44 protein-coding genes (2 of these 44 running past the window's edge) are annotated in these 57,671 nt (G+C 55.4%); 31 read left to right on the forward strand and 13 right to left on the reverse strand.

What is annotated here, in order from left to right:
• A protein-coding gene (locus AB4Y89_RS00665; protein WP_442298982.1) for a glycosyl hydrolase family 28-related protein crosses the window boundary here: on the forward strand, positions 1-1,229 show its 3' portion. The gene continues 1,708 nt to the left of window position 1, outside the view; only the last 1,229 of its 2,937 coding nucleotides appear in the window; its start codon lies beyond the left edge, outside the window; it ends in the stop codon at positions 1,227-1,229.
• Positions 1,230-1,309: 80 nt separating this feature from the next.
• On the opposite strand, the gene AB4Y89_RS00670 is transcribed toward AB4Y89_RS00665, so the two are convergent.
• Positions 1,310-1,855, reverse strand: a complete 546-nt coding sequence (locus tag AB4Y89_RS00670; protein ID WP_442298983.1) for a DJ-1/PfpI family protein — start codon at positions 1,853-1,855, stop codon at positions 1,310-1,312.
• A gap of 357 nt (positions 1,856-2,212) precedes the next feature.
• On the opposite strand from AB4Y89_RS00670, the gene AB4Y89_RS00675 reads away from it, so the two are divergent.
• From AB4Y89_RS00675 to AB4Y89_RS00710, 8 genes are all read left to right on the forward strand, one after another.
• Positions 2,213-2,728, forward strand: coding sequence for a hypothetical protein (locus AB4Y89_RS00675; protein ID WP_442298984.1), 516 nt, complete (start codon positions 2,213-2,215; stop codon positions 2,726-2,728).
• Between the two features lie 81 nt (positions 2,729-2,809).
• On the forward strand, positions 2,810-3,334 hold the full coding sequence (locus AB4Y89_RS00680; RefSeq protein WP_442298985.1) for a hypothetical protein: 525 nt from the start codon (positions 2,810-2,812) through the stop codon (positions 3,332-3,334).
• Positions 3,335-3,405: 71 nt separating this feature from the next.
• Positions 3,406-3,987 (forward strand): TetR/AcrR family transcriptional regulator, encoded by a 582-nt coding sequence (locus AB4Y89_RS00685; protein WP_442298986.1) that lies wholly within the window; start codon positions 3,406-3,408, stop codon positions 3,985-3,987.
• A gap of 76 nt (positions 3,988-4,063) precedes the next feature.
• A complete protein-coding gene (locus AB4Y89_RS00690; RefSeq protein WP_442298987.1) occupies positions 4,064-4,501 on the forward strand; it encodes a hypothetical protein in 438 nt (145 codons plus the stop codon).
• 32 nt (positions 4,502-4,533) lie between these two features.
• Positions 4,534-5,070, forward strand: coding sequence for a thioredoxin family protein (locus AB4Y89_RS00695; RefSeq protein ID WP_442298988.1), 537 nt, complete (start codon positions 4,534-4,536; stop codon positions 5,068-5,070).
• An 83-nt stretch (positions 5,071-5,153) separates the two neighbouring features.
• A complete protein-coding gene (locus AB4Y89_RS00700; RefSeq protein WP_442298989.1) occupies positions 5,154-5,876 on the forward strand; it encodes a hypothetical protein in 723 nt (240 codons plus the stop codon).
• Positions 5,877-5,909: 33 nt separating this feature from the next.
• Positions 5,910-6,638, forward strand: a complete 729-nt coding sequence (locus tag AB4Y89_RS00705) for a cytochrome c biogenesis CcdA family protein (protein WP_442298990.1) — start codon at positions 5,910-5,912, stop codon at positions 6,636-6,638.
• 104 nt (positions 6,639-6,742) lie between these two features.
• Positions 6,743-7,741, forward strand: a complete 999-nt coding sequence (locus AB4Y89_RS00710) for an MBL fold metallo-hydrolase (RefSeq protein ID WP_442298991.1) — start codon at positions 6,743-6,745, stop codon at positions 7,739-7,741.
• A 136-nt stretch (positions 7,742-7,877) separates the two neighbouring features.
• On the opposite strand, the gene AB4Y89_RS00715 is transcribed toward AB4Y89_RS00710, so the two are convergent.
• The gene (locus tag AB4Y89_RS00715) at positions 7,878-8,681 is read right to left on the reverse strand and encodes a helix-turn-helix domain-containing protein (protein ID WP_442298992.1); all 804 of its coding nucleotides are present in this window, start codon (positions 8,679-8,681) and stop codon (positions 7,878-7,880) included.
• Between the two features lie 110 nt (positions 8,682-8,791).
• Between AB4Y89_RS00715 and AB4Y89_RS00720 the strand changes: the two genes are divergently transcribed.
• Both AB4Y89_RS00720 and AB4Y89_RS00725 read left to right on the forward strand, forming a co-directional pair.
• A complete protein-coding gene (locus AB4Y89_RS00720) occupies positions 8,792-9,721 on the forward strand; it encodes an alpha/beta fold hydrolase (RefSeq protein ID WP_442298993.1) in 930 nt (309 codons plus the stop codon).
• A 311-nt stretch (positions 9,722-10,032) separates the two neighbouring features.
• On the forward strand, positions 10,033-10,803 hold the full coding sequence (locus AB4Y89_RS00725) for an SGNH/GDSL hydrolase family protein (RefSeq protein WP_442298994.1): 771 nt from the start codon (positions 10,033-10,035) through the stop codon (positions 10,801-10,803).
• Positions 10,804-10,896: 93 nt separating this feature from the next.
• Here the strand turns inward: AB4Y89_RS00725 and AB4Y89_RS00730 are convergent, their stop codons facing one another.
• The 5 genes from AB4Y89_RS00730 to AB4Y89_RS00750 all read right to left on the reverse strand — a co-directional run bounded on the left by AB4Y89_RS00730 (position 10,897) and on the right by AB4Y89_RS00750 (position 18,625).
• The gene (locus AB4Y89_RS00730) at positions 10,897-11,250 is read right to left on the reverse strand and encodes a hypothetical protein (protein ID WP_442298995.1); all 354 of its coding nucleotides are present in this window, start codon (positions 11,248-11,250) and stop codon (positions 10,897-10,899) included.
• Positions 11,251-11,661: 411 nt separating this feature from the next.
• Positions 11,662-12,861, reverse strand: a complete 1,200-nt coding sequence (locus tag AB4Y89_RS00735; protein ID WP_442298996.1) for an alpha/beta hydrolase-fold protein — start codon at positions 12,859-12,861, stop codon at positions 11,662-11,664.
• A gap of 118 nt (positions 12,862-12,979) precedes the next feature.
• Entirely contained in the window at positions 12,980-16,507 is a 3,528-nt protein-coding gene (locus AB4Y89_RS00740) for a carboxypeptidase regulatory-like domain-containing protein (RefSeq protein WP_442298997.1), read from the reverse strand.
• Between the two features lie 244 nt (positions 16,508-16,751).
• Complete coding sequence (locus AB4Y89_RS00745; protein ID WP_442298998.1) at positions 16,752-17,519, reverse strand: LytR/AlgR family response regulator transcription factor; 768 nt, start codon at positions 17,517-17,519, stop codon at positions 16,752-16,754.
• Entirely contained in the window at positions 17,510-18,625 is a 1,116-nt protein-coding gene (locus AB4Y89_RS00750) for a sensor histidine kinase (RefSeq protein ID WP_442298999.1), read from the reverse strand. The genes AB4Y89_RS00745 and AB4Y89_RS00750 overlap by 10 nt, the downstream gene beginning before the upstream one ends.
• Positions 18,626-18,848: 223 nt before the next feature.
• Here AB4Y89_RS00750 and AB4Y89_RS00755 point away from each other — a divergent pair, with 223 nt between their 5' ends.
• The 3 genes from AB4Y89_RS00755 (at position 18,849) to AB4Y89_RS00765 (ending at position 19,921) form a co-directional block, all read left to right on the forward strand.
• Complete coding sequence (locus AB4Y89_RS00755; protein WP_442299000.1) at positions 18,849-19,406, forward strand: hypothetical protein; 558 nt, start codon at positions 18,849-18,851, stop codon at positions 19,404-19,406.
• A gap of 86 nt (positions 19,407-19,492) precedes the next feature.
• Positions 19,493-19,684 (forward strand): hypothetical protein, encoded by a 192-nt coding sequence (locus AB4Y89_RS00760; RefSeq protein ID WP_442299001.1) that lies wholly within the window; start codon positions 19,493-19,495, stop codon positions 19,682-19,684.
• Between the two features lie 24 nt (positions 19,685-19,708).
• On the forward strand, positions 19,709-19,921 hold the full coding sequence (locus AB4Y89_RS00765; RefSeq protein WP_442299002.1) for a hypothetical protein: 213 nt from the start codon (positions 19,709-19,711) through the stop codon (positions 19,919-19,921).
• Between the two features lie 68 nt (positions 19,922-19,989).
• Here AB4Y89_RS00765 and AB4Y89_RS00770 read toward each other — a convergent pair whose 3' ends face one another.
• Complete coding sequence (locus AB4Y89_RS00770; protein WP_442299003.1) at positions 19,990-21,270, reverse strand: hypothetical protein; 1,281 nt, start codon at positions 21,268-21,270, stop codon at positions 19,990-19,992.
• 233 nt (positions 21,271-21,503) lie between these two features.
• Here AB4Y89_RS00770 and AB4Y89_RS00775 point away from each other — a divergent pair, with 233 nt between their 5' ends.
• From AB4Y89_RS00775 to AB4Y89_RS00800, 6 genes are all read left to right on the forward strand, one after another.
• Entirely contained in the window at positions 21,504-21,851 is a 348-nt protein-coding gene (locus AB4Y89_RS00775) for an ArsR/SmtB family transcription factor (RefSeq protein ID WP_442299004.1), read from the forward strand.
• On the forward strand, positions 21,848-22,363 hold the full coding sequence (locus tag AB4Y89_RS00780) for an SRPBCC family protein (protein ID WP_442299005.1): 516 nt from the start codon (positions 21,848-21,850) through the stop codon (positions 22,361-22,363). The genes AB4Y89_RS00775 and AB4Y89_RS00780 overlap by 4 nt, the downstream gene beginning before the upstream one ends.
• Positions 22,360-22,761, forward strand: a complete 402-nt coding sequence (locus tag AB4Y89_RS00785; protein WP_442299006.1) for a hypothetical protein — start codon at positions 22,360-22,362, stop codon at positions 22,759-22,761. The genes AB4Y89_RS00780 and AB4Y89_RS00785 overlap by 4 nt, the downstream gene beginning before the upstream one ends.
• A 129-nt stretch (positions 22,762-22,890) precedes the next feature.
• On the forward strand, positions 22,891-23,799 hold the full coding sequence (locus tag AB4Y89_RS00790; RefSeq protein ID WP_442299007.1) for a sigma-70 family RNA polymerase sigma factor: 909 nt from the start codon (positions 22,891-22,893) through the stop codon (positions 23,797-23,799).
• Positions 23,800-23,912: 113 nt separating this feature from the next.
• Complete coding sequence (locus AB4Y89_RS00795; protein ID WP_442299008.1) at positions 23,913-24,602, forward strand: hypothetical protein; 690 nt, start codon at positions 23,913-23,915, stop codon at positions 24,600-24,602.
• Positions 24,603-24,770: 168 nt separating this feature from the next.
• A complete protein-coding gene (locus AB4Y89_RS00800; RefSeq protein ID WP_442299009.1) occupies positions 24,771-25,271 on the forward strand; it encodes a DinB family protein in 501 nt (166 codons plus the stop codon).
• A 165-nt stretch (positions 25,272-25,436) separates the two neighbouring features.
• Here the strand turns inward: AB4Y89_RS00800 and AB4Y89_RS00805 are convergent, their stop codons facing one another.
• A complete protein-coding gene (locus AB4Y89_RS00805) occupies positions 25,437-26,003 on the reverse strand; it encodes a DinB family protein (RefSeq protein ID WP_442299010.1) in 567 nt (188 codons plus the stop codon).
• A 510-nt stretch (positions 26,004-26,513) separates the two neighbouring features.
• A complete protein-coding gene (locus AB4Y89_RS00810; RefSeq protein WP_442299011.1) occupies positions 26,514-27,143 on the reverse strand; it encodes a TetR/AcrR family transcriptional regulator in 630 nt (209 codons plus the stop codon).
• Between the two features lie 68 nt (positions 27,144-27,211).
• On the opposite strand from AB4Y89_RS00810, the gene AB4Y89_RS00815 reads away from it, so the two are divergent.
• The 3 genes from AB4Y89_RS00815 to AB4Y89_RS00825 all read left to right on the forward strand — a co-directional run bounded on the left by AB4Y89_RS00815 (position 27,212) and on the right by AB4Y89_RS00825 (position 30,521).
• Positions 27,212-27,493, forward strand: coding sequence for an ArsR/SmtB family transcription factor (locus AB4Y89_RS00815; protein ID WP_442299012.1), 282 nt, complete (start codon positions 27,212-27,214; stop codon positions 27,491-27,493).
• Between the two features lie 73 nt (positions 27,494-27,566).
• Positions 27,567-29,819 carry a beta-glucosidase gene (locus AB4Y89_RS00820; RefSeq protein WP_442299013.1) on the forward strand — a complete coding sequence of 751 codons (2,253 nt, stop codon included), beginning with the start codon at positions 27,567-27,569 and terminating at the stop codon, positions 29,817-29,819.
• Between the two features lie 75 nt (positions 29,820-29,894).
• Positions 29,895-30,521: an NAD(P)-dependent oxidoreductase gene (locus tag AB4Y89_RS00825; protein WP_442299014.1), complete on the forward strand. Its 627-nt coding sequence runs from the start codon at positions 29,895-29,897 to the stop codon at positions 30,519-30,521.
• Positions 30,522-30,794: 273 nt separating this feature from the next.
• Here the strand turns inward: AB4Y89_RS00825 and AB4Y89_RS00830 are convergent, their stop codons facing one another.
• Complete coding sequence (locus AB4Y89_RS00830; RefSeq protein WP_442299015.1) at positions 30,795-31,184, reverse strand: DUF309 domain-containing protein; 390 nt, start codon at positions 31,182-31,184, stop codon at positions 30,795-30,797.
• 156 nt (positions 31,185-31,340) lie between these two features.
• Positions 31,341-33,503, reverse strand: a complete 2,163-nt coding sequence (locus tag AB4Y89_RS00835) for a penicillin acylase family protein (RefSeq protein ID WP_442299016.1) — start codon at positions 33,501-33,503, stop codon at positions 31,341-31,343.
• Positions 33,504-33,781: 278 nt separating this feature from the next.
• Here AB4Y89_RS00835 and AB4Y89_RS00840 point away from each other — a divergent pair, with 278 nt between their 5' ends.
• From AB4Y89_RS00840 to AB4Y89_RS00865, 6 genes are all read left to right on the forward strand, one after another.
• The gene (locus AB4Y89_RS00840; protein WP_442299017.1) at positions 33,782-36,646 is read left to right on the forward strand and encodes a carboxypeptidase regulatory-like domain-containing protein; all 2,865 of its coding nucleotides are present in this window, start codon (positions 33,782-33,784) and stop codon (positions 36,644-36,646) included.
• 24 nt (positions 36,647-36,670) lie between these two features.
• Positions 36,671-40,609, forward strand: a complete 3,939-nt coding sequence (locus AB4Y89_RS00845; protein WP_442299018.1) for a penicillin acylase family protein — start codon at positions 36,671-36,673, stop codon at positions 40,607-40,609.
• 285 nt (positions 40,610-40,894) lie between these two features.
• Complete coding sequence (locus AB4Y89_RS00850; protein ID WP_442299019.1) at positions 40,895-41,845, forward strand: LysR substrate-binding domain-containing protein; 951 nt, start codon at positions 40,895-40,897, stop codon at positions 41,843-41,845.
• Positions 41,846-41,897: 52 nt separating this feature from the next.
• Positions 41,898-42,791: a DMT family transporter gene (locus tag AB4Y89_RS00855; RefSeq protein ID WP_442299020.1), complete on the forward strand. Its 894-nt coding sequence runs from the start codon at positions 41,898-41,900 to the stop codon at positions 42,789-42,791.
• 179 nt (positions 42,792-42,970) lie between these two features.
• On the forward strand, positions 42,971-43,804 hold the full coding sequence (locus AB4Y89_RS00860) for a TIGR03435 family protein (RefSeq protein WP_442299021.1): 834 nt from the start codon (positions 42,971-42,973) through the stop codon (positions 43,802-43,804).
• Positions 43,805-44,097: 293 nt separating this feature from the next.
• Positions 44,098-45,006 (forward strand): alpha/beta hydrolase, encoded by a 909-nt coding sequence (locus AB4Y89_RS00865; RefSeq protein WP_442299022.1) that lies wholly within the window; start codon positions 44,098-44,100, stop codon positions 45,004-45,006.
• 106 nt (positions 45,007-45,112) lie between these two features.
• On the opposite strand, the gene AB4Y89_RS00870 is transcribed toward AB4Y89_RS00865, so the two are convergent.
• The gene (locus tag AB4Y89_RS00870; RefSeq protein ID WP_442299023.1) at positions 45,113-46,417 is read right to left on the reverse strand and encodes a malectin domain-containing carbohydrate-binding protein; all 1,305 of its coding nucleotides are present in this window, start codon (positions 46,415-46,417) and stop codon (positions 45,113-45,115) included.
• Between the two features lie 693 nt (positions 46,418-47,110).
• Between AB4Y89_RS00870 and AB4Y89_RS00875 the strand changes: the two genes are divergently transcribed.
• Positions 47,111-50,458 carry a carboxypeptidase regulatory-like domain-containing protein gene (locus AB4Y89_RS00875; protein WP_442299024.1) on the forward strand — a complete coding sequence of 1,116 codons (3,348 nt, stop codon included), beginning with the start codon at positions 47,111-47,113 and terminating at the stop codon, positions 50,456-50,458.
• Between the two features lie 162 nt (positions 50,459-50,620).
• Positions 50,621-57,671, forward strand: the 5' portion of a protein-coding gene (locus AB4Y89_RS00880) for a fibronectin type III domain-containing protein (protein WP_442299025.1). 326 nt of this gene lie beyond the right edge of the window; the window shows 7,051 of its 7,377 coding nt (coding positions 1-7,051); its start codon is at positions 50,621-50,623; its stop codon lies beyond the right edge, outside the window.

The raw sequence follows: 57,671 nt of genomic DNA on the forward strand, positions 1-57,671 counted from the left end.
TTATTTACCAGATGTCCTGCGAGCACCACATGCATTACGAGACGCGTTTTCGCCACGCGCAGAACTGGACTGTCTATGCGCTGCAAACCGAAGAGGAAAAGCCTGCGGGCGCCGAGGCTTTCGCGATCGAGTTGGTGAACTCGCAGCACATTCTGTTTACCAACTTGTTCATGTACCGGGTCTCGCGTAACACCATACCCAAGCTCAATGCGATCGAGTCAAAGGGTTCCAGCGATATCCGGCTTGAGAATGTGCACGTCTTCAGCATGACCCGCCTGGCCTATGACAACGCAGTGATGGACTTCAGCAGCGGGGTAAAAGTGCGCACTCACGACTTTACGACATTCCTCATTGGACCAGCGTTGGAGTCAGGCGCTCCGTTACCGATGCCGGCGGGCGTCTTTGCGGCAAACGCAAAGCTTGAAAAGCTGGCAGATGGTTTCAGCAACGCTTCCGGCCTGACGGTGGACGATAAGGGGACGCTCTATTTCACCGATGCCGCGATGCAGAAGATCTATCGCTGGGACAACACCGCGAAGAAGGCCGAGGTTGTCTCAGCGGACGTGCCTGATCCTCGCGTGGTGCAATGGGTGAAGCCCGGTCTTTTGCTCGCAATGGATTACTCCAAGTCTGTCTACGCTGTGCCTCTTGGCGACGGTAAAGCTCAGAAGATTGCGGAAGGAACGATCGAACTCACAAGTGGTGAGCTTGCGATTGCGACCGGTTTCCACAATGACATCGGCTCGTTGCAGAGGCAGATCAACCACAGCGGCTACATCTTTGCTCCGCGCAGCAACATGGCCGCCACAGGTTTTACGGTCGATGAACATCGTGGATACTTCACCGCGCCGCAGAGCGATGTGACCGTGGTTGCTGGTGGGACCTGGCTGCCCTACATGCAGGCCAGTCAGATGGAGACGCTTGCGGTCGGCGGAGAAACGGTAGTGGTCAGCGAAGACGACGACAAAACCTATCGCGTCAAACTCGACAACATGCGTACGCTGACTGCAGACGTCTTCGCACAGCGCGGAGGTACAGGCGTCGTACAGGATAGGCTGGGCAACGTCTTCATTGCCGCCGGACAGGTCTATGTCTACGACGCAACTGGCAAACAGATTGGAGTGGTGGAGATTCCTGAGCGCCCTTCCAGCCTCGCGATTGGTGGCGCAGACCGAAAGACACTCTTTATCGGAGCACGCGGAGGCTTATATAGCCTTCACCTGAAATAACGCGTACGAGACGGAGGAATCGCTATGGAGTGTGATCGCAGCAGACGCGGAGTTGACCTTAAAGTGATTTGGAGACGATGTTACGCTAGGCACGAAAATATCTCCCGATAGAACTCGGGATGCGATTGCCAGGTCTGTCCAGTGACCAGGCGGCCGTCACGAACGGCCTGCTGATCTATAAACGTACCTCCAGCTTGCTCCGCTTCGAAGCGAACGTGTTCATAGCAGGTAATGCGTTTTCCTCTCGTGAGGCCTGAGGCGGCGAGTATCTGGATGCCATGACAGATGGCAAAGATCCACTTCTGCTTCGCGTCGAATTCGTGGACAACATCGAGCAATCGCCGATCGTTGCGGAGGTACTCAGGCGCACGGCCTCCCAAAATGAGAATGGCATCGTAGTCATCCACACTAATTTGATCGAACGAGATCTCGGACTCCAAACCGTAGCCGGGACGCTCGATGTAGGTATCCCATCCTGGCTCGAAGTCGTGGATTACGAGATGGAGGCGACGAATCGACGGGGCTGCGACGGTGGTGCGCCAGTTTGCTTCACGAAACCGATGGACCGCATAAAGCGCTTCGTACGATTCGCCGGCATCTCCGGTGACAATCAAGATATGTGGCATGTCGGTGACCAATTTATCATTTTTTGGTTGGCTCAATGAATCACCAAAATGTGTAGATCAAGTTCACGGGCATGAACTTCCTCAATCATGCGTTGAAATCGTTTGACCAGAACAGCCCCAACAACCTCAATCTGAACTTCACAAGAGGCGTTCTTGCTACTCCAGGACACCGATTGGGTATACGGTGTTCCGAGTTCCGGCAGGTCTCGGCGAGCTGCACGGGAAGAAAGTCCCATTTCACCGGCGCCTCAGCCAAAGATGATTCTTTCGGTCAAAATAAAACATTGAATCGCATAGAGTACAGTAGTACTCTATGCGGGTGAGTGCAGGAAATTTTTTCATTTGAAAGGAGTGGAGATGTCGCCTTCATTGATCTTCAATTTGCATCTGGTGTTGGGTTACGTAGCCTGGTTACTCTGTACAGTCGCGTATATTCATCCAAAGCTCAAGGGGATGAATCCCGTCGATGCCCAGCGAGTCATTGCGACGCTCCACAGCTTCAGGTTTTTCGGCCTCGTGTTTATCCTGCCGGGCGTAGCAGGCCACAACTTGCCGCAAGGCTTCGCGCCTTTCGCTGCATATGGAGATTTCGCGACCGGATTGCTGGCGATCCTTGCCCTCCTTGCGATCAGGTTCCGTCTCATCTTCTGGTCGCTGGTGGTCGGCTTCAATGTAGTGGGCGCGATCGATATCCTCGTCGACTATTACCACGGGGTGAGGCTCAGTCTTCCACCGGGCGAGTTGGGATCGACCTATGCCATTGTGGTCATCTATGTGCCTTTGTTGATGATCACGCACGTCATTTCGCTTTCTCTGATGTTGCGTAGCCGGAAGACGGCTGGTGCAGTCGTTCGCAATGCAGTCGCCTCTTGAACTTGCGTCCTGAGATTCATACCTTACCAGCGGTTTGCTGCAGCCTCTCAGCGCGGAAAGTAATTTCTGAAAGGAAACCACATGTCGACTCCGATCATCTTCGCTGTTCAATCTGTCATGAGTTACCTTGCATGGCTGCTTTGCTTCAATACCTACATCCTACCGAAGCTCAAATTGATGGACCGCACCGTTGCACAACGCGCAATTGCTACGTTGCACAGCTTTCGCTTCATCGGGCTCGCTGTGATGATTCCCGGAGTCGTCGGCGCTAACCTGCCTCTGAGCTTGGCTTCGGTCGCCGGCTATTGGGATCTCGTTAGCGGAGTCTTAGCCATCCTTGTGTTGGTTACCGCAGGAATTCGTCCGCTCTTTTGGTTTTTCGTCGTCACCTTCAATCTGGTTGGAATACTTGACCTCATCCTCACCTACTACCACGCGGTCCGGGTCAATCTTCCTTCCATAGCAGGACAGATGGGGGCTGCGTACGCCATCCCAATTCTCTTCGTTCCCTTATTGACTATCACGCATGTCGCCGCACTTTATTTAATGCTGAGCCCACAACGTAAGATGGCTCTCTCAGACGACGGCCTTATGATCGCCTCATAGAGTCGGCTTCCTGCGGCCAGCGCGTTTAGGCGCAGATTTGACTTAATAGATTATGAGCGTACTCTATTGTTATGCGGTACTCCCAAGAACACAAAGCGAAGAACCACGAGAATATCCTTTCGGTAGCTGCCCGTTCCTTCCGTGAGCACGGTGCGGATATCAGCGGCATTGGTACCGTCATGAAAAAGGTTGGCCTTACGAAGGGAGGCTTCTATAGGCATTTTGAGAGCAAAGACGATCTGTTCGTAGAGGCGGTGGCACGGGCATTGCAGGAAATGGGAAATGGCATGGTGGAAGCTGCCGAGTCAGCGCCAGAAGGGCAAGCTCTACGGGCCATGATTGAACGTTATTTGAGTACACATCATGCGAATTCGCCGGGGACAGGTTGTGTCGTCTCCGCCTTAGGGCCCGAGCTCGCACGAAAGCCATTGGCCGTACGAAGAAGGGTCGAGGCATCGTTAGATGCCTATCGAGAACGGTTGTTACCGTTCGTCTCGGGTTCCACGCGAGAAGAAAGACTCGCGAAATGCAGAGTTTTGTTCTCCAGTATGGCCGGAGTGATGATGATGGTTCGAATCACTTCGGATCGTCAGGTGCGCGAGCAGAGATTGAACGAAGCCAGGGCTTTCTTTATAAGGAGCTTCGCCGAATAATTTTTTTTGCCGACATAGAGTACGATCGTCTTCTTTGTCGTTCTACATATCTCCACTGAATTGAAAGGTAAAACGGATGAAACGTATAGTCACTATTCTCACTATTCTTCTCGGAGTGCTGACGACAGCCTCCCTGGCGCAATCGCAGTCAATGACTCCTGCTAGTCTGCCGAGCATAGCCGTTCCTACCACTACCGCTATTCTCGTGATCGAGTCCCCCAAACAGGGCGTCACCTTCCAGCAGGTAATGGCTGTCCTGCCTTTAGAGGTCCGGGCGACCCTCAAACTTTATCTCGATGGGAAGATCCGGGAGTGGTATTCGCGTGGGGATGGCAAAGGAGTCGTCTTCCTGGTCGATGCGAAGAGCGCAGATGAGGCACGGGAAATTATGGAAACACTGCCATTTGCCAAACAAAAGCTTATGGATAGCGAGTACATTCCTGTCGGGCCCCTGATGCCACTGAGAGCTCTGATGAGTCCGAGCGCCCAGCAACAACCTCCTGCGGCCCAGTAGCAGTGCAACGGCAAACGATATAGGAGCTGATCATGATTGCATCAAACAGTTTTCTCCGCGGTGGTGATGGCCTGTTGCACAGCGGCGTCTCTGCCACGATTGCAGCCGCTATCAACTCCGTTCTCGCCGGAGCAGACAGAAGAGATCGTCTTAAAACACCAGGGAAGGGAAAGAGGCGTTACATGAAAGTGGTTGTGTTCGCAGCGCTATTTTTCTTCTCAATATGCACTCGGGCGGCATTTGCGGGCGAGATTAAGCCCTACAATGCCGCTGATTTCAACAAGCTTGCCGCCGAAGGTAAACCTATACTTCTCGATATTCGAGCTGATTGGTGTCCGACTTGCGCTGCACAGGCGCCTGTGATCCGGGACTTGATGGCGCAAAGCAGGTACAAGGACCTGACGATCTTCACGATTAACTTCGACACCGACACGGCGCTCCTGCTTGCCTACCATGTGGCGGTTCAGAGCACGTTGATCGTCTTGAAAGGAAAGCAGGAGGCCGGCCGGTCGGTCGGTGATACAAGCAGGCAAGGCATCGAGCGTCTGCTAAACACGGTGATTCATTGATACGAATTTAACCCGTGAACTTATTCGCTATGAAGCAAACAAAGACGTTCGTTCGACGAGTGTCACTTCTGGGCGCAGTTGTGATGCTTCTTATTCTCTATCTCCTCGTCATTTGTTATCCGCAGCCGTTTTTTCCATACTCTGTTGGCGAGGACAACATTCGCCTGTATTCAACTGTCCCGATACCGCCCAACGCGGGATTCCTTCTGAAAGAAGTGCAAACACGACTTGCAGCATCGCCTGCCTACGACCGCAGCGTTGAACAACGCATCTTTATCTGCGGAAGCGCGGCAGAATTTGCGTTCTTTACGAACTTTGCCGTCAAATCGAGCGGACTTACTTACGTTTACCTCAATCGCAACATCTTCCTGCGGCCGTCCGACATTAGCCAGAACCGCTTGACCAATTATTCAGGGCGCAAGGTGATGGATGATCGGACTCTGGTCTACTACATGTCTCATGAGGTCACACATAGCCTGACCATTTCCTATATCGGCGTTCGGAGCTATCACGGCCTTCCTAAATGGTTGAGGGAGGGCTATGCCGACTACGTCGGGAAAGGTCCCGACTCCCTTCTTAATCTCCAGACGAAATTTGAAGATTGTTCTTATCAAACCAACCGCGAATACCTTGGTTACGAGTTAACGACCGCATATCTGCTCGATATCAGGAACGTTAGCCTACGTGATCTTCTGGAACAAAACTACGCTTCCAACCTGGCGGCGGTGCAGAGGTATATGGATCCCCTGGAGAGATCATCGACGTGCTCCTCCGCAAGATCGCTGGGTGACAAGGTCACCCCCTAAGCCGCGCATTAGATGAACGGGTGGTTCACTGAAATGGTTTCGACCCTCACGTCCTACAGCTTCGCGTTTTTAGCAGGATTACTCTCGACGTTGTCGCCGTGCGTTTTACCTATCGTGCCGATTCTGCTGAGTTCTGCAATGAATGCACATCGCCGCGCGCCGATTGCTTTGGCAACGGGGTTAGCGGCTTCTTACGGGGCCATCGGAACGATGCTTGCGTGGGCGGGTTCGGCGCTCGGATTGAACTCAGAGCTTCTACGCCGACTGGGCGCGGCGTTTCTCGCGTTGTTTGCCCTGATCATCCTATCGAGCACACTCCAGGAGCGCTTTGCAGCTGTGACATCAGGTTTTGGTAACGCTGGGAACCGGCTACTCGCGCGCCTTCACCTAAACGGGCTCTATGGGCAGTTCGTTGTCGGACTTGTTCTTGGAGTGATCTGGAGTCCATGCGTCGGTCCCACTCTGGGGGCAGCCATCGTATTGGCGAGTCAAGGAAAGCATCTCGCAAGCTCTGCATTCCTCATGACCTTATTTAGCTTTGGCGCGGCATTGCCAATTGTGATCCTTGCATATGTCTCACGCTCGGCCATGCTGAGTGTCCGTGGAAAACTCCAATACGCCGGAAGAATCGGTAAGCTGGCGCTGGGTTCTGCGATGCTCCTCATTGCCATTGCCACTCTTTCCGGCAGAGACAGGCAGGCAGAGGGCTGGCTTGTTCAGCATTCACCGCCGTGGCTGACGACGCTTACCACACGTTTTTGAGGTCGCGTACTCCTTGGAGCTACATACTCGGTCATAACAACAATCGCCATAGCTCCTGAGATTGAATCGATGTTCTCTGCAAGAGTGGAAAGGAGTCACCTCAAATGAATCGACAGACTATCATCGGCCTGGGAAACTGGGTCTCGGTCCCGATCACAGTCCTTGCGCTTGCTTTTGGGTTTCTGGTTGAAGCGGAAGCGCAGCGTTCGCAACCTCAAGTTCAGGCATTCACCATCACCATCCTCTCCACAATGGTAGTCGGAGATACGAACGGTATAGGTGAATGGGGTTTTGCTGCTCTGATCGACGTGAATGGTCATAAGATCCTAGTCGACACCGGAGCTCATCCGGATACCGTCATCAAGAACGCTCATGACCTGCACGTCGATTTGTCGGGGGTGCAAGAGCTCATTCTGACGCACAATCACTGGGATCATGTCAGTGGCGTGCTAACGCTTCGTCGCGAGCTAATGAAAGAAAATCCGGACGCGCTCTCCGTGATCCACGTTTCAGATGGCATCTTTAGCCGTCGTCCCTCGGAAAGCGGAGACCGCAATCAGATGATCGCCCTTCGGAAGGAATACGAGGGCACGGGCGGCAGATTCGTYGTGCACTCGTCCAGTGCGGAATTGATTCCCGGAGTTTGGTTTACGGGACCGGTTCCTCGCATTTACCCCGAACACAACTGGACCAGTTCCGGGAAGGTTTTGACCGCTTCAGGATTGATGGAAGACAACATTCCGGAAGATTCGTCTATCGTACTCAATTCGTCCAAAGGCTTGGTGATCATTACCGGCTGCGGACACGCGGGAATCGTGAATATTGCAGCGTATGCCGAGAAGCATTTTGGCAATCGGCCTATCTATGGCATCGTCGGTGGCTTGCATCTGTTCGCCTCTACTGATGAAGTCGTAGATTGGACAGCGTCCAAGCTACGAGAGTTTCGAACTGCAAACCTATTAGCAGCTCATTGCACCGGTGTTGAAGCTACATTTCGGCTGCGGGAGGACTTGGGGCTCAGCCGCCAGACGGCGGTAATTGCCACCGTTGGATCATCCTTTTCCTTGGCCTCCGGTATTGAGGTTGGTCCACTTGCGAAATAATGAGTAGAACGTTTTCTAGGAAAGATAGTCGCACCCAACTTAGGCCGGTCCATCTGATTCGAGTGGATGGGGGCCGTATACACACACACGGCGGCGAGAGTTAGTTGTCGAAATTGGAGAAAGCAACTCAACTTATTTATCGGAGTACTCCCAGAATTTGCGCAGTCTCTTGATCTGCCGGATAAAACGCTTCCAGTGTCACCTCCGACAGCTCGATCTCGACGGGAGTTCCAAATATGGTCACAGTACTAAGGAACGAAAGCACTCCCTTCGGCGTTCTCAGCCGAAGAGGAATGGCAATTTCATGGGCCAGATTGTTGTCGGAATGATTCGACCATTCACTGGATTGGAACGGATAATCGGTCAACTCGCTCAGGAGAACTTGCAATGCGGGGTCGCGAGAGATCCGAAACTGGCGTCGAAGGCGAGCGAGCAAATGGTGCCGCCACTCACTAAGGTTGACAATATTCGGAGCGAGTCCGCGAGGGTGAAGGCTGATTCGTAGCGCGTTGGCAGGCGGCTCCAGCAGCTCCGGGGCAACCCCATCCAGCAACGGCGCAAGGGCTTGATTTGTACCGACAATGTTCCACTGCCGGTCCACTAGCAACGCGGGATATGGTTCATGGGCTCGTAAGAGGCTTTCGAGGGCGGCCATGGCGTGAGTCAAGGTGGGATCCTGCAACGAGCGATCGCCGTAGATGGGCGAATAGCCCGCGGCGAGGAGCATCACATTTCGTTCCCTCAATGGAACATCCAGGTGCTCCGCCAAATGCAAAATCATCTCCCGGGAGGGAGCTGAGCGTCCGCTTTCGATAAAGCTCAGATGCCTTTGAGAAATCTCAGCTTCAACAGCGAGTGCGAGTTGGCTGAATCGTCTGAGTTCGCGCCAGGACCGCATGATTTCGCCCACGGTTTGAGCTGCACTGGCCATCTGCCTCATCGTATGAATTCCCCCGCTCAGGTTCAATTACCTCATACGTAATTGCTTGGCTTCCCGTTTTATCGCACGATCGGATTTGTGGGAAAACTCACGACGGAGGAGCTGATCATATGCCCAAACTCGATCGCCGCCAAATCATCCGAAGTGCTGCGTGGAGCGCTGCGGCGCTCGTGCACGCGCCTTCCATTCTGTCACAATCCGGCCCCGGTCAAACGCGGGGTGCGGCCAATCCACACCCATTCGTACTCGCGCGTGATGGAACGAGGCTCTTTGTGCAGGATTGGGGATCGGGCCGCCCAATCATCTTCCTTAGCGCCTGGACCTTTCAATCAAATGTTTGGGGAAGCCACATGGCGGCTCTTACTGCGCATGGGTTCCGCTGTATTGCTCCAGATCGCCGAGGGCATGGCCGTTCGGACGCCCCAAACACCGGTTACGACCTGGATACGCTGGTCGATGATGTATCGAAGATCATCGATCAGCTCGACCTGCGAGACGCCGTGCTCGTGGCCCACTCCATGGGGTCCTTCGAAGCAGCCCGCTACCTCGCGACGGGGGGAGCACATCGCATCGCGCGACTTGTGCTGGCGGCGCCGTCAACTCCGTTTTCAGCCAGAACCGCCGATAATCCCGAGGGATGGCCCAAAGAAGGAATTGAAGCGCAAACCCAACTCATCACAAGAGACTTTCCACGATGGATTGGAGAAAATGAGGGACCCTTCTTCACGCCCGATACATCTCAGGAAACACGGACCTGGATCAAGAACATGATGATGAGCGTTTCATTGCCAGTTGCATTAGCTACTCGAGCGGCAACCTCAGCCACGGATGTTCGTCCAGATCTGGCAAAAATTTCCTGCCCCACGCTGATTGTCCATGGAGACAAAGATGTCAGTGCTCCTCTCGCGATGACCGGGGCTCGAACTGCGCGGCTCATCCTGAATTCCAAGTTGATCGTCTATCCCGGCGCTCCTCATGCGATTATTCTCACTCACCGGGAGCGATTCCTGTCCGATCTGCTGGAGTTCGTTGAAGCGTGATCTACGAGGCACCTTTGTTGATGAATAGATCATCATCGAATATCAAGCCAACCATCGTTCTTCGCGGGAATCCCATTCCACGAGTGCACCGCATTGATCTGTACTCGTTGATCAAGACAATCGACAGCCCGCTCTGTTGGGACGGCTGACTTTCATTGACAACGCAGTGAGTCTGTTGGATTCTGATGTCTCTCGATCGACTGAAGATCGAGGGTAGTTGCTCCTTAGATTGGCGTCGATGTTTTCGACGAAACCGTTTGCCGTTTTCCCTAACAAAAAAGTTCGGATGGTTGTTTACGGCAGGGAGATCCATGAAACAAAATATTGTGGTTGATCGTCCTGCGCAGAGTGTCAGCACCACCAGGATTGTTGTCGCTTGTCTCGGGTCGAGCAGCACCGCTGGCAGGGGACAAGCCTTCGATTTTATCGGTGAGCTCAAGCGAAGACCACGCAATTCCCGATTTGATTTCCGCAATTTCGGTATTGGCGGAGATCTCGCATATAACGCACTTCAACGTCTGCCGCAGGTCATCGCAAGCCGTCCTGAAAAAGTGGTGGTCTGGGTCGGGGCCAATGACGTCCTCGCGCAGGTTTCGGCGAAGGTCAAACGCTTCTTTCGTCTATCGAAGCATCTTCCCGCCGAGCCATCGCTCGAATGGTTCCGCGACAATATTTGCGCAATTGCCCATCGCCTGAAAATGGAAACAACGGCCTGCGTAGCGCTCTGCTCGCTGCCGCCGATTGGAGAAGATCCGACATCATCCGTGGCTTTCCAGAACACCCTCAACCGGTGCATAGCGGAATACAGCGAGATAATCAGGGATATCGCCATGAAAGAGAACATTGGCTATATTCCCTTACACGAGGCAATACTGGCGCAGATCCAGGAGTCACCGGGACGCGCGTTCACGTCTTTTCGATTCCTTCCGCTCTATCGCGACGCATTCCGCGTCATTGTCCTACGGAAGACTCCCGACGAAGTTGCGAAGCTGAACGGCTGGCGCTTTCACAGTGACGGCATTCATCTGAACAGCCGTGGTGGAATGATCGCGACCGATCTTATCCAGCAATTCATCGATTGACCTAGCCGACCCTATGGACACTTGGATAACCATCGGGCCGCTTGAATCTACGGATACGATGGTCATCCATACGCTTGTTCACCGAATGCTGCGTTACTGCGTAGCTGACTGGTTTCCCACCAGAAGGCGTAACGGCATCAGCGGTCCGATTGGAATGTACTCGTGATCGAGCAGGTTCTCTTTAGCAAGGGGCAAAGACTCCATGATGGAACCCGCCTCCGCAACATCCCGGGCGTTTAAGAGGAAAACCGCCCCCCTGCCATCTTCTCGCGAGTACCACTCGCGGATCTTCCCATCAAGGTAGAGTTGGACGGTCGCGCGTATCTCGGCAGGCATGATGGCCATCACCTGCTCGCGTGTTACACCGGGCTTTGCTTTTAGCAAAGCAAACACGCCGATAGTCGCTGAGGTAGGCGTTTGAGTTGAAGTGTGGGGTTGGTCAGCCATAAGCGAGTGCTCCTCTCAGGTTATTGTGAGTTGTGAAGGCAACTACCTCTTGCCCTGTGGATGCAATAACAAACGGAATACAACAACTTGCATGATCGTCGGCAAAGAAGACGCAAACAGATCGGAGCAGTACTGGCTCCAGACGGTGTGCGGGCGATACGTCGTCCAGAGCGTTTTTCTTGGTATAGGATGATCAGCATAATCCCATAGACTCATTTTTCCTTTGATCATTCCTCCATTAAGCGTGTTCGGGCTCTTCTGGCGGTGAGAGCGAAGCATTCTCACGGGATCGCGTTCAACCGATTCGGTGGTTGCTGGGCCGGTGGGGGGCACGTGCAGGATGATTATCCGACAAAAGAAAGAGCCTCCGACTACCGGAGGCTCTTCTCTTTTCGGACTTTGTTAATTGTGTTACCGGAACAGACGAGGCGCGAAGTCATAGAAGGACCGGCGCCACGTTAGCCATTCATGCGCGGTGCCAGGAGATTCGTAGTAGACGTTCTCTACGCCGACCTTTTTGAGCTCTTCGCTGAACTGCTTGACGCGAGGTCCTTCCACGGATCCGGTTGAGAGATAGAGCAGCTTGATCTTCTTGTTGAATTCCGCGGGCTTGTCAAACGCTCCGCTGCAGCTCGTCTTCGGATCGAAGTTTCCTCCACTGCCACAATTGCCGCTGAAGCCGGCCAAATAAGAGAAGTCGTCCAGGTGTGTCAACCCCGTGTTGAAGGTCTGAAATCCTCCCATAGAGAGCCCAGCCATTGCGCGGTTCTCACGACCTGGCGCGACTCGGTATTTCTTCTCCACCATTGGGATCAAGTCCGCGAACATCATTTCACTGAAGGTGGTGCTCATACGGGGCATGCCTCGCGGCGCTGGTGTAGCCCCTGGCGGCGGAGGAGGTACGGGGACAGCCTGGGTGAGGAYGGAGCGGGCGTTATAGATGGATGCATCCTCCCCCGGCTTGGCAGCGTTGAGATTGTCCATGACAATGATCATCGGCTTTGCTTTGTTGGCGGCTATCAGATTGTCCATGATTAACTCAACATGACCCTGCGCTGTCCAGCCAATCTCGTTCTCTCCCCACCCATGCATCAGATAGAGAACCGGGTAGCGAATCTTTGAGTTGGCATCATAGTCCGGTGGCGTGTAGATCATTGCGCGCCGCCACTGCTGCGTCACGGTCGAGAAGTAATCCTGTTCGCGGACCACACCATGCGGAACAGCCTTGCGAGCATAGAACTCGGCATCCGACGCCGGTACCTCGATAGCGCTGCTCCACTGGCCGCCACCGAAGTAGGTCCGTGTAGAAGGATCAGAGACCGAAGCTCCATCGACAGAGATCATGTAGTAGTGGAATCCCTCGACTAGCGGGGGCGTTGTGGCGTACCAGAGACCGTCTTCCTTCTTGCTCATCTCGACGCCGCCTGCGGTCTTTACCTGGACCTTCTGTGCGGAGGGTGCGGAAAAGCGAAACATAGCCGTACGATCCGGAAAGATGCAGGGATAGGGTGCTCCGGGAATATTCAGTGCGGAGGGTTTGCAGTCTGCTGGTGGTTGAGCGAAGGCTGCTCCCCCTACGAGCAGGGCCATCACGATGATCTGAAGCTTCATAATGCTCCTCTTTTAGCTGTACTGGTTTTAGGCTGATGCAGGTCGTCGCCTCGAAGGGCTACTTTTTCTGGCCCTCCGAGGCGACGAATATGCTGAGTCAACGTTGATCAGGCAAATGCTAGAAGCTGTATTTGGCGGCAAGTTGCAGCTGTCGCATATTGCCCGTTGAGCTTACACGACCAAACGTGGCCGAGTTGATATTCATGTTCGGCGCGCCTACGTTCATGTGATTCAGAACGTTGAACGCTTCGAACCGGATCGAGAGCTGATGCTTCTCGCTGTACGGCATCTTGAAATTCTTGTGCAGCGAAGCGTCCGTGTTGATCAGACCAGGAGCGCGATAGCTTCCTCTTGCAACGGATCCGAAGAAGCCCGGAGCGTTGTTCTTGAAGGCGGCCTTGTTTGCCCATACATTGAACGTACGAGCGGACGTTGAAAGATACGGGCTGACTCCCGTCGGGTCTGGGCGGTCAAAGGTGCCGTTCGAATTACCGATTGAAGAGTTATCTGTTCCTACGCTCGGAGTGATCGGCTGACCGGTTTGCTCCGTGAAGATTGTTCCGAGCTGCCAGCCGCCGATCAGGGCATCCATGAAGCCCTTCACGTTTACCAGCTTTCCAGGGCCTATCGGGAGGTCATAAAGAACAGACCCCGCCAGACGATGCGTCACGTCGAAAGCGGAAGGGCCGTACTCGCAACGCAAGCAATAGCTGTTCTGCGGGAAGAGTAGGTCGTTACCCTGGTTACGAATGCCTGAGCCGTTGTCCAACGACTTGGAATAGGTGTACGAAGCAATGATGTTCAGGCCGTTGCTGAAGCGTCGCGTAACCTTTGCTGCCGCGCCATGGTAGTTTGCGGACCCCTGGTCATGCACCATTTGGATTACGCCATAGTTCAAGAAGGGAAGCCGGGATGCGACCGAAGTCTGGGCTCCGTTTCCAATGTATCCGTAAGGCGTCGGCTGATTCAGATTCAGGAAACCGTACAGGTGACGGCTGACGCTGCCCAGGTAGCCGGCCTCCAGAACCCAGCTTTTGCCGAATTGCTGCTGCAGATTCAACAAGAACTGTTCGGTATAGCTGGTTTTGTGCGAGATGGCATTTGCATAGGCGTACAGGCCGGTCGTTCCCGGAATCGCCCCCACCGTGCCCCCTCCGTTCGGCAGAGCATTGTTCCAGAACAAGTCCGCGGTTCCCGCCGGAGTGCTCGTGTTCGCGTTTACCGTGACGCGGCCCGCAATATTGCGTGCCATATCGAAGTAAGCATTGCCTACGTCCTGGTTGTAGAAGATGCCGTAGCCGGCGCGGACAACCATGCCGTTGAGCGGGGCGTAGGACAATGATAGCCGGGGCGCCCAGTTCATCTTCGGGGTATTGACCAGAGCGTCCGGCAATAGACCGTTGCTGCAACGAGCTGCTGGATTGGCGCGTGTACCTATCTTGCCCGTGCTGTCGGTCCAGTAGATCGACAGACCCTGGTAAGGATCGTTGCAGTTGCCCTGGCGGACGAAGAACGGCCACTGAGCCTGAGGTTGCGTACCGGAACCGAAAGCCGGTGCGTTCGGCACATATACCGTGAACTGGTCATTTAGGGCGTCTAACCAGGGCGGTGTGAGTTCATACCGAAGTCCGAGTGAGAGGGTCAGTTTCGGGGTGAATTTGACTGTGTCGTCGATGTACGCAGCCCAGACGTTGCGGCGATACTGCGCGTTCGCGACTGCAACCGCAACGGAGGACTGCTGCAGATCACCTAGAAGGAACTCGGCAAAAGCGTCGCCGCCAGAGTAAACATTAGATCCCGTAGAGCTTGTGCTCACGAGGGTGGTTGCGTTCGGTGCGAAGTTGAATTGTCCGCGCGAAAACTGATTTCCCAATTGATTGAACTGCTGGCGACTGTACTCCACGCCCGTCCGCAGGGAATGTCTGCCCTTTGACCATGACACGTTGTCGACAATCTGCCAGGCGGGGTCGTCAACGACGTAGGGCCCATCCTGCGTATCCCCGAAGTTGCTCCAGAAATTCGTCGTGCCGCTGCGAATGGTTCCGAAGCTGATCAGTGGGATTCCCCAGGTTGAAGACGGACCACCGGAGAGTCCAGGAATCTGCACACCGCTCACGACGTCCGTTGTAAACGCCGAAAGTAGACCGAGGGAATTGTAGAAATGGCTGTATCCGAATCGTGCCTCATTGACAAGGTGTGGAGTGAATGTGAAGGTGTTTGATCCCATGTACTGGTAGTACTGTGTGATCGTCTTGCTGCCAGCACCCGACAAGCCGGTATTGATGATGTCTTCGTCGCCCTGGCTGAAGCGGAAAGCGAACTGGGAGCGAGGAGACACGTAGTAGTCGCCGCGCGCGGTGAATGACTGGCGGTTCTGAGGGCTGTTCGTGGCATAACGATAGTTCGGGTTTCCGGTGGAAGGTGTCGGACCAACAGCGTAGTACTTAAGCAGCCGCTTTGATACGTCGCTGATGCGGCTTGGGCAGATCATGTTCTGCACACCGTTGCAGGAGAACTGCTGCTTGTTCATGCCTGTCGATGTCCCCGTCGCGGGATCGTAGATCTTGGTCGCATACGTTGAGAAGTCGCCACCTTGTTGTGCGGCCGTGGGAACCGTGGCCGTGGCCGTTCCGTTCGACCGGATCCTTCTCCACTCGTCATCGACCATGAAAAAGAATTTATCCTTACCGTTGAACAGCTTCGGGATTCGCACAGGCCCGTCCACCACGAATCCGAAGTCGTTCCACTTGAAAGGGTTTACCGTCGGCGCGGTTGGGTTGTAGTTGAAATAGTAGGGCAGCGCGTCTACATAGTTGTTGCGGATGAACTCATATGCCGATCCGTGGAGAGCGTTGGTACCGCTCTTGCTCACGACGTTGATCTGCGATGCCTCATGTCCATATTCGGCGGAGTAGACACCAGTCTGCGTCTTGAACTCCTGGATGCCATCGATGGAAGGCAGGGCAATGTAGGTGTTGAAGTCAGGATCGGTGTTGAGAATGCCGTCGAGGGTGTAGTAGTCGAACATGATGCGCTGCCCACCGACAGCCAGGGCCTGCGCTGCGCGGTCACCGCCGAGGCGGCTGCCGGCCTGTCCTGAGGAGGGCGATAGCGTATTCACGTTGGAGGAGAGTGCTACAAGGCTGAGGTAGTTACGACCGTTCAGGGGGAGTTCGTTGATTGCCTTGTTTTCGATGACGGTGCCCACTGTCCCGTTATCAGCCTGCAGCAGCGTGCCTGTAGCTTCGACTTCGATAGTCTCCGTGACACTCCCGAGTTGAAGCATCACGTCGAGACGCAGTGTCTGCTGGACCTGCACCTGGAATTCCTCACTGGTAGAGGTTTTGAAGCCGGCGTGACTGACGTTGAGCGTGTAAGGCCCGACGGGTACTTCCGAGAAGGTGTAGTCTCCAGTGTTGGTCGTTGTTGTCTCTCGGCTCGTGCCGGTCGACGTGCTGCGCAAGACAACTTTGGTATCTGGTACGGCCGCGTTGGTACTGTCACTGACGTGACCCGAGACAACGCCAGCCGTTTGTCCGAACGCGTCAGAGGCTAACAAGAGAGTCAAGGCAATGAAAGAAGTTCGTAAAAAAGTCGATCCGAAACGGGTAAACGTTTTCCGCAATAAGCGGGTAGAAGTGTTCACGTCCTACAACTCCTAGAGAAGCAGGTTTAAAAACGACGAAATATACCCCGGATGAGGGAACAATAGTCAAGGTTTTTCTGCGTGTCTCTCAAGAAAACGTTTTTACTTCGTTCGGGAAAAAGTCCGGCCAGTGAATAAGCGATGCGTGCTTTAGAGATTGAAATAATCGCTGTAATCGGTCACGACGGGGGAGTCTTCGTGACCGCGGTCGCGGGGAGTGCCAGGTTGAATCCCTCCAGGCCAGTCAAAACGGATTTGTAAGCGTACGGCGGATGCGCTCGCTGTAAGTGCGCCCCGATTGCAGGCGTTGTCCAGATTTGAGTTCGATCGCATACTGACCGTGCGCGATCGACCACAGCCGCGCGATACACCGTAGGTTGACGATGTGCGATCGGTGGACACGCAGGAAGCGGTTGGAATCAAGCACGCTCTCGATGGTGTTCATGGGCACGTGCAACAGGTAAGATGTCGGACCGGCGTGGATCCGGACGTAGTTCTGGAAGGCCTCGATCCAATCGACGTCGTCGACGGGCACGAAGAGGGTGTGCTCACCGAATCGAACGGCGAATCGTTCGAGTTGCCGCGGTGGATTCGCGATGGCACCCAACATGGCCAGCACTTGTTTTGTGGCGTCCTCTTGCGGAGTGCCTTGAAGCCTGCCAATGGCCCTCTGGAACGCGAGCGCAAAGCGTTCCTCGGTTACGGGTTTGAGGAGATAATCGATGGCTGCGATTTCGAATGCCCGGATCGCATACTGGTCGTGTGCAGTCACGAAGATGACCGGTGGCATGCGTTCCGCTCCAACGGCGTGGACGACCGCAAAGCCGTCGGTGCGCGGCATCTGAACATCGAGGAAGACGAGGTCCGGGTTGTGTTCGCGAATGAGCGTAATGGCTTCGCGTCCGTTGCGCGCCTCTGAGACGGACTCGACCTGGGGTTGACGGCCGAGCAGCAGCTTGAGCCCTTCGCGCGCGAGGGGCTCATCGTCCACGACAAGGACGCTCAATCGCACGGCGAGCCCTCGGGCAGAGCTGTCCGGATGGGAAGTGTAATCGTGACCCGCACGCCTCGGCCGGCTGCCGGCTCGATGACCAAGTGCGCGCTCTCGCCATAGAGCCGCGCCAGCCGGTTTCTGGTATTCGTCAAACCGATTCCGGAGCGGCCAGGCTTGGGCGAGAGAAGCCCTGGGCCATCATCAGAGACGACGAGGTGCAGCGATCCATTGGAACTCGCCGCCACGACCTCGATCGTCACCACTTCCTCGCTTTGGCCAAGACCGTGGCGGACCGCGTTCTCAACGATTGGCTGCAGCACCATGTGCGGCACGAGAACGTCGGAAAGCTCGGTCGGAGCGATGCGCACGCGCAGGCGGTCCTCGAAGCGGACCTGCTCGATAGAGAGGTATAAACGCAGGAATTCGAGCTCGCGCCACAACGGGACCTCTTGGGCCTCCACGTCCTCAAGCGTAAGGCGGAGTAGATCCCCGAGCTTCTCAACCATCGCTTCGGCCTGCGCTGTCTTCTGCTGTTGAATCAGGACCATGATGGCGCCCAGCGTATTGAAGAGAAAATGCGGCTGCAACTGCATCTTCAGGGAACTCAACTGCGCGGTTGCGAGCTGCTGGGCAAGTTCAGATGCTTGAACCTTGAGCTCGAAGGCCTCCCGCTCGCGGTTCTTGGCATTCTTTTGCGATCGGTACACGGTATGCAACGCGATCACGGCCCAATAGCGGATGACGCCGCTCTGGATGCCGAATCCCAGCATAATCCTCACTCCGGCGGTGAGCGACGGAGGAGGAAGCGCGGGGAAGGCGCCGAGCAGCAGCAATATCGGGACTTCAAGCGTGGTGGACAAGATGGAGAAAACCACGCTAAAGCAGAGGTGCCATGTGGCGTCGGCGACTCGGCGCTCGATTGGCCACCGATTGCTTAGCCAAAGGACCGCCGGTGTGAGCGCCGCACAAACATACATGCCCGTCATCCAGCCGACGAAGACGTATTTCCAGGGCACGGCGCCGCCTCGATAGAGGCGCGGCACCGTGTCCTGGACGATGTAGAAAAGCCCGGCGATGGTCCAGCCGAACCAGACTCCTACAATCACCCGTATTCGTTGACGCATTGAGGGCGACATTCACCTCATTTTGTCACGGCCCGCCCGTCGGCTTCGCCAGGTTTTGATGGGGCGGCCTTCCGTCAACCTCGCTCGCAAGCTAGCCAATCCAGTTCGGCATTCGGGCGGAACAGTTGGTCAAAAACATGTGTCCGCATGCTTCGTAGCGCTCCTAGCATGGCGGCATAGCGAAGAAGTAGAACCAAATTGACGAGAGGAAGAGGCACGGATCATGAAGAATCAGTTGAGCGCGTGGATGTTGCTTGTGATGGTGGTGGCATTAGTGGGCGTAAGCGAGGCGCAAACCTCCGATAAGACGATGGGTGGGACCCCGGCGGTCCTTCCAAGCGGCCTTGGAGAGGCCGTTGATCGCGACCTCATGGCCATTCGGGACGCAACCGCCAGGTTCAAGTCGACCAAGGCCGCTGAAGCGGCCGGCTACAAGCAAGTCACCGGCTGCGTCGAACATCAGCCCGCCGGCGCTATGGGCTATCACTTTCAGAACAACGATCTCCTGGACACCACGCTCGATCTGGGGCACCCGGAGGTGCTGGTCTACGAGAAGATGCCCGACGGCAGCTTTCAATTGAATGGCGTGGAGTTCCTTGTGCCGATCTCGGCGTGGAAATCAAGCGAGCCGCCGCGCATTATGGGGCAGGCTCTCACGAAAGCGGACTCAATCGGCTTCTGGTTCCTTCACGTCTGGACCTGGAAACCGAGTCCAAGTGGTCTTTTTGCCCCCTGGAACCACGATGTCAAGTGCCTGGAGACGTCGTCGATGAGTCATTAGATTCCGCATTGTCATCGCGACACGACGCCAAGTTCTTTCGCACCTCAGAACTCACGCCACCCGAGCAACTCATGGGAGACCAACAGATGAAAGTCGGCATTTGGTTCAATGGCTTGGGTACCGCACTCGCCGGCGTTCTCAATATCGCGTGGCGCGCACTCGACGCCTCGCATCAGCCCATCAAATCTCTTGGAAACGCTCCCGGTCAAAATATACTGGGATGCATCGTGGGCGTATGGCTGGTTGCGGCGGGCCTTGCAATCCTGTGGCGGCGATAGCTCCCGCGGGCTGGAGATCAAGACGTGGCGCTTGGGCGTACGGCAACAGAGGCGACACAGAGGTTTGTGCTTGGTCAGTATCGCTTTGAGGTGCTGCGGGTGTGTTTCTATTGGCTACAGGACGAAGCACCGGAGATGATCGGGGAGCTCAAACGGCAAGACTGGCTCGATCTGATTGCCAGTAGAGGCCTTCATCGGAAGGCTCTACTGGCAGCCCAAGTGCCGCTGGGCGACTAGGGCAATGTTTAACTTGCATGTATGCCCGACTGCGCGTGATGATCGGCTCAGCCTTCGCGGGGAAAGATCTACCAATAGGTGAAGTGCAGATTGTCTACATAGGTCGTATTCGCCGCGAGTCTGTAGTTCCCGCCGATCTGGTAATTGATCGTCATACCCCACCACCCGACCGGAATCTTCTTCGAAGCCACTGTGATGTCCATCGGGTACACCACTCCATTGACGGTGACAGACTGATAGAGCAAATCGTTATTTGGCTTTCTCTGCACCTGAAGCGTGACGTGGTTCCAGCCCGTTTTCATCGTGCATGGGATGGAGGTGGGAACCCATTTGGCTTCAACATTATTCCAGTAGTCCCAGACATTCCCGTTGAGATGGTTGCACTCGGTCCCCCACTCCATTCCAATCCCGCCGGCGTACATGTTTACGTCGAACTCTTGCAGCTGGGTGATATCCCAGTTCGTGATGTAGACGTCGGCGTCATAGATGAAATTGTTGAGTGTCGGTAGAAGGGTGTGATTGTCGTCCGTAAGCCCCATTTTGTTTCCCTGTCCAAGAACAGGGTTGGAAAACAGGACTGCCGAATAGGGAACCGTCCCCCCGAGATTGAATTGGGTCGCATTGCCGCTCACCGACGGACTTTTTTGATTCTGCTTCATCGACCATGTGACTCCTGGGCATGGCGCATCGCAGATGTCATAAATTGGCGGAAGCTGTCCCCACTGGTGCCACCCTGGTGCCGCTTGAAGATTTTTGAGTGTGGTGCCGGTGACGGTTACTTTGACAGGCGTTTTTGCATATCCCCCACAGTTGTCCCACTCCTGCACCGTCGCGTTTTGCTGGCCCAGTCCAAGAGTGATGGGAGCGTTCAAGTTCGGTCCAGCCACGGTATAGAGCAACTTGTCATTGGCGTAGACGCCCATAGCTGCAATACCTTTAGGGCAACTGGTCGTTGCGCTCGCCACAAACATTGCCGGGGTTCCGACCGTACTGTTGTTGGCAGGGGAATTGATGGTGATGCCTGCGGTGGTGGGATAAGTCACACTCACGGAAGCCGTGCTCGACCCGCCGCAATAGTTCCATTCGGTCACGACGATGACGTGAGCGCCAGGTGTCACCGACACGTTCGTATCAAGCTTCGTCCCGACTACGGTGTAACGCAGCGCGTTATCGACGTAAATCCCCATGGATGCAACACCTTTTGCACAGGGAGTGACGGCGCTGGCGGCTACACGGACGGATGAGGCCACGGTTGCGTTATTGCTTGGGGAAGAAACGGCTACGGTGGCGGAAGCGGGTAAAGCACACACTACGGAGAGAAGCAAAGGCGCCAGGAGGGAAAATCTCATGGGATGCAGGTCTCGAACGGCTAACGTACAGCCATTATTTTCGGGAGGAGTGCCGAGGAGTTCTCGCCTTGGCAAATTCAGTATGCAGGCAACCTGCACGAGAATTTTTGAATCCAAGCGCACCTTTAAAGTTGGATTTCCATTTTGGGAACGCACCTGTCGCTGTGGAATCAGAATCCGTATGTATGACAAGTTCATTCCGTTAGCCGATATATGCGTTATAGTGTATATACATGAACGCGCAAGTAAAGATCTTCCACGCTCTGGCTGACCCGGTCCGTCTTCGCATCGTCGAGTCGATGAAGTCGGAGGTGCGCTCCGTCAGTGACATCGTCGAGCGTATGGACATTCACCAATCTGGCGTGTCACGGCACCTGCGCATTCTTGCGGAGGCAGGTCTAGTGCAGATGCGGCCGGACGGACAAAAGCGTCTCTACTCGTTGCGCAGGGAAGCCTTCGACCAGCTCGACGCCTGGACGGCGGGATATCGCCGCCACTGGGAGGCGCGGCTCGACCGGTTGGGTACCGCCGTGGAGCGCCGTCAATCTGCCGCCAAGACCCACCCTCGGGAGAAATCATGAACAAAACCACACCCACGAACCAGCGAGCGCATTTCACTATCGAGCGGACTTATGCAGCCTCTATCGATGTTGTCTGGGATCTTTGGACCACCAAGGACGGCATAGAGTCCTGGTGGGGACCGGAAGGGTTCGACGTGATGGTGATGTCGATCGACTTGAGGTCTGGCGGACAGCTCGTCTATTTGATGACGGCGGCGGCACCGGAGCAGGTAGCGTTCATGAAGCGGATGGGCATGCCGCTCTCCACCGAGTGCAAGGTTACTTACACTGAGGTCTCGCCGCCTCACCGTCTGGCCTATAAGACCTTCACCGACTTCGTGCCTGACGTGCCCCCTTACGAGGTGGCGACTGTCGTTGAGATGAAGTCCCTCACCGACGGCGTGAAGCTTACCATCACTTCTGAAGCGATGCATGACGATGTTTGGACGGAGCGTGCTCGCGCCGGCCATGAGAGCCAGTTGCGCAAACTGGATACACTGATGGCCGCTCAAGGCAAGACGGAGCGCCCATGAAGCCCTGGATCCGCAGCGTCGGAGCCGTTGTCGGCGGCTTCCTCGTCACGGCGATTGCATCGACCGCTACTGACGCAATCATGCATGTCGCAGGCGTATTCCCGGGTTCGCCTCGGAGCATGTCGGCATCGCTGTTTGGACTGGCCTCTGGCTATCGCGCGCTCTTCACCGTCGCCGGTGGTTTCGTCACGGCTCGCATGGCACCCGACCGTCCCATGCGCCACGCCTGGATCCTGGCGTGGATAGGTCTCGCTGCGGGACTGGCGGGTGTCGTCGCTTACTACGTCATCGGTGGAGCGCAACTCGGGCCGGCCTGGTATCCCGTCTCCATCGCCGTCGAATCCATTCCCTGCGTGTGGTTTGGTGGCCGGTTGGCGACCCGGGATCGCAGCCGATGAGAGAGCCGGGCGAACACATCGGGTATGTGCAGCACAATATTTCCTCTAACGGTTAAGGAGAAGAGATAGAGATATACAAATCGTGTCCGTATCCTCAGGCAGTCGAGCTGCGTATTAATGGTTATGGATATGACTACCGATCAGACTGATCCATTCGAAGTGCGGTATCTCGCGTTCCTGGAGACGATTACTGCGATTCGCCCACGCCTCCACCGTTATTGCTCGCGCATGACCGGGACCACGATGGATGGGGAGGACGTAGTTCAGGATGCTCTTTTCGAAGCATATCGGAAGCTGGATCAATTTGATGACGCACGCTCGCTGACACCGTGGCTGTTTCGCATAGCGCATAACCGCTGTATCGATTTTCTACGCCGGCGTGGAGTACGAGACCGGGCCGAGGCAAACCCGCCTGCAGAGATAGCAACGCCAGAGGCACCGTTGTCTGTGGAAGTTGGTCAGGCAGTTGAGCACCTTGTGACAACTCTGCCTCCCAAAGAACGTGCATGTGTTCTCCTCAAGGACGTTTTCGACTACAAGCTCGAAGAAATTGCCGAGTTGATTGGTTCAACCGTTGGCGGAGTAAAGTCAGCGCTTAGTCGCGGTCGTTCGAAATTGGAGACATCTCCTGCGCCATCACCGCCGGCTCAGCCTCACAATCCTGAATTAATGAAAGTCCTCCATCTCTACGTAGAGCGATTCAATCGTCAAGACTGGGATGGTATTCGCGAACTCATCCGATCCGATGCGCGTCTTCACGTGGCCGATAGGTTCGCCGGCCATATTGTGGATTCGCCGTACTTCACAAACTATCGGCAACGGGCAACTCAATTGAAGATGGCATTGAGCTTTGTAGATGGGGAGCCTGTGGTTGTCACAATGCGTTCCACCGATGATCGATGGAGCGCTGAGTCCGTGATTCGCATTGTCGTGGCTTCCGGATGTATCACCGACATCGTGGACTATACCCATTGCCCTTGGGTGACCGATAACATTCGATCTCTCACCGTCGAGTACTCCCAAGCGGCACAGTCATAAAACGCTGCCGGGTAGCGTATCCAAGACGGCACTGGCTTCGTATTAGGAGTGTATTGACGCTTCGAATCGAAAAGTCGACGTAACGGAAGACATATCCCAAGCCAGGATGAGAAATGACAATGTTCAGGTTTAGTTCAATTGCAGTGCTATTCAGTCTGAGTACCATCGGCATGATGGCCCAGGAGAAAAAGTATTCTCCTCTCAGCGAGTACCTGATGCCCCAGGAAGCCGAGGTGTCGCTTGCCAAGAGCGCCGCACCGGCGGGCATCTCAGACCATGCAACGATCAAGGTGTTTACTCCAGCAGGTTATCGCTTAGTTCATGAAGGCGATAACGGCTTTGTGTGTATCGTAATGCGCGGATTCACTGGAGCTCCGACCTACTCGCCTCTTCCGGTCCGCACCTATATTGCATACGACCCAAAGACACGGGCCCCTATCTGCTTCGATCCACAGGCTGCACACACTGTGCTGCCTTATTACGAATTCAGAAACAAACTCGGGCTCGAAGGCAAGACGCCTGAGCAAATAGCAGAAGCGGTTCAGACGGCATACATAAACGGCAAGCTTCCTCAACGGCAAGGAGTGAGCTTCGCCTATATGTGGTCCGCGGATCAGATCCTCGGACCGAGCGGTCATTGGCATCCTCATATGATGGTTTTCGCTCCCTACTATGTGAATTCAATGATCGGCGGTAATGAGGACTCTAGCCATCTTCCGGCTGTGGGCGATGATTCAGGGACGCCATTCGCAGTCATCACGATCCCAGTGGATGAAACCTTAGCCGTCAAGTCGAAGCCATAACGTCTCTACCAGCTGACAGTTGTGTTGGACGACAAGGCAATACGCGAACAGCGTTACCTCACCGCAATCGCATCGCCGATTGAAATCGATCCTCGCCAATATTGCTTCATGCAAGGTTTGGTGAGGATACGCCATACGAAGTTTCAACTTTAGATAGGAGACAGAGAAATGAACCACGAACTGCAAGCCTTCCTCCGGCAATGGGAGCATGAGACAAAGGGCACGCTCTCACTGCTGCGTGCTTTGCCACTCGATCGCTACGAGCTCCGACCCGATGAGGGTGGCCGTTCCATGGGCGAGCTAGCTTGGCATCTTGCCGAGGTCGACGCCTTTGTCTCACTCGGCATTGAGCAACGAGAATTCAGATTCGATGTTAAGCCGGCACACATTGAGAGGCCCCGAGCGGTAGAAGCCTTAGCGCCTGGATTCGAAATCGTCCACCGAGATGCTGTGGCTCGTGTGAAACGACTGGAAACCATCAGTTTGGAGGAACAGATTCGATATGCAGATGGGACCACCTGGACGATTAGTGATCTGCTCTGGCGAAAGCTGTTGTTGCACAGCATCCATCACCGCGGTCAACTCACATTGATGTGCCGGCTCGCGGGAGGCACCCCTCCGGCACTTTTTGGAAGAACACGGGAGCAGTCCAAACCTGTTTCGGTATAGATATTTTTTCGCCCCTTCATGCGGGGGCTTGAGTAAGCGGTTTTGACGGTTTTGCCTGCCCCTAGATCACAGGAAGCAAATGCTGCCGGACTGGCTTTCTCGGCGCCGACACCCGGCGAGCGTGGCAAGGCTCGCGAATAAAACGGTGAGAAGGACGATTCGTCTTTACATCGTTTCTCTCTCTGGTTCTACAGCTTCTCTAGCCCTCCAGCCCTGCCACAAATGCCGCCGTTCGTGGGCAGCAATTGCCAAGAAACCAGCCACCAACGGGATCCTCAGCTTCACGAAGGGCATCGGGAAACGATAGTTCAAATCGAGATCACGATTTGCCATCAAAAAATCTCTAACTGCAACCTGCGACGCTTTCAATGCCAGGAAAGAATTCATCAACGTAGTCTGCCGAGGGAGAACGCTCGGATCGGTCTTGAACTTGACACGCCTTACTGGTGGCCCAAGGAGTCCGATCAAAAGCTTGCTCACTATCCCCGAGGAGGCTGGGCCGCACCTCAGCCTCCGTTTGCTTCGTGCTCGCTCCGTCGCGGATTGCATAGCGCGAAGAATGATGAGATTGAAGATGGCAAGATGTTCAAGACACTCCGCCACGCTCCATGAGCCGAGTGCACCCGTCCTGCGACCTTGTTCTTCGGTGAGCCCAGCGACTAGCTTTTCAGCATCGTGTTCTGCCGCAACAAGCTCATCGACAACTCTCTGGATATCTGGCGGTTCTGGCAAACTGCACCTCCATATTTCACGCGACCTCGTGCTTGAGCATTTTCCCTGTTGCTGGGTATCCCGAGAGGAGCGTGCAGCGGCGTTTTCATTGAGGAAAACGACCATAGATGCACAAGCCCCGCACTATGCCTACAGGAAAATGCGCTAACGCAGTAAGCGGCGTGCGGCTCGGATATGACTTCACGAACCCGTCGGTTTCACAGGAGACAGATGGGATAAAGCTCGAGAGGGAAACGAGCACGAAGACACTTCCAATCGTGTGCGCATGATTACCTTCTGCGTAGCTCGCGCAGCGTCAACGCGCATCAGATTTGGCGTCGTTCTTGGATCATCTCGTCGGTCGGTGGCGCGGTCACTAGGAACTATGGTGGGCAGGATGCGACCAAGCCGATGCGTAGGGAATGCTGAGATTGACATAGCTATTTCCACTCCAGGAGGGAGACTGGAATCGAAGCTAGATTATGAATTATCTTTTTGTCAACTTGTAACTAATAGTTTTCTGAAGTTTGACTAGGCAGTGAGAGATCGAATCGCGACGTTGGCGACGGCAAGTGCCTCATCCTCTTCCTTTTTGCCGGCTTGATCTAAGAGTGTCGGGTGGTAGAACAGTTCCGTCATTCGTGCGATCGCCTTCGAGGTCTCTCCGAGAGGAGTCTTCCGCTCGAAGTCGCCGGACTCGCGTCCCTGGAGGATGATTTTGCGGACCAGTTGGATGATGCCCTCTTTGAAGCGGGCAACGGATTCCCAGCCTTCCTCAAAAGACGCTGAAACCATGTCGTATAGTTTTCGATGCTCGGTCCGTACTCGCCACCCGATGCTGTGTAATCCCGTGAAAACACAGCGTAATTTATCCACCGGGGAGCTCGCCGCGTCGACTGATTCCGCAATCTCCGAGAGAATGGCGCCGAGGCAATGTGTACAAATCGCCTCACCAATCGCCTGTTTGGAGTCAAAGAATTTGTAAATATAAGGCGTCGACAAATCCAGGGACTTTGCGATATCCGCAAGCGTCGTTTTCCGGTACCCGTAGAGCCGAAAATGCTCGTCGGCGGCCTGGAGAATCTGCTGACGGCGCTTGTGGTCAGCTGGCCCTCTCTGCCCGGAAACCCCGGCAGGATCAATCGTGATCTCTGGCTCCATAGATTAATAATATCTCGCGATTTAGCTTGACATCCGGTTACGAATTACTATATTCGTAAATTGTAATTATGGCTAGAGCTGCGACGACTACCGATGTCTTCAACGCAATTGCGGAACGGCGTCGGCGAGAGATGATCCGACTGATAGGCGATGGAAGGGAATGGACTGTCGGCGAAATAGCCGATCAGATGAGGATTGCTCAACCGGTTGTGTCCAAGCACATTCACGTGCTTAAAAAGGTCGGAATTGTGACCGTCATGAAACGTGGTCGATTTAGGTGCTATCGACTAAACCCGGCGAGCCTACAGCCCATATTGGAGTTGGCAGGATTCTGCAAAGTCAGGACCTGAGTGTGGGCCGATGTTGGACCGGTTCACGAGCGTGTGCGGATTCCGAGGAGTTTGAGACTTGGAGAACAAAACGATGAAGTTTGCATTTACTCCGGTTCCCGCCCTCGCGGCACTTGTCTTCGCGGGGTCACTGACATTCGCTCGCGCCTTGCATGCCCAGTTTCCTGGCATGCCCCAGCCCAAACTCTATCCATGGTCCGACAGGAGCCTATCTCCTGATCAACGCGCCGATCTCGTTATCAAAGAGATGACGCTGGACGAGAAGATCTCACTGCTCCACGGTCGGGGCGCGCATTTCTTTAGTCCGCCAGGATTGACGGGGGGAGTGGATGGAACAGACGCCATTCCTCGACTGGGGATCCCAGCTATCCAGATGGCCGACTCATCGTATGGCGTGACGAAGGGTGCGGCAATGGGGCGATATTCCACAGCGTTACCCAGCAACCTTGGGGCGGCCTCGTCATGGGATCCGGAAATGATCTTCGAATACGGCTCGCTCATTGGCCGAGAGCTGCGAGATCAGGGGTACAACATGTCGCTCGGCGGCGGTGTGAATTTGACGCGGGAACCGCGTGATGGGCGCACCTTCGAATATCAGGGTGAAGATCCGCTGCTGGCCGGCACCCTGGCAGGCAACTTCGTTCGAGGCATCCAATCCCAACACCTCATCGGAGATTTGAAGCACTTCGCCGTCAACGATCAGGAGAGTGGCCGCAACTCTTTGAACGTAAACATCAGCAAGAGGGCCATGCGCGAAACAGACCTTCGCGCATTCGAGATCGCCCTCAGGATCTCCGATGCCGGCGCCGTAATGTGCGCCTACAACCGTGTGAATAGCGACTTCGCCTGTGAGAACAGCTACCTGCTCACCGATGTCCTCAAGGGGGATTTCCGATTCAGAGGATTCATCCTCGCAGATTGGGGCGGCACCCACTCTACCGTCAAGGCTTCGCACGCGGGGCTCGATATGGAGCAGCCTCATAACATCTTCTTCGGGACTGCACTCAGGAAAGCCGCGGAAAGCGGCGAAGTTTCTCAAGACGAGATCAATGAACATGTGCATCGCGTTCTGCGTAGCCTCTTCGCGACAGGTACATTCGATGATCCGACGCGAGGTCAGGTGCCAGATGTGGAAGGTGGTTACCGGATAGCTCAGGAAATCGCTGAGAAGAGCATCGTTCTGCTGAAGAACAAGAATGACGTATTACCGCTCTCCACTGATACCAGCTCGGTAGTCCTGATTGGGGGACACGCTGACGTGGCTGTACCATCCGGAGGAGGTTCGGGACAGGTCGATCCGCCCGGAGGATCGCCTGTGCCGCCTCCACCGCCGCATGACTTTTTCTCAGCCGGCATCCGGCCTGCCTGGATGCCCAGTTCACCACTGCACGCCATCATGGCGAAGATGCCTTCGGCGAAGATTTCCTACGTCTCCGGCGACGACTTGACTGCGGCCGCTGCTGCAGCAAAATCCGCCGACGTGGCAATCGTCTTTGCATATCAATGGGAGTCAGAGGCTGTCGATCTACCGACCCTGGATCTTTCTCCAGATCAAAACAAGCTGATCGAAGCGGTTGCCGCCGCCAATCCAAAAACCATCGTTGTCCTTGAGACGGGCGGCCCCGCGACGATGCCCTGGATCGACAAAGTCGCTGGTGTGGTCGAAGCCTGGTATCCAGGAATTCGTGGATCTGAAGCCCTGGCGAACATCCTAACCGGAGCAGTGAATCCGACCGGGAAATTGGCCGTGACCTTCCCCAGGAGCGATGCCGACCTACCGCATCCGAATCTGGTATTGCCACCCCCTGGATCCCTCCCGGACTTCAACCATCTCGTCGCGGACAATTCGAACATCTTCAGTGTGTTGTTCCAGACTCTGCCTGCTTTTCAGATTAACTACGACGAAGGCTTAAAAGTTGGCTACAAGTGGTATGACGCAGAGCAGAAGCCCGTGCTGTTTCCTTTCGGCTTTGGCCTCTCGTACACGAGCTATGAATACTCCGGCTTGAAGGTGCAGGGTGGAGACACGATGACGGCGTCGTTCACCGTGAAGAACACAGGCGCGCGTATCGGAATAGAGATTGCTCAGGTATACGTGTCATTCCCCGAGGTCGCGGGTGAACCGCCGAAACGGCTTGTCGGCTGGGCACGTGTCAAACTCGCTGCGGGCGCGTCGAAGCTGGTCAGCATTGCAATCGAGCGGGATCGGCTCACGATCTTTGATGAATCGGCAGACACATGGAAGATGGTTCCTGGCAGGTACAACTTGCTTGTCGGTGGCTCTTCGCGCGATCTCCCGCTATCTGCCGCAGTCAATTTGCAGTGACGCTTCCTCTAATGCTCAGCTAGGGGCGACAAATCTTTCTTCTCGCGAAGAAACGTAATACCAAAGGAGAAGTCAATGAAAATCACGCTGTATGGCGCGTCCGGAATGATCGGGAGTCGAATTCTCAACGAGCTCATGTCACGCGGACACAACGTAATCGCGGTCGTCCGCTCCCCGTCGAAGATCAAGCGCACTGACATAGAGGTGCGCGCAGGCGACGTACTCGATTCGGCCGGCATTGTCGAGAACGCGAAGGGGGTAGATGCCGTAATCAGCGCTTACGCTCCGCCCGAAGACGCAACACAGCTGCTCGCGGATGCAACAAGGTCTCTGCTCTCAGCCCTGGAGCAAGCAGGAGTAGAGCGGTTTTTAATGGTCGGGGGGGCCGGTAATCTCGAAGTCGCTCCAGGGGTTCCAATAGTGGACACGCCAAACTTTCCGCCGGAGTGGAAATCACATGGATTGGCACATAAAGAGGCGCTCATCCTACTTCAACAGTCGAACCTCAACTGGACGAGTCTCAGTCCTGCGGCCCTTATCCAACCTGGCGAACGCACTGGTAAGTTCAGGCTTAGTGGACGTACCTTCATGACGGATCAGGACGGTCAGAGCCGCATTTCAGCTGAAGATTATGCCGTCGCACTGGTTGATGAGCTTGAGGAACCAGGTCATTTGCAACAGCTCTTTGGGGTGGTGTATTGAGTCGGACGTTTGTTATACGTGACCTCTGGGTGGGCGCAACTCCGCTAGAGCATTTTCCCCGTAGATGTAGAGTAGGGCTTCCGTATCTATGGGCGTTTTCCGCAATGAAAACGCCGCTGCACACCCTTTCCGGGCTACCCAGCAACAGGGAAAACGCCCTAGCCATGTAAGGCTCCAGCCGATGCGCTATCGCTCGGCTCTTTCCAGGTGCGATGGCACACTGACTGTCCGGCCGACCCGCGATGAGGTGTCTCCGCCGAGCGCATCGGGAGCTCAGCATTCAGGCGCTACCTCTGATAGCTGATCAATCGGACAAATCTGCGGAAAGGCCATTGGGCTGGACGGACGTGCACTCTCAAGTGCCCGAACCCAATCGCGAATTTCCGCACAGAGTGGCGTTACGGCGATCCCTCCAAAACAGCGAGGACAGCGTTCAAGTCGTCGTAGCGCCCTTTTCAACAGAGAGGTTGCACCAGCATCGTTTCCGACCCGAAGGTGGTGGAATGCCGCAGTGATCTGAATGAGTGCTTGCAGAAAACTTTTCTCCGGCTCATCCAATCTCAGCCAAACCCTCTCCCAATGCTCGTGTGCCAAGAAGAATTCTGCGCTCCGGTAGCAGGCAAGGCCCTCCGCAAGCGCTCCGCGTTTCCAGTCGAGAGACACTCTTTCAGCATAGGCGATTGGGCATGTCTATTTCTCTGCATCCATCGAGTAGAGCTCCGTTTATCCGAATCGGCGCAATTTCCTCCATGTGCCCAAAATGACGCAAATCAGTAGTCGAGAGAGCTAGAAGTGGAATCGGCAATGAACCCAATGGGGTTAGAACTTCATCTCCGCCTCCATGTGCTTGGCTAATTGGGACGGCGTCCGCCAGAAGGTACGAAACTTCTTCTCCGAAAGGAGAGAAAGCTGATCTCCACGATGGGGAGAACCGGGCTGTGACGATTCGCCATAGGTAGTGATGCCGACCGCCTTTGCATGATCGGAGAACTCTACCAGTGCGATAAAGGTCTCACCATGAATTGGCGTTCGCTCACCATGTGCAAGCGTGCTCCAGGTTATGACACGGAAGATGCCGGTGTTGCCGAAGCCTCCATTTCCAGGAACGTTGATGTCGGCGATGTGGAAACGGGAAACCTCCCCAAAGGGGCGGTCAAGCGCTCCATATTTCGCGATCGTGTCGCGAGCGGCGTCGGCCAGCATGGCAACGGCCTGCTGAGGGTCCTTGATCCCCTTAGGCGTCCCGAGAGGGTCGCCCATGCTCCAGGGAACCTGATAGTTCTTGTCGCTGTTGAAGAGCTGGCCTGCAAACTTGCCGGCCCAGGTCTCGAAGAGCAACGCCCCGCGCGCATCGTTGTCGTCATAGTGGTTCCAGTTGCTCAGTACTGCTGCTGCCTGTTTCACCAGTGGATCGCTGCTGGAAGATGCTGCCTCCAGGAGCTCCGGCAGCAGGCGGTCGGCCATCAGCGAACGGGTGGAAAGTTTGAGAGCAACGAAGTCATCGAAGGTAAGCTTGTCTTTCTGCTGCAGGAGAAGTGCCGACTGTTCTGAGCGCAGGGACAGCGAGACAGGTGACATATACGGCGGATACTTCGCCGGATCAAGCGCTGGAAGCGCGGTATTAACCCAAGGCGGGTTATTCGTGTTCTGAATCCATCCGGCTGGAGGATCTAGCACTCTCGGTAGATCCTCATAGGGATGAACTTTGGTCCAGAGGTTGTCAGAGGAATCTCCAGGCACCAGGCCGGACCAATACGCGAAGTTGCCGTGTGTTCGCACAGGAACGACACCATTGAACTGGTAAAGAATATGTCCATCCCGCCCGGCGTAGAGGATGTTGAAGGTCGGGACCTGCAGGCGCTTCAGCTCCGCCTCGACGGCAGCAAAGCCTTTGGCCTTGTCCATGTTCCAGTACTCTTCAATGCCGAATGGACGGTCAAGCCCGGCGACACGGGCTGCAATCGTCGTTCCATCTTTGCGGGTGAAGACGGGTCCGTGCACGGAAGCGCGAACCTGGAAGCTCTCTTCCTTCAGTGAGCCATCAGCCTGACGGATCTTGATCGATTTCGTCTTGACGTCGAATTTGCGTATTGCGCCGTCAAAGAGATAACCGTCATCGCGTAACGTGAGTTTGTAGACGGTGCCTGCCGAGATGGTGTTTACGGTATTGGTGATTCCGTGGTCATCGGTAAAGCAGAAGCGAAGAACGGGAAAGCCAACCTGCGTAGCCCCATACATATCGATACCCGGAGCGCTTAACTGTGCTTCGAAGTAAGTCTGGTAGGAAGGGGCCCATCCCAGGTGCGGATTCATGAGCAGCATCGAGTGTCCATTCGCGGACTTGACCGGAGCAATCGCCCAGCCGTTGGAACCATCGGCATCTGTGGCAACTTCCGATGAATTCGGCATGCGCAGCGCTGCTTCGGTAGTGGTGGTGCCGGAAGGAAGCGCCTTGAGTTCAGGCATGATGTAGTTGAACTCCATCACGCGCTCCCAGTGCGTGACGACGTCAACTCCAGTGACAGGAAGCACCCGCTTCGACTCATCGCTGAGCTCCTCCGGATGCTGTTTTGCGAAATCGTTGATGCCTTGCGCAAACGCCTCCAGATAGGCTTTCATCTCTGCGCTCTGCTGGCGATACCAGTCTGTGCCGCGCTCGGCAACGTCATTGGCGGCATAGTAGCGGTCTGCAGCGGCAAATGTTTCTCCCCAGTACTCAGCCGCTCGGCCACGAGACTCGCCATAGAGATGGAGCAGCAGGTTGCCGTGTCCTTTAGCCTGAGCGTATCCAAATCCATAGAACAATCCGGACGTGTTCCTGGCGAAGACGTGCGGAACACCGTAGGTGTCCCATACCACCTTGCCGTGCGGTGTCTTGTCCGAGCTCTTCTGGCGATGTTGCGCCGCAATACTGATGCTTGCCGTAAGCGACAGTGTGATGGCTGTCAGCGTTCGGCAGATGCCTTGCCGTCGATTGATCACGAGCTTCCTTCCATAGAGCGCAAATGGTTTTCTGCAGGCACCCGGCCGACAGGCGATGAGGGTAGATGAGCGCAGATACCATCCACTATCCAATGGCCTTTGATAGAGGGGTAATCGTTTGTTTCTATCGAGGAATAGGAAACTTCTATCACTTCCGCGACTTATCGCCGCTTACACTCCCGCTTACAGTCATCAATCTCTGTGGCGAAGGGCAACCGGTCATACGGCATGCGGACGCCCTTCCTTTCAGGTATCAGGAACTTGGAGGTCTATCGGCAATGGGTAAGCGTCTTCTGTTGTTGCTCACTTCGGTGTTGTTGGCATCCGCTGCATGCGCGCAGACGGCTGAAATTCGCGTGGATGTATCCGACGCTACTGGTTCGGTCATTGTCGGCGCCAAGGTTACCGTGACGAACACAGAAACCGGCTTGACCCAGGCGCTAACGACGGACCACTCAGGTATCTCCCGCGCACCGGCGCTGCCGCCCGGTCCCTATCAAGTGGTCACAGCCATGGACGGCTTCAGCAATGACCGCAGCTCGATCAACCTGACAGTTGGCCAGGTGGGAGAGCTGCATGTGCGTCTTGCCACGGGAGGCGACACACAAACCGTTTCGGTTGAGGCTACTGCTCCGGGGCTAGCGGTGGAGACCTCGACGACGACGGTCTCCGGCGTCATTACCCGCCAGCAGTTGCTTGATCTGCCGGTCATCAACCGCAGCTTCATCGCATTGGCACAGCTTTTACCCGGCGGGGCTCCATCGCTCTCCGGAGACGCACGCTTCGGTACGCAGACGGCCGTGGGGGGCAGCAATGTGCGCAGCGGCTACTCTACGCTGGTTGACGGCGCTTCGCTCGATCATCCGATCTATGGATTCTCGATTGTGGATGTAAACCAGGACTCAGTGCGCGAGTTCCGTGTTCTGCGGAACCAGTTTGATGCGGAATATGGCCGCGCCGGAACAGCTGTTGTCGATGTGGTTACCCGGTCCGGGACAAACAAGTACGATGCTCTCTTCAACTACTTTGGCCGCCGCGACCCGCTCAATGCTCGCAATTATTTCAACAATGGGAGCCAGCCGCCGTTCTCGCTCAATCGGTACAGCACCGCGGTTGGAGGGCCGATCGTCAGAGACAGGACTCATTTCTTTGTCGCCGATGAGTACATCAAGCAGACCTCTGCCTACTACCAGGCGCTGGCGGCGAGCAATCCCTTTGCCTCTCTGGTGAACGGCACCTACCCGAACAACACCACGGAAAAGACTCTCCAGGCAAAGCTCGATCACCAGATCAACGAGAAGAACTCAGGGTATCTGCGCTACCTATGGGAGCAGCAGGATATCAACGAGACCTACAACTATAACGACAACTACTCGATTACCTTCCACGATGTGATGGGGCAGTGGAGCCACATCTTCACGCCGTCGATGTTGAATAGCTTTCAGATGGAGTTTCTTGACCAGAACACGTACCGGTTCATTCTGGCCCAGGGAGCGCAGCAGGTGCGGCCGTCCTTCACCCTGGGAGCGCAGCCCAATAAACCTCAGGGATATCCACGCAAGCGTGTCGGCCTGAATGACACCTTTTACATCACAAAGGGCCGGAATACCATCAAGCTCGGGACCCGCCTTACGTACGAAGTGCTGCACTTCGACTCGAACTACTACGGCCAGGGTGTGTGGAACTTCAATACCGATGCGGCTTTCGACATCAATAACTCTGCTACCTGGCCGACCCGTCTCACCATCGGGTCAGGCTTCTCGACGAAGGTCTATAAAAACTCCGAGCAGAGCTACTTCATCCAGGATGATGTCAAGCTGTCGCCACGTCTGACGATGAACGCTGGCCTGCGCTATGACTTCGAAACCGATCTGCGCAGCCAGAGGTACGTGGCCCACCTCCTGAACAACCCAGCCTATGCCGGGCTCTCCAACTACGTTTCGGCAGATCGTGGGAATGACTGGAATAACGTCCAGCCGCGTGTTGGCTTTGCCTATGACCTGATGGGCAAGGGATCTACGGTACTGCGTGCGGCCTATGGTGGCTACTCGGTCCGCAATCGCCCTTTCTTCAATATGCAGGGACAGACGGTCACAGATAACTTCACCGTCCAGATCAGCGATCCGAACCTGTTGAAGTACTACCCGAACACGACCGCGGTGCTCGGCGGATTGACCCTGCAGCAGTATGTGGCGTTGCAGGGTGGGCGTCTGATCTATCTGCCCGGTGATCATTTGGACATCCCCTACGTCCACGAGCTGACAGCAGGGATACAGCAAGGGTTCGGCCGCAACTCTGTGCTTGTGGTGGACTTCGTCCGGCAGATTCAGACTGGCCTGCAGACCGGACACGACGCCAACCTTCCAGCCGTCGGGCCGCTCAATAGCGCGCATCCCCGGCCGTTGAAGCAGTTCAGTACGGTGACGCTGTTTGATAGCACGACCACATCCTGGAATACCGCACTGCAGGTCCAGTTCCGTACCCGCTATCGCCGCGCGAGTGTGCAGACTTCGTACGCGCTGGGGAAGGTCGTCTCCGATGGTCTGAACGACAATACGGCCGCTCCGTCGGATCCATTTCACCTCATGGGCAATGCCGACCGTGGCCTGGATGAGCTCGATCGCCGCCAGGTTCTTACCGTGGCTCCGATGTTCTATTTCCCCTGGGGCATCCAGATCTCCGGCGTTGCCGCGGTCTTGACGACGACCCCGTTCAATATCACCTACGGGCGCGATCTCGATGGCGATGGCAATACCAGCGATCGTCCAGCAGGCCTGACTAAATTCGCCGGCGGCCACGCCAATCAGCACAGCCTCGATCTGATCAATGCTGCACGTACCCTCAAAACTGCCACTTCCTTCAATGGAGTAACCTTGCCGGCACTGAATCTGGCTCCTATAACCATAGGCCAGCTTGCTCAGGGCTCTGGAGGGTCTCGCGTTGACGCGAGGGGAGCGAAAGAGTTCAGTTTCCGCGAAGCCTTCAAGGTCAACCTCTTCGCCGAGGCCTACAACATCTTCAACACACCGGTCTTCAACGCTCCTACGGCAACCATCTCGTCCACAGCCTTTCTCACGCGCAGCTCCGCAGGCGACCCTCGTCAGCTGCAATTTGGTGTCCGGGTGACCTGGAACAGCCGCTAACCGGTACGTGTGAGGAGACAAGTGATGAAGAGCTGGAGTTTGACTGCAAGGATTGCCGCGAAGTCGATCGCGGTGGTTGGGTTAGTGTCTGCGATCACGGCATCGGCGCAGTATCCTCCGCCAGCGCCGATCAACCTGCATCAGACCACACCGCAGAAGCTGCTGGGTTTGGCGAGGGAGAACCTGCCGGAGACCAGCGGAACCGTTCTGGTGAAGGGGGTGAACCAGTCGGTCCGCATTGTGCGTGATCGATTCGGGGTGCCCCATATTTACGCGCAGAATACAGGCGACCTCTTCTTCGCGCAGGGATATGTCGCCGCACAGGACCGCATGTGGCAGCTCGAGATGTGGAGGCGTATGGGAGAAGGCAGGCTCTCCGAGGTACTTGGCCCTCGCTACCTGGAACGCGACCGCTTCGCCCGCGCGCTGCAGTACCGCGGCAATCTGCAGGAGGAGATGACGAAGTACCACCCGGAAGGGCAGCTTATCTTTGAATCGTTTGCCCGTGGTGTTAATGCGGCCATTGTCGAGACGCTGGAGTCGGGAAAGCTGCCGATTGAGTTTCGCCTGACGGGGTTTAACCCGGAACCGGTATGGACCGCGACGACACTGCTCAACCGCATGGTGGCATGGAACCTGACGCGCAATGTTGCCAGCGAAGTGGCGCGCGCCCTCGCACTTAAGAAGGGAGCTGTTGCAGAGGTCGATCGCGCCCTGGTCACTGATCCCATGCACAAGACGGTTGTGCCGGAAGGGCTTGACCTGGACGACATTACGCCGCAGATCCTGAATATGACGCGCGATGCCGGCGATCTTCACTGGAAGCTTCAGGAAGGCAGTAGCAAATCCAGCGCAAGTTCGCTGGCGACCGATCAACAGAAGCTGGCCGACCAGACTCTGGCGGCACTCACGGAACAGATCTCCGAGAACAGCGATCTCGGCAGCAATAACTGGGTCATCGGCGGCGGAAAATCCACAACCGGGATGCCGCTGCTCGCAAACGATCCTCACCGTGAGGTTGTGAACCCGTCACTGCGCAGTTTTGTTCATCTGGTTGCTCCCGGTTGGAATGTCATCGGTGCAACCGAGCCTGGGCTCCCGGGCATCTCGATCGGCCACAACGAGAATGTTGCGTGGGGTTTCACGATTCTCGGTGTGGACCAGGAGGATCTCTACGTCGAGGAGACCAATCCCGAAAACACCGCGTACCTCTACAAGGGGAAGTGGATTCCGTTGAGCGTAGATCGCCAACTGATCCGTGTAAAGGGCAAGGCGGCTCCGGAAATCTATGATGTCCGATCGACGCAGCACGGCCCGCTGCTCTATCTCGACGCAAAGCGCCATCGCGGATACGCATTGCGCTGGGTAGGATCAATGCCCGGCGGCGCAGGATATCTGGGCAGTTTGAATGTCATGCAGGCGAAGAACTGGGACGAGTTTACAAAGGGAGTCGCAAAATCCTGGTACCTGCCGTCACACAGCCTTGTGTATGCCGATGTGAAAGGGAACTACGGTTACATCGCCGCGGCCGCATCGCCGATTCGCAAGGGTTGGGATGGCCTGCTGCCGGTTCCCGGCAAGGACGGGAAATATGAGTGGCAGGGTATCGAAGCGATGGAATCGCTTCCCCGCGAGTTGAATGGGAGCCGTGGTTACTATGCGTCGGCGAACAACGATGTTGTGAGCAGATACTTTCCCAGGTATCAAAGCTCGCTCGGATACGAGTACAGTGCGCCCTACCGCTTTGACCGCATCACGGAGGTGTTGGGTGGAAAACAGAAATTCAGCCTGGAAGACATGGAGCACCTTCAGTTCGACCACAAATCGCTGGTGGCGGAAAAACTGGTGCCGATGCTGAAAGGTGTTCGTGCCACGTCGGCGACGCAGGATGCCATCCGTACATTGCTGGAGTGGAACTTCGACGTCTCCATGGACTCCAGGGCGGCGACACTGTACGAGTTCTGGTACTACAAGCTAGCGGCGAAGGTATATGCAGCGAACCTACCGGAGAGCCTGAAGGGAGAGATAAAGAGTACCGATCCTCGACAGGTGATCCATTGGCTGACCTCGGAAAAGGATGTGACCAAGCGCAACAGCATCATGGTTACCGCTCTTGAAGAGGGTATCGCGGAGATCTATAAGAGATTTGGAGATGATTTCTCCGCCTGGGCATGGGGGAAGGTCCACAAAGCAGAGCTGCGTCACCCCCTGGAGAATGACGAGACCGCCGCTGTCTTTCACCTCGATTCCGTATCGCGTGGTGGGGATGCCTTTACCGTTCAGGCGACCAGTAACGTCAGCCCTACTGGATCATCGGAGTTTCATGGCGCCTCTGCCATGTTCGTCCTTGATCCGCAGAACTGGGACAGGTCAGTGGCGCTGAATGCGCCCGGCAACCAGGCGAACGGAGGCGCAAAACATGCGACCGATCTGGCTGCGGGATGGGGCAATGGGACGTATTTCCCGCTGGCGTTCTCGAAGGCAAAAGTGGAGGAAGCCGCGGAAGAGACGATGACGCTTGCCCCTTGCAGCGAGGCAGAAAGCCATGAGAAGCATCCAGCCTTCGAACGCGTCCAGGCGGACACCTTCAATATCCCGGCCGCGGTAACCATTGTCTTTGGCGACTATGACAACGATGGCTGGCCGGATATGTATGTCGGTTATCGCAGCGATATGAATCGTCTGTATCACAACGATCATGGCAAGTTTGTGGACGTAACGCTGTCGAGCGGCATCATCGATACCAACGAGGTCCGCTCAGCCGCATGGGGTGATTACAACGGCGATGGTCTGCTCGATCTCTATGTGGGCTTCGGCATGACCTCCACCGTGCCAAACCGGTTGTATCGCAACGATGGCAACGGGCACTTCACCGAGGTTGCGCTGGAGAGCGGCCTCTACGATGCAGGCGAATCGAGACAGATAAGTTTTGTGGATTACGACAACGATGGTCTGGTTGACCTGGCCGTCGCTTTCCGTGAGAAGGAAAACAAGATCTATCACAACGACGGCAAAGGTCACTTCAGCGATGCAACCGCGAAGACCGGTCTGGGCGATCCGCGCAAGACCATCGCCGGTGTCTGGTTCGACTATAACCAGAGCGGACATCTGAGCCTGTTTGAAGCGAATCAGAACGGCGACGCCAATGGTTTCTATGTAAATAACGGCTACGGCCACTTTAGTGACAAAGCAAAAGAGCTGGGAGTCGCGGCGGAGAACCGAGGCATCAACTACGGAAGCGTCGGCCTTGGCGTGATTGATGTCAATAACGATGGCAAGCTCGATGTCTTTGCCGCCAACTATGGGCCGGCATGGTTGTTGATGAACGACGGGACTCGGTTTCACGATGTGGCGCCGGAGGTGGGTCTTGGCATCAACGCTCATCTGGTCTCTACCGGGTGGGGTGACTACGATAACGATGGAAAGCCCGATCTGTACGCCGATGGATACCTCAGCGGCCACGAGAATATCCGGGACTATCTGTGGCACAACGATGGCGGCACGTTTACCGACGTGACTCCCGGCTACATGCTGAAGCATGATGCTGACCATGCCGTGGTCTGGGCCGACTTTGACAACGACGGCGCACTCGATCTCGCGCTGGCCGATCATGAGCGGGAAGGCGGAGTCAATCTGTATCGCAATGTCTTGCCCGTCAGTGCCCCCGGCCGCTCACTGGCTGTACTTGTCCTTGATGATCAGGGGCATTACACCCGCCCAGGAGCTGAGGTGAAGGTCTACCGCGCCGGAACAACAGAGCTGCTTGGCTATCAGCTCGTCGATACTGGAAGTTCATACAGCTCACAAAGTGCGTTGCCCCTGTATTTTGGTTTCGCGCAGCCGATACGTGTTGATGTGGACGTAATCAACCTTACGCAATCTGGCCGTAAGTCTACCTGGATGCGCGACGTGAATCCGGCGGACTATCACGGGAAAATGCTGCAGATCAGAGCAATACGTTAGGCTCTGATGATCGGAACGGGCGAAAACGTTCAGTCGTTCCGGAGAACGGCTCTTCATCCAGACATTGTTTAAAGAATCGTTTGCGTATCAACTGAGCTCCCGCTCCCCTGCGTCCAGGCGGAGGCGGAGGCCTTTGTCTTGAAGGAAGATAAAGATCGTGTTAAGATCGCGGTCAACAGCGCACTTCAGCATCATTTCTAAAAGAAATCATTCCTTCCCATAATTGTCGGCTGAACAGCTCATGCTATCGGCGAAGCTCCATCCATGTGTCTGAGGAGAGTTCGAATGGATTTCCGGATTAGCCAGTTTCGATCTTTCCTCGTGCTTGCCGAGACTCTGAACTATGCCAAGGCAGCCCGGCTGCTGTACATGTCGCAGCCAACGCTTACGGCACAGATCAAATCTCTGGAAGAAAGTTTTGAGGTGCGTCTTTTCGAGCGCTCCCGGCAAGGTGTCTCGATCACCGCAGCCGGCGGGGAGCTCCTTGGCGTAGCTCGGGCGGTTCTTGAGCAATTGGAGCAGGCAGGCAATCGCATGAAGCAGGCTGAGGCATCACGGCCGGTGCGCATCTGCTGCAGTCAGGCTGGACAGTTTGAAGTGCTTCCAAAACTGCTTCGTTCCATGGCGGAGCGACACCCCGAAGTTCAGATGGAGTTTCAGGCAATGGTGCCCGGCGAGAGGTTGCAGGCTTTGCAATCGCGCAGGGTCGATCTGTTGATGATGACCCTGCCGGTCTACGCTGAGGAGGTTCAGTTTGAAAATCTGTGCTCAGAGTCCATGGTTGCGGTTCTGCCGGACCGTGAACCTTACTCCTCCATGACAGAGATCTCCGTCGCGGAGTTCGTACATGAACCGCTGCTGACGGTAAGTGCGAAGGAGTGTTTGCGGTGCACACCTCTCGCGCTGGCCGCGCTTGCGCAACACGGCGTGGCCCCGGTGCGTCTCGTCGAAGGCCCGATCGACCACAATGCAAGGCTCGCAATCGTCGCCGGAGGCAGAGTGGTTGCCATGGCAGGTACGTCTTCAGCGCAGCTGCAATTCCCCGGTGTGATTCGCCTGCCATTCCGTGAATCGGTGCAAGGATCTCAAATGGGGATGGCGTGGCGCAACGAGGAGGATCTTCCCGAAGGGCTGCTTCTGGTGATGGAAGAGCTTCGACGTTTGACCGGCGGGCAGCGCGAACCGGTTATTCTCGTGCGGAGTTCCGGGGCCTTTCCAGCGCGCATCAGCGCTTGATCGTCGATTCCCGCGGAGAAAGGCAGAGCACGATCCAGGAGAGCGGAAGAGGATGCGTTCACGCAAACATCTCGGCGGATTTCTCCTGCTCTCTCTTCTATGGGGAAGTACATGGGCGGCGATTCGTGTCTCCGTGCAACATATGCCAGTGCTGCGGTCGGTCGCGCTCAGGTTTCTGATCGCGAGTGTCGTGTTACTGGTCGGGATGAAATTGCGGCGCGAGTCTTTGCCGGCATTGCGTGAATGGCCAATGCTTATCGGTTTCAGCTTGCTTACGATTGTGATTCCGTTTTGTATGATCGGCTGGTCCGCGGGGAGGGTTTCCAGCGGCCTGACCTCTATCCTCTTTTCTGCCTCGCCTCTTGTAGTCCTCCTTCTGGAAGTGATCGCCTGTGCACCGTCGCATCGCCGGCGTCTTAGCCGAGGTGTGCTAATCGGTCTTTTATCTGGCGTGATCGGCATTATCTGTGTCATGCACTCTGCCAGGTCGTCTTCCTCAGAGGTTGGCGGCGTGGTGGCAATCGTCGTGGTGGTTTTGCTGGGATCCTGGTCGGGTATCACAGCTCAGAGACACCTCGGGCATCTGCCGCCGTTGACAGTTAGCGGATGCCTCTCCGTGAGCGCTGCAATCCTGATCGGCGTCGCCAGCCTGCTGCTTGATCGCGGCAAATCTACACGGTGGGACATGAGCGCTGTTGAGGCAATCCTGTTTCTCGGCATTTTCAGCAGCGCTCTCGGTTTTTTCCTTTTCTACTGGCTGCTCCGTGAGGTGCGACCGTACACCCTTGCATCTCGTTACTTTCTAATGCCCGTCGTCGCTGTGTCTGAAGGCGTTATTTTTCTGGATGAAGTTGTCTCTCCCTCTCTTATTCTGGGGGCCATGCTGATTCTGGGCGCTCTTGTCCCTGTACTTCAGGAAGGAAGGCCAGGTGTCGGGACTGAATAAGGCTGATTAAGCAGTGGCAATGCGAATTTTGTCGATGCCAGTACCGGTCTCGGTCTTGAACCAATCCTGGGCGTGAGCGGGAAAGAACGCTAAAAGAACGTTGTAACGAGCTTTATGTAAGGCGCTACTCTTAGTGGCAACCGCATTCCATCCTGTGATCCATTCGGGAGTCGCTCTCGATGAGCCTTGTTCGAAATACTCTGCCGGCAAAGTCAGTCTGCGTCCTGTTGTTTGTTCTTTTCTCAGCCCTCAACAATTCACGCATGCAGGCTGCGGCGCAAGCCGTCTCCCGAAGCCCGCAGTCGCTGAGTTCCGAGAACCTGTATGAGGTGGCAACGGTTAAGCTGTCCAATCCATATATGGTTGGTGGCGGTTTCCGGGTACGCGGCCGACGACTGGAGTCGGTGAATACGTCCCTCGGCGAGCTGATTTTGTTCGCCTACGAACTACAGCGTTCGCAGCTTCTGGGTACCCCGTCTTGGGCTGAGACGGAAAAGTTCGACGCTACAATGCTCTACCGCGGTGAAGGGATTCCAGGCGATCCGCAATGTAAGGCTATGATTCGCCAGCTTCTAGGCGAACGCTTCGGTCTTCGCTTTCATCGGGAAGAGAAGGAGCTACCCATCTTTGCGTTGGTATTGGGACAGAATGGACCCAAGCTTAGAAGGAGCGACGGAGGACCAGACAGTCTTCCCGCACTGCATTTCAGTGCGCGTGGCAATTTCCAAGCCTCGAATGCGCGAGTATCGGATCTGGCTCAGGAGTTGCAGCGTACCGTTCTGAACCGGCCAGTAATCGATCGAACCGGTTTGGAAGGTCGGTGGGATTTTTCCTTGGCATGGACCCCAAACGAAACTCAGTTCGGTGGTCACTCCGATGGGCCACCTATCAGTACTGGAAACCCGGACCTGTTCACTGCTATCCAGGAACAACTCGGTCTGAAACTGCAGGCTATGAAGGCTCCTGCGGGAACGCTGGTAGTCGATGCCGCTTCCAGACCATCAGGGAACTAGCAAATTTCATCGAGAGAGGAGCTTCTTCGGAGATGTTCCTCGGCGCGCCTCAAATTGACCGCATCATCGATAAGCAAACCCTGCCAGCCGACCGCCCTGCATTTGCGGCGAACATTCAGCTCGCGGTTTGATAACAAAGAATCGAGACTCCGCTGGCTAATCGAGAGATATCAGGCAGCGCGTCGGCGATCAACGAGGAAACGCTGATCAATGGAAATCATCTCGCACCCAAGCTGACCTATTGGAAGCATGAACTCGATATGGATAATGACTATTGAAAGGGTGTTGCAGCGATGAAAGTGACTGGAATCTGCTCCATCTCTATGGTTCTCGCAGTGAGTTCCATGTTCTGTCGTGCGCAGGCTGCCCTCCCAAATACTTCTATACCGCTGTGGGGAAGTGCAGTGCCGTATGCGAAGGCCGCCGATCCCCAAATCCCGGCGATTGACGTCTACTTGCCGAGCGCGAATGTTACGCATACGGCTGTTGTGGTGTGTCCGGGAGGAGGCTACGGAGGCCTCGTCATGAGCTATGAAGGGGCTGATGTCGCTCAGTGGCTGGTAAAGCATGGTGTGGCCGCATTCGTTCTCCACTACCGCGTCGCGCCTTATCAATATCCCGCTCCGATGCTCGACGGGTTACGAGCGATACGCCTCATCCGGTCACAATCATCGAAATATGGCATTTCCCAAGATCGCATCGGCGTCTGGGGATTTTCAGCGGGTGGGCACATCGTTTCGTACCTGATGACAAACTTTGACGAACATCTTCCTTTACCGGCGGGTGTCAGTGAGGATTCTGTTGACATGCAAAGCGCTCGCCCGGATTTTGGGATCCTCGCGTATCCAGTAATTTCGATGATGCCAGGTATCGCTCATCCAGGTTCGAAAACAAACTTGCTCGGAACGAATGAAAATCCTGTTCTGGAGCAGAAGCTATCCAACGCATCGGCAGTAAAGCCGAATAGTCCCCCCGCCTTTCTTTTCTCGACGACCGACGATGAGATAGTTCCGGTTGCGAACAGTATCCAGTTCTATCAGGCGTACGTTGATAAGCGTCTCTCGATCGAGATGTACCTTGCAGAGCATGGACCGCATGGCGTAGGTCTTGCCACAAAGCAGCCCGGCGCCGAAGTATGGCCAGCGCTCTTAGCAAGCTGGATGACACGGCACGGGTGGATGATCGCTGAGGCCACTCCGTAGCACTGCACAATCTGCGGCGTGTAACGCGTGCCGGTGGTCCGACGCGTTTATGGAAGGACAAAGCTCTCGAAGCGTTTCCTGCTTCTGAATTCATTCAGTGCAGGATCTAGTTGGTTTCATCTGTCACTTCGATGGTGTTGACGCAGGCATAGTTCTTGTCGGGCACAAAACTCAGTACGATCAGACCTGCGGCATTCGGTTCGATGCCGCGAAAAGTTTCGCTCACCACTTTGTTTGGTCCGCTGGCTTTTTGCAGGATCTTATAGTTCCGTAGCAACGCGACACCATTGGCATAGACGTCGAAGACCCGGGAAGAATCATCGTACTGAGCCGATTCTGAGCCGAAGTATGTCTCACTGAAATGCAGTGTTACCGTATAGCGGCCCGTGGCAACAGGTATCTGATAAGTGAAATGTCCGAAGCGTTCCCCATCGTAAAGATGCGGATCGGTCGTGTTCGTTATCGGATTTCTATGCGTGGCCAGCAGGCCACCGATTGCATATCGATCGGACTGCCATGTCTTTCCTGATTGGTCGATATAGGAGTTATCCTGAGCCACAATTCGGATGGGGTTCATCCCCTTGCCGCGTTCCGGATCGATTTCAATCGCATTGACGATAGGCTGATCGAACCCTCGTAGAAATTTGAGATGAATCATCCCATCGCTGGCTGGAGCGATGCCTTTGAACACACGCTCGAAGGCGCGGAAGTTCCCACCGGCGTCGCTGAAGATATCAAAATCCGTCAAAAGCGGTTGATCATTGAGCAGGACTGAGAACGTCCTGCTGCTGTCCCCACCCCGGCCCGCATATGTGCCCGGTCCAAAGTTAGCTTCTGTGAAATGCAGTCGCAATTCGTACTTCCCGCTGGCAACGGGGATGTCGTAGCTGAATTCGCCCTGGCGAGCGGTCTCATAGACGATGGAGTCCTTGCTCCCCAGAATGTAAGGGAGCTTCAGAGCTACCGCATCTCCCCCTTTAAAGAAACGGTCTCCTCCCCAGGATCTTCCGTCGTGATCTATATATGGACCACCCAGATGACCGGCCATGATCAGTTCGGGAGCAGGAGCTGTTTGCGCGTCTGGCGAGAACGCAAGTTCCGCATGGGTGGTTTGAAGCCGGGCATTGAAATGCTTAGCGATCAAGACCCAGGCGACGATACCGAGAATGGAGGCGGTGGCTGTGATCGCCGCTACCCACACGGATATCCTTACCCTTGAAAAACGCGGCCACCTCTGATCCTCTACGGGGCTTTCTGCGGCAGGAAGTTCTTCCGAATCAGGGAAAAGGGGCGACTTGAGGTCCGTTTCCTCTCCAGACGATTTCGACTCCCTGGTGTCGACGACTACTGAAGCAACACGAGGCTCTTCGGTCTGGATAAACCGAAGCCCATAACGTCCTTCCGTCAGCATGATCCGGAACGTGTGATCTTGGCCTTCTGTCTCGTAGTACTTCCGCAGCCTGTTGCGAAGGCGGTGCATCTCCACGCGGACACAAGAATTTTTGGACGGATCAAAGTCCGTCGACCTGCCGAGAGCTTCAACGCCGATCTTGTATTCGTTCAGGGAGCTTTTGTTTTCCGAAAAATAGTGCTCACCCAGATATCGAAGAAGCCTGCCTAGAGAGACCGCCTCAGAAAATGTGTCGGACGAGAGTACCGACTGAAGTTCATCGGCCTCATAGCCCGTTTGTTCTCGGACTGAAATAACGTCTCCTCCGCTTTCAGGCGTGAATCATACCAAGAAGGTTCCGCGCGGCACAAGATGAAACGTGCGTTACATGCACGGGGGACGTCCATGAAACATATTGCAAATAAAGTGGTTAGCGGCATGTAGCTGTTGCATAGCGGCTGCCTCCTTGACTCTCAATGAGCTGACTCAATAAATCCGGGTGTGTCGTTGCAGTGCTGAGCAAGTTGAAATGAGTGATCCGGTCTCGTATCGAGTTCATGCAGCGCTGCACCGTCAAATTCACACTCAGGATGCAAGCGAGGCTGAATGCCAGTTCTTCTTGAAAATGCAATGCCGCTCCATTCGATGGGCCGACGACTCTGGAGGAGAGCCCATAGTACGAAGTCTTTGATTTCGTTTGCTTGGTGGGGCGCCATGGTTACCCTGCTATGCCTCTGCCTCCCCTGCTATGCGCAGTTCAGCAGCAACGTTCAGGGCACGGTAACCGACTCAAGCGGCGCGGTCATTCCAAAAGCCGCGATTACGCTCCACAACGTCCAAACGGGGATCGATCTCCGGGTGGCAACGAATGCGACTGGATACTACCGTTTTACCTCGGTTGCGCCGGGCAATTACGAGGTGGCTGCCACCGAGGCAGGATTTACGCCCGGATCGGTTTCGGTGACGGTGTCGCCAGGCGAGACACGTGGTGTGGACATCACTCTTGTTCCAGGCAGCACGACTGTTTCCATCGCCGTAAGAGATGTTGCCGAGACGCTCAATCCGGAAGAGACGCGGATCGTACAGACACTCACTGAGCGGGAGATCAGCCAGTTGCCGTTACCGAACCGCGACGTGCAGATGCTGCTTTCCCTGACGCCAGGAGTGGTTGGCTTTCAGAATGAAACGCCCGCAACGGGTTATGGATCGACGATTTTTGCCGCCAATTTTCAACCCGGCTACGTCGCGAACGGCGAAGGCTTAAAGAGCAACATCTTTTTGATCGACGATCTTCCCGTCAGCGACGACATCACCCAGGGAGCTGCGATGATTCTCCCGAATGCTGACATGATCAGCCAGGTGTCTCTTCAGTCTCAGACCTATTCGGTTGAAAACGGTACCGGCTCTTCGTTGCAGACGTCTTTTAGCACCAAGTCGGGAGGCAATCAGTTCCATGGGGCAGTCGACTATAGCTACGCCGGCAAGAATCTAGGTGCGGCCGGCCAGCCCACCCACACTGCTGGAGCCCCAATCAAAGAAGTCTTCCCGGAGTTTCATCAAAACCTGGTACTCGCGTCGCTGGGTGGACCCATTATTAAGGATAAGACGTTCTTCTTTGGTTCCATTGAAAAGCAGAATGCAGCGATCGGCTCCGCTACTACCACGAACCCGCACTTCACACCTTCTTTTGCATCGTGGGCACATTCTGCCTTTCCAAATTCTGGAGCCGCTGAGGGACTGCTCTTCGCTCCTCCCACACGGGATATAGGGGGTACCACCAAAACTGCTGGGCAGTATGGAATGGCATGCGGAACCCAGCAGACAGTCCCAAATTCAACTCTCACGTACAACATTCCGTGCGATCAATCCGTTTACACCGTTGGATCCATCTTTGACCAGTCTCAGCCGTTCAATGGAATTCAGTGGGACGTGCGCCTGGATCAGGCTATGCGCGGCGGTAAAGATCGTGTGTACGTGATGTATGAGCGCATCGATCAGACGCTCGGCAATCTGGCCGAGAGGCCTAAGTTAGACGCCAATTCTCCCAGCCAGAACAAATACTTTGCAGCCAACCATATTCATCTGTTTTCTCCGCAGCTCCTTAACGAAGTTCACTTCGGTAATCTGCGAGCTGTTTCGGGTAATTTTTTAGGTGATCCTCGGGCGGCATCAATTCCTTATCTACCGATTCTGCTGGACTCTGCCGCGGGGTTCCAATTTACATTCCCATTCGGCATTACTCCATTCGCCTCGCAGACCAATAAAGAACACACTTATGCTCTGCGCGACACCGTTAGCTACAGCTTTAGAAATCACACCGTTCGCGGTGGCTACCAGTTCTATCGTGGAGATTACTTCCAGGATTCAAGCGGCATCTACAGCAGGGCATTCGTTCCCTTTTACGCAACTGATACGTTTTCATGGGTGAGCAATACAGCTCGGGCCGGATACAACCTCTACACGATCGGAGGAAACGGCAAGTACACGCCGCAGTACTATGGCGCCACATCCATCTCCAATGGGCTTTGGATAGATGACTCCTGGAAGATCCGGTCAAATCTTACGCTGACCGCCGGAATTCGCTACGATAACTTCGGCAACCCGCGGAGATACGGTGCTTCGTCAGGGGCATTTGTCCCGATGTTCCCGGGCTCTGGCTCAACCTTCCAGCAGCAGGCATGGGCTACCACGACACATACAGCGGACTCAGCCTTTACAGAGTCCCAGAACTGGAACTTCATGCCGCGGGCGGGCTTCGCGTACACGCCTTTCAAAGAGAGAACAACTCTTGTGAGAGGTGGAATTGGCTTGTATGAAAATGTTCTGACTCCATATCAGATCGCTAATAACCTGCCGACGCAACCGCCCAACCGCATCAGTTTGTATCAAACCGGTATCGTTCCATACGGCGACTTTGCGACCGCCGTGGCGCCGTACGGATATTCCTATTCCTATCCAACCTACGGAACAAATCCATCAGGGAACATTTACTCCTGTGCCGCGATGACGGACACCGCAAATTGCCTGTTTTCGGCGAATCTCAACGGTTTTGTCCCGACACTTAAGCCGGAGAAATATCTGAACTACTCATTTGGAGTAGAACAACAACTTTTGCACAACACCATTCTCGGCGTTACCTATTCCGGAAGTCATGGCTACGATCTGGTTTATGGGTCTTCAGCCGCAGGCCAGGGCAGCAATGCGGACTATAACCTACAGCCCAGGTCTCCCGCGGTCCGGCCCACATTTGAATGGGGACAGTTGAACTACGGGCGCAACGGGTTATCCAGCACCTGGAATGCTCTGATCGTGACCGCAAAGCAGAACTACAGAAATCTCAGTTTTCAAGCGAATTACAACTGGGAAAAAGCGTTGCAGGACGCGCCTACGACCAGGGATTCGAACAGCACAGGAACCGGCGCGATGTTCAATATCTGGAAGGGCATCTACGATCCCAGGTCCTTCCGCGGGGTTTCGGCGTTTGATGTAACGAACTCGTTCTCCTTCGGAGGGGTTTATGAGATGCCGAAGATTGGCACGAGCAGGCTGCTGAATGAATCCGTCGGTGGCTGGCGCGTCGGCACAACCGTCATTGCTCAGACTGGTACGCCATTTAGCGTGGCCCATGAGGGCGAAGACTATCAGTACGACGGGTGTGCCCACTTCAACGGGACCACCGGTTGCGCCGGATTTCCAACCTATAGTGGAGTTCAGCGAAGAGGGTTCACTCGTTCGCAGGTTCTGGCGGGCGCCTTCACGACCACCCAGTTCAAAGATCCCGCAGGCTATGGTTCGCAACCTGTTACCCAGCGACAGGGAGTCAACAGCTTCCGTAACCTGGGCTACTTCAGTGTCAACGCAACCCTGTCCAAGGGATTCAACTTTCCAATTCCTAAAGTCGTCGAAGGTGGAAAGCTCTTCTTGCGTGCCGAAGCGGTCAACCTTCTCAATCGCACAAACTGGCAAGCGATAGCAAACGACGTAACCGACGGAAACTTCGGCACTGTAACCAGCGCCAATCAGAAACGTTATTTGCAACTCGGTGGACGATTCGAATTCTGACCGGCTACAGGAGAGGGACGCGCGATGTAACCGATTGGGCAGCATCGTGCGGGCCCTCTTCCAAACATACAAATTTCACGGTCCCCATCAAGGGGGCCTCATCAAACCAGGTCCGCTGGTTGTAAGCAACGAAACCGCCGCGAATCCAGGAGGAAGCTTGTGATGACGCGTATGTGTGCGTTTGTGAATGAGATGGATAAGTCTGGTCACGAGAAGAAAGGAAGAATGTTTCTTTTCGTGATTATGGTTTTCATGGCATTGGTCAACGGCTCAGCAGTCTGGAGCCAGACTACTTATCCGACTCAGATTGGAGTCGAAGTTAGCGACCGGCCTACTGGCTTTATCGATGCGTTCAAAAACCAGGGGCGGCTGTTTCTCAATTCGAGTGGCGGCAAGGTTCCAACCGATGCGAACGGCAATCCGCTGTCGGATGGCATTGCGGTGATTTTTGATGACCGCCCCGTACCGGAGTGGCTTGGATACTCAGACGATCCATCTGCTTATCAGCCGAACAGCGCCGGCACCTATACTCTGTCCTTTCAGGGACAGGCAACGCTGGCAAATGTATCCGGTGCACCGGTACTCACCTTCGCCAACCAGACGTATAACTCTTCCACGAACACCACCACGGTTAACGTAACCCTTCCCGGCGGCGCGACCTATTCCAATGGGGCGGCGCTTATGGAGATCAGCTTCACAAATACGCAACTGACGCCTACCAGCGGAACCAACACGGGTATTGCCTCTTTGCAGGCGATTCGGCCGGGCTTCACCCTCACTCAAGCTTCCTCTGAGGTTTTCGATCCCGCGTTTGTGAGCGCATTTGCGCCATTCGGCTACCTGCGGTTCATGGGGTGGGTGGGGACGAATACCACTCCCGGATACTATGGCGACACCGGCCATCATCTACTCCCCTGGTCTTCGCGTAGTCTGCCTACCGACTTCTATCAGGGAGTCGGTGTGAACATCTCCACGAATACGAACGTGAAGCCGGGCGCCTGGGGCGTTTCGTGGGAGTATGTGATCCTTCTGGCCAATGCCACCAACAAGGATATCTGGATTAATATCCCGGTCAGTGCAACGGGCGGCACCGATTCTCTCGATCCCACCTATGTCGCATCGCCCGAAACCTCCAGTTATATTTACAACCTTGCCTACCTGCTCAAGAACGGTAATGCTTTTACCGGTAATGTAGGTCTCAACCCCGGTCTGCACGTCTATATCGAGCACAGCAACGAGGTGTGGAATCCAAGCTTCCTGCAGTACACCTGGAACTTGCTGGCAGCCGAAGATGAAGTGGGTAAGGGCGGTTCTGTCCTTAATAATGATGGCGATACCAGCCAGCTTCACTGGGCATACCGGCGTCACCTCAAACGGCTTTACGAGATCGGACAGATCTTCCAATCGGTCTTCGGTACAGGTTCGTTGAACACGACCATACGTCCCGTCTATGCGTGGTGGCAACTGGATGAGGGATCGAACTCGAATGCGGCTAAAGCCCTTGCCTGGTTCAACACGACATATGGGCCGCCATCGAACTATTTCTACGCGATGGCGCAGGGCGACTATTTCAATGCAACAAACTACGCCAACGACACCACGATTCCTCAAGTACTGGCGGATATGACCTCCTCCAGCAACGCAAGCGCTCAATATGTGACGGCGGCCAAGACCACCGCTTCACAATATGGCTTGCAACTATTTGCGTATGAGGGCGGTCCGGCGAACAACAACAGTGGGTCCAACTCAACGACAAATCTCGGAGTGCAGATCCTGGCTAACCGCGACACCGGCATGGATACGCTGGTGCAGGGTCATATTCGCAACAACTGGTTCGGCAATGGCGGAAACATGTTTGGCTACTTCGGACTTTCATCTGCGTACAGTCGTTACGGTGACTGGGGAGCCACTGACGACTACAGAAACCTGAGTACAGCAAAGTACAACGCGCTGGTGAATCTGACCGGATATGAGCCCAATGGCGTTCCATTTGAGCCGGGGAATCTGGTCGCTGCCGCCAGCGATGGACTGGTGGGGCTGAGCTGGGAGCCGGTACCGGGTGCGTCCAGTTATATCGTGTCGCGTGGTACGGCGTCGGGTGGCGAGACAACCTTGAGCACCGTCTCCTCAAACACGTATTCCGACTTCGGAGTGAACAACGGAACGACTTATTACTACAAAGTCCGGGCGATGAACGCTTCCGGCGTCAGCGGACCTTCAAATGAGGTGAGCGCAACTCCCATCGCTTCGCCGCCTTCGGCATCCACATTGACGGCAACCGCAGGCAACTCTCAAGTCGCTCTTACCTGGACGACCGCGCAACGAGCGGCTTCCTACAACATCTACGAGGGCACTACATCCGGTGGTGAGAGTGCAACACCGATCGCTACAGGCATAACCGGAACCGCCTACTCCGTAACCGGACTCACCAACGGAACGGCGTACTACTTCGAAGTGGTAGGTGTAAACGCGCAGGGAACCGGTACGATTTCCAATGAAGCTGCGGCCACACCTGCGGGATCTCCGCCAGCTCCTACGGGCTTGACCGCTGTTGCCAGCAATGGGCAGGCAGTGCTCACGTGGACCGCGTCAACAGGGGCCACTTCTTATAAGGTTTACGAGGGCACTACCGCCGGCGGCGAGAGTGCGACTCCCATTGCCACTGGAATCACTGCTGCTACCTACACGGTGACCGGGCTGACCGACAGCGCTCAGTACTTCTTTACCGTGGCAGCGGTCAATGCGGCTGGAACCAGCGGCTATTCGAATGAAGCTGCCGCCACACCTTCTCTGGGTACGCTGCTGGCCTACGAACCTTTTGGAGAAGCGAATGGAGCGCTGAACGGAGCCAGCGGCGGCGGGGATAGTGGTTGGGCGAGAGGCTGGGCAGAACAGAATGGCTCGACTGTTGTACCTGGCTATAACGTAGCGTCGACAACTCCGCTGACCTATCTGAACCTGCAGACAAGTGGGAACTATAGCGTCGGTGGATATGCCTACGAGCGTGCAGGAAGAGCTTTGGATGTGACCACCTCTGGCCCGCTTGCTTCTTACCTCTCCAGCGGCCTCATCGGGGCTTCTGGAAAGACCCTCTGGATCAGTTTCTTAATGCGCAAGGACGCCAGCGGCACCCAGCAGAATTCGCTGTCTCTCACCGCACAGGGCGGGACTAGCAGTTGGTGGCCATATCCGGCGAACCTGCAGGCAGGTTATTTTGGCACTGCTTCCAATACCGGTTCCACGCAGTATTGGAGTCTGAATTACAACGGCACAACCGTGCAGAGCAATGTTCCTGTGGTTGTGGGTACTCCGGCTCTGCTGGTCCTGCAGATCACTTTCGGTGCCACAAATGTGGCCAACCTCTATGTCAATCCATCATCGCTTGGCGGTGCTGCTCCGGCGACTCCGAATGCAACGTTCTCGACATCGAGCAGCTTTGCTTTCCAGGGTCTCAGTTACTACGGCGGCAGCGGAACGGGGCAGAGTTCGCTGGACGAGATTCGGGTAGGAACCAGCTTCGCTGTGGTTACGTCGTCTCCAGCAGCAACGCCGGCAGGTTTGACGGCGACAGCAGGCAACAACCAGGCATCGCTGACCTGGACGCCGGTGACGGGCGCGACGTCGTACAACGTGTATGAGGGCACCGCGTCCGGTCAAGAGAATGCGATGCCTATTGCCACAGGTGTCACGTCGGCCAGCTATATCGCTACTGGCCTGGCTAACGGAACCGCATACTATTTTACCGTTGCGGCGGTAAACCCCGCCGGAGCAAGCGGTGTTTCAAACGAGGCCACTACAACGCCGATGCCTCCAGTACCCTCCGCACCCACCGGCCTGACGGCAACATACGGTAACGCGCAGGCCACACTTACCTGGGCAGCCGTTGCAGGTGCGGCCTCCTATAACGTGTATAGGGGCACCGCATCCGGAGGAGAAAGTGTAACTCCTATAGCAGCCGGGCTTACCTCTCCTACCTATACCGCTGCTGGACTAACCAACGGGACTACCTATTACTTTGAAGTAGCGGCCGTGAACCTGTCGGGCCCGAGTGGGTTGTCCGCTGAAGTCAGCGTCACACCGTCGACCATTCCGGAAGCGCCTTCACTGACAGGGACGGCCGGCAATGCGCTGGCTACTCTCGGTTGGACTGCGTCCGCGGGAGCTACGTCGTACAACGTGTACGAGGGCACTAGTACCGGAGCCGAAAGCACAACGCCTATCGCGACCGGTGTTACAGGAACAACCTATGCCGTGTCAGGGCTCACCAACGCTACGCCTTACTTCTTCAAAGTGTCTGCGCAGAGTTCCGCCGGTACCAGCGCCCTCTCGAATGAAGTGGTGGTTACCCCGGTCACCCCCGTAGCAGGAACTAATGCTGCTGCCAGCTTCAGCATTTATCCGCAGGTGGTGGCGGCCAATCCGGTCAACGCTGGATTTAACATGCAGCCGAAAGACGGCTCCAACATCACTGAGAATGCCTGGCTTTCCGACGGAGGGTTTTCTCCCTATGACGCACGCGTGAGTCTTACCGCCAGCCAGAATGGAACGGCAACAACGTTCATTGCCACTAATGACGGAGGGACACCTTATTACAGCAGCATTGCTACAGGGTATTTCGTGGGAGCCACGGCAAGGACCTATCGCTTCAGCAATGGCGCATGGTCGTTGCTGCGCACGGATACGGTGACCGGCTATACCGCTGTCTCAGATAGCGTTCCGGCTGACAATACCATCACCTTTGCCGATTCCGGACCACCAACCTTGGCCGGAGATATTATCTGGCTGGCTCTGGACAACCAACCTGCGGTGCCAGGCCTCTCCCTGCTTGCTTCACGCATGACCTCCTACACCCCGGTCTGGTCCGCGGAGACGCTTACCGCTGACACACGTACCGCGACAGTACCCTACACGCTTTCTACAGACGTGCCGCCTTCCGATCCTGGAGGGCTGAGCCTTGAGATCACTGATGCGAAAACGGAGAAACAGGGAATCTGGCAATGGATCCAGAATGCGTTTGTCGGACCTGCGAATGAGCAGTTTCAACCAGGGCATACCTATGAGGTGAGTGTCTGGTTGAAACAGTCAGGCATCAGTAGCGGCAGTGCCACGTTCTCGCTGCAGGGCCTGGGTATCTCTCATACCTTTATCGGGGTGACCAACACCTGGCAGTTGTTCACCTGGACTTTCCCCGCTGTCCCCGGAATTCCGGTGGGCTCCGCCGTGGTCAGTGCGCATTTGAATTACACCGCTCCTGGCACCCTGTGGGTAGACAATCTTCAGCTCTACGACACAGGCTGGTCGCCTAACTCGATTAACCCGCAGGTGATGACCGCCTGGAAGAATTATCAGCCCGGGACCATCCGAATCTGGAGTAACTTTGGCAACACCTCGGGGACCTACTCCTTCTGGAGTCTTGATAGCTGGATAACCCCGGAGATCAAGGCGCGCAGCAATCAGGGCATCGGCTACCAAAGTGAGATCCAACAGGAACTTGAGCATCTGCCGGATGCGCTGGCCAATGTGAAAACAGTGGGCGCCAATCCCTGGCTCATTGTGAATATGGCTTTATCTGAGGTTGAGTGGGACGAACTGATCGACTACCTAGCAGCTCCTGCGGGTGTGGGTTATGCCTCCAAGCGGCCATCCAACCATCCCGGACCTTATACCGATGACTTTGGCACCATCTATCTGGAAGTCGGCAACGAAGAATGGGGTACGCAGGAAGTTCCGTCCAATGTGGAGTATGGACAGTGGGCTCACTTCGTTATCTCTAACGCTATCGCGGGCAAAAGTTACTTCAACCCTGCGCAGATCAAATTCGTAGCTAACGGCTGGGAGATCAACCCCTCGTTTGGCGCGGCTGCCGCCGCTGCTGCGCCAGAGGTATCCGTGGTGGATGCGGCTCTCTACTCGTCCGGAAATAATTCACTGACTGGTGATTCGCACTATCAGTCGGATTTGGTTCAGTTGCCTGTCACCAACGGGCCGCTGATTGACGCAATCTATGCGCAGCAGCAACGGGATGCGGCCAACGGAAGAAATTACAGCCTCGCGGCGTATGAAGAAGGCCCAGGAGTGGATACAGGCAGCTCTCCTGCCGATACATCGTTGGCCGGCGCCATTGGCGCCATTGATGTGAATCTCTATGCGACCATGCGCGGGTTTGGACCACAGAATTTCTTTGGCTATATGTTGGGCACTGGGCCTTTCACTTCGCACACCAACATCGCCAATGGATTCCGTCCGCATCCCATATGGGAAGCTCTGCAGATGCGCAACAACTACTGCTCCGGACCGATGGTGCTCACAAGCACCAACTCAGTTCCCACCTACAGTAACGCGACCATTACCGGCGGCCAGGCCGTACCTCTGATTGCCGTCTACACCTTCAAGGATGCCAATGTCCCCAATCAGGCGGACGTAGTGGTCATTTCACGCGACCTCAATAACCAGACACCGGTGACTCTGAATTTCCCGGCTACACCAACTGGAACGGCCACACTCTATGCTCTTACCGGTGATCCACGTATGGGCAACAATGACGAGCTGAATATTCCCATCCAGATGCAGACATTGAGCGGCCTAACAGCGAACTACACCTTCAACATGCCTCCGGGATCGATGTATGTCTTTCAGGTACCACTGAGTGGAACCTGGTCATCCACCGGACAGCCCACGCCCGCACCACCTGCAAGTCTCACGGCTTCGGCCGGCAACGGAGCGGTTACGTTGACCTGGCCGACCTCGACCGGGGCCACTGGATATAAAGTGCTTCGCGGCACAACCAGTGGAGGGCCCTACACACAGATTGGGACTTCGACTTCTGTTGTCTACACGGACTCGGTCGCGGCCAACGGTACCACGTACTACTACGTGGTGCAGGCCACAAACTCGGGCGGTACAAGCTCCAATTCTGCAGAAGCCGGCGCAACACCAAATGTGGAGAACGATGCCATGACTTCGACTCCGCCACCTCTGGATGGTTCCGATACCGGCGCATGGGCCAACGTTTCGTTTGTTCCTCTCCCGCATTACTTCTCGGGATCGTCGCAGGATACCGCGCAATACAAGACCCTATGGGACAGTAATTACTTGTACCTACTGGTCTCGGTACAGGATTCGTATCTGATCGCTCCAACAGCCGCGAACCTCTGGAATGGAGAGACTGTGGAAGTGTATTTCTCGGGTACTTACAACAGGAGCACCGCATACG

The organism is Terriglobus sp. 2YAB30_2, assembly GCF_052114765.1.
Lineage (GTDB): Bacteria > Acidobacteriota > Terriglobia > Terriglobales > Acidobacteriaceae > Terriglobus.

Bases quoted from the DNA above. Each gene is read 5' to 3' on its own strand.
- AB4Y89_RS00755 (WP_442299000.1), top strand. From the start codon at position 18,849: ATGAAGAATCAGTTGAGCGCGTGGATGTTGCTTGTGATGGTGGTGGCA.
- AB4Y89_RS00795 (WP_442299008.1), top strand. From the start codon at position 23,913: ATGACAATGTTCAGGTTTAGTTCAATTGCAGTGCTATTCAGTCTGAGT.
- AB4Y89_RS00875 (WP_442299024.1), top strand. From the start codon at position 47,111: ATGGTTACCCTGCTATGCCTCTGCCTCCCCTGCTATGCGCAGTTCAGC.
- AB4Y89_RS00820 (WP_442299013.1), top strand. From the start codon at position 27,567: ATGAAGTTTGCATTTACTCCGGTTCCCGCCCTCGCGGCACTTGTCTTC.
- AB4Y89_RS00730 (WP_442298995.1), bottom strand. From the start codon at position 11,250: ATGGCTGACCAACCCCACACTTCAACTCAAACGCCTACCTCAGCGACT.
- AB4Y89_RS00815 (WP_442299012.1), top strand. From the start codon at position 27,212: ATGGCTAGAGCTGCGACGACTACCGATGTCTTCAACGCAATTGCGGAA.
- AB4Y89_RS00785 (WP_442299006.1), top strand. From the start codon at position 22,360: ATGAAGCCCTGGATCCGCAGCGTCGGAGCCGTTGTCGGCGGCTTCCTC.
- AB4Y89_RS00675 (WP_442298984.1), top strand. From the start codon at position 2,213: ATGTCGCCTTCATTGATCTTCAATTTGCATCTGGTGTTGGGTTACGTA.
- AB4Y89_RS00800 (WP_442299009.1), top strand. From the start codon at position 24,771: ATGAACCACGAACTGCAAGCCTTCCTCCGGCAATGGGAGCATGAGACA.
- AB4Y89_RS00700 (WP_442298989.1), top strand. From the start codon at position 5,154: ATGCTTCTTATTCTCTATCTCCTCGTCATTTGTTATCCGCAGCCGTTT.
- AB4Y89_RS00865 (WP_442299022.1), top strand. From the start codon at position 44,098: ATGAAAGTGACTGGAATCTGCTCCATCTCTATGGTTCTCGCAGTGAGT.
- AB4Y89_RS00695 (WP_442298988.1), top strand. From the start codon at position 4,534: ATGATTGCATCAAACAGTTTTCTCCGCGGTGGTGATGGCCTGTTGCAC.
- AB4Y89_RS00855 (WP_442299020.1), top strand. From the start codon at position 41,898: ATGCGTTCACGCAAACATCTCGGCGGATTTCTCCTGCTCTCTCTTCTA.
- AB4Y89_RS00725 (WP_442298994.1), top strand. From the start codon at position 10,033: ATGAAACAAAATATTGTGGTTGATCGTCCTGCGCAGAGTGTCAGCACC.
- AB4Y89_RS00670 (WP_442298983.1), bottom strand. From the start codon at position 1,855: ATGCCACATATCTTGATTGTCACCGGAGATGCCGGCGAATCGTACGAA.
- AB4Y89_RS00775 (WP_442299004.1), top strand. From the start codon at position 21,504: ATGAACGCGCAAGTAAAGATCTTCCACGCTCTGGCTGACCCGGTCCGT.
- AB4Y89_RS00750 (WP_442298999.1), bottom strand. From the start codon at position 18,625: ATGCGTCAACGAATACGGGTGATTGTAGGAGTCTGGTTCGGCTGGACC.
- AB4Y89_RS00780 (WP_442299005.1), top strand. From the start codon at position 21,848: ATGAACAAAACCACACCCACGAACCAGCGAGCGCATTTCACTATCGAG.
- AB4Y89_RS00770 (WP_442299003.1), bottom strand. From the start codon at position 21,270: ATGAGATTTTCCCTCCTGGCGCCTTTGCTTCTCTCCGTAGTGTGTGCT.
- AB4Y89_RS00810 (WP_442299011.1), bottom strand. From the start codon at position 27,143: ATGGAGCCAGAGATCACGATTGATCCTGCCGGGGTTTCCGGGCAGAGA.
- AB4Y89_RS00840 (WP_442299017.1), top strand. From the start codon at position 33,782: ATGGGTAAGCGTCTTCTGTTGTTGCTCACTTCGGTGTTGTTGGCATCC.
- AB4Y89_RS00860 (WP_442299021.1), top strand. From the start codon at position 42,971: ATGAGCCTTGTTCGAAATACTCTGCCGGCAAAGTCAGTCTGCGTCCTG.
- AB4Y89_RS00690 (WP_442298987.1), top strand. From the start codon at position 4,064: ATGAAACGTATAGTCACTATTCTCACTATTCTTCTCGGAGTGCTGACG.
- AB4Y89_RS00850 (WP_442299019.1), top strand. From the start codon at position 40,895: ATGGATTTCCGGATTAGCCAGTTTCGATCTTTCCTCGTGCTTGCCGAG.
- AB4Y89_RS00760 (WP_442299001.1), top strand. From the start codon at position 19,493: ATGAAAGTCGGCATTTGGTTCAATGGCTTGGGTACCGCACTCGCCGGC.
- AB4Y89_RS00790 (WP_442299007.1), top strand. From the start codon at position 22,891: ATGACTACCGATCAGACTGATCCATTCGAAGTGCGGTATCTCGCGTTC.
- AB4Y89_RS00685 (WP_442298986.1), top strand. From the start codon at position 3,406: ATGCGGTACTCCCAAGAACACAAAGCGAAGAACCACGAGAATATCCTT.
- AB4Y89_RS00870 (WP_442299023.1), bottom strand. From the start codon at position 46,417: ATGCTGACGGAAGGACGTTATGGGCTTCGGTTTATCCAGACCGAAGAG.
- AB4Y89_RS00845 (WP_442299018.1), top strand. From the start codon at position 36,671: ATGAAGAGCTGGAGTTTGACTGCAAGGATTGCCGCGAAGTCGATCGCG.
- AB4Y89_RS00825 (WP_442299014.1), top strand. From the start codon at position 29,895: ATGAAAATCACGCTGTATGGCGCGTCCGGAATGATCGGGAGTCGAATT.
- AB4Y89_RS00715 (WP_442298992.1), bottom strand. From the start codon at position 8,681: ATGAGGCAGATGGCCAGTGCAGCTCAAACCGTGGGCGAAATCATGCGG.
- AB4Y89_RS00705 (WP_442298990.1), top strand. From the start codon at position 5,910: ATGGTTTCGACCCTCACGTCCTACAGCTTCGCGTTTTTAGCAGGATTA.
- AB4Y89_RS00720 (WP_442298993.1), top strand. From the start codon at position 8,792: ATGCCCAAACTCGATCGCCGCCAAATCATCCGAAGTGCTGCGTGGAGC.
- AB4Y89_RS00680 (WP_442298985.1), top strand. From the start codon at position 2,810: ATGTCGACTCCGATCATCTTCGCTGTTCAATCTGTCATGAGTTACCTT.